This is a genomic window from Collinsella aerofaciens (assembly GCF_015555045.1).
In the GTDB taxonomy this organism is placed as follows: Bacteria; Actinomycetota; Coriobacteriia; order Coriobacteriales; family Coriobacteriaceae; genus Collinsella; species Collinsella aerofaciens_W.
In genome coordinates this window covers 1-40719 of record NZ_JADNJQ010000020.1, presented here as the reverse complement: position 1 = coordinate 40719, position 40719 = coordinate 1, and the positions used below count along the sequence as shown (strand labels likewise).

Genomic DNA, 40719 nt, shown 5'->3' with positions numbered 1-40719 from the left:
GTCTCAAGAAGGAGTAACATCGGGACTTGCAGCGACGGACCTCAGGACACTCTTACACCACGTCTGCGCGCGCGACCCGGGACCCGGTCCAAATTGAGTTATTGCGCCGTGTTAGGCCAAAACGTCCGACAAAATCTCGATCAGGTTGTCCACGTCGGCTTCCTCGCAGACGAGTGGCGGCAGGAAACGCAGCGTATGGGCACCCGTAGCGTTGATTACGGCACCGGCGGCCAGCGCGCGGGCAACAACATCATGCGCGTCGCCCGCGGCATCATCCAAATCACAGCCGAGCATCAAGCCGCGACCACGTACCTCGGTCACGTGCGGCAGCTTGGCGAGCTTTGCCTCCATATAGGCACCCACCTTGGCAGCATGGTCGGCATAATCGCCGCGCACAAGCGCGGAGAGCGTCGCGGCGCACGCCGCGACGGCCAAGCAGCTACCGCCAAAGGTCGAGCCGTGGTCGCCTGGCTTAAACACGTCGGCAATCTCCTTCTTTGCCACGACGGCACCCATGGGCACGCCATCGGCAATGCCCTTGGCAAGGCTCATGATGTCGGGCTCCACACCATAGGTTTGGAATGCAAACGGCTTGCCGGAGCGGAAGATGCCGCACTGGACCTCGTCGGCGATAAGCACGGCTCCCACTTCGTGTGCCAGGTCGCGCGCTGCCGCCATAAACTCCTCGGTCATGGGGTGCACACCACTCTCACCCTGGATCGGCTCGAGCATCACGGCACAAATCTCGCTCCCCAGCTGCTTAAAGATCGCACGCAGCTCGTCCACATCGTTGGGCGTGCAGGCCACAAAGCCACCCGGCAGCGGACGGAAGCTGTCCTGCAGCCAATCCTGCATGGTGGCGGCAATGGTCTCGAGCGTACGGCCGTGGAAGCCGCCGCGCATGCACACGATGGTGTTGCCGCCATTACCGGCACGCTTGGCGTACAGGCGCGCGAGCTTCATCGAGCCCTCGTTGGCCTCGGCGCCAGAGTTGGCAAAGAAGGTCTCCCAAACCTGCTCATCCGCAGCCGGGGCACCAAGAGCAGCTGCCGTGGTCTCATCGCCGGCGGCAATGGCATCGGCAAGCACGCGCGCACCATCTACGTCGTCGTTAGCAAGCTTGGACAGCAGCGCCGCGACCTGTCCACGCTGCTCGATGTAGAAGTAATTGGAAACATGCATGAGCTTTTTGGTCTGTGCCTCGAGCGCCGAGAGCACAGCCAGGTTGCCATGACCTAGGCTGCACACGCCGATGCCGGCAAGAAAGTCGAGGTACTCACGGCCATCGTCGCCGGTGAGCTTCATGCCGTGACCCTCGACAAACTCGACCGGAGAGCGGCCAAAGGTATGCATAACGTAATGGGATTCAAGCGATTGCTGAGCTGCAAGTGACATGGGATGCCTTTCGTTGGGCGCCAGACGGCGCGGGGCTATGGGTGCAGGAATGGGGCGGCTGCGGGTCAGCTAGACCGTCTGAAGCTTCTCGACCTCGTCAAGGTTTTCGGTCAGACGCGCAGCAAACGTCGAAAGCGGATGCGGATGCGTATCGAACTCGTAAGCCGTCTCGGTGGAATGGATCACGGTGCCGACGCCGGCATCGGTCAGCAGCTCCAGGAGCAGCGAATGCGGCGTAGTACCGTTAATGATGTGGGCACGAAATACGCCGCCGGTAAGCGCATCGACGGCCGCGCGCAGCTTGGGAATCATGCCCTTATCGACCTCGCCGCCGTAGAGCATTTCGTTAACCTCGTCGAGCGTTAGGTTGGAGATAAGCGAGTCCTTGTCGCTAAAGTCCCTGTACAGGCCATCGACATCGGTCAAAAAGATCGCCTTATGCGCGTGGAGCTCCGCGGCAACGGCACCGGCGGCGGTGTCGGCGTTGATGTTGAAGAAACCGCTGTCCTCCCCCGCCGCGACGGTAGCGATGACGGGGATGTACTCGCTATCGAGTAAGCGCTCGATATAGTCGGTGTTGACGTGCGTCACTTTGCCCACGCGACCGAGCTCGGGGTCGAGCGGCTCGGCGATGAGCGTGCCGGCATCGCTGCCCGACACGCCCACGGCCAGGTTGCCGTGGTGGTTGATGGCAGCAACCAGCTCCTGGTTAACCTTGCCGCCCAGCACCTCGCGCACGATATCCATAGTCGCCGGCGTGGTCACGCGCTGGCCGTTCTTAAACTCGACGGGAATATCGTAATGGCTCAGCGCCTCGTTGATAGCCTTGCCGCCGCCGTGCACGATGACGGGGCGCATACCGATGATCTTGAGCAAAACGATGTCGCTCATCACGTCGCGGCGCAGCTGCTCATCAACCATGGCGGCTCCGCCATATTTGATAACAACCGTCTTGCCGGTCAGGTTCTTAATCCACGGCAGCGCTTCGAACAGCAGCTGCGCGGTTGCTTCGTTGGATTCGCTCGAACGACAATCGCGTGCGAATTTCATAATCTGCCTCGTCTTTCGTATCGTTATCGCGCCGTGCTCCGCTGTCCGCAATCGCGGCAAGATGCGCAGCGTGCCCGGAATCTAGGAACGGTAGTCGCCGTTGATGGAGATGTACTCATGCGTGAGGTCGCAGGTCCACACGGTCGTTGCCGCGTCGCCTGCGCCCAGGTCGGCCGAGATCACGATCTCGGGCGCCTCGAAACGTCGTAGAGCCTCGTCCTCATCAAAGGGAACAGTCAGACCGTCGCGACAGACAGGCATGCCCATCATGTCGATGGAAACGTCTTCCTGATTAAACTTCACGCCGCACTTGCCAAGCGCCATAGCAACACGGCCCCAGTTGCAGTCGTGGCCGGCGATGCAGGTCTTAACGAGCGGCGAGTTGGCAACGGCACGGGCGGCGATATCGGCTTCCTCGTCGTTCACGGCGCCGGTAACGTTGACCGTAACAAGCTTGGATGCGCCCTCACCATCGGCGGCGATATTGCGCGCCAGGCTCTCGCACACCTCGTGCACGGCAAATGCCAACTCGCCAAAGGCATCGGAGCCCTCGACGATAGGCTCGGCATCTGCGGCAGCGGCGCCGGAGGCAAGCATGATGCAGGTGTCGTTGGTCGAGGTGTCGGAATCGACCGTTACCTTGTTAAAGGTCTGCTTGACGGTCGAGAGCAGCAGGGCATGAAGTGCCGCAGGCTCGACGGGGGCATCGGTAGTAATGACCGCGATCATGGTGGCCATATTGGGCATGATCATGCCCGAGCCCTTGCACATTCCGCCTACCGTATAGACATTGCCCGCATGACCCGCAGCCTCGCTGACATAGGACACGGCGTACTCCTTGGAGTGCGTGTCAGTCGTCATGATGGCGCGAGCGGCATCGGCGCCACCGTGGGCGGAGAGCGCCTCGTAGGCAGCAGGAATGGCGGTCTCAAACGTGTCGATCGGCAGAATCTGGCCAATCACGCCCGTGGAGGCAACCAGAATCTGCTGGGGCTCGCAGCCGATGACCTGCGATGCGATGCTGCACGTCTCGCGCGCGCATGCAAGGCCGGTCTCACCCGTGGCGGCGTTGGCATTGCCAGAGTTGACCGAAACGCCGGCGATGATACCGTAACCCTTGTCGGCACCGCCCAGGTTGGCACGGCTCACTTGCACGGGCGCCGCGCAAAAGCGATTGGTAGTAAACACGCCGGCACCGGGACAGGGTTTATCGGGCACGACGAGCGCGTAATCCAGACGCTCGGGATTCTTGCGGAATCCGGCATGGATTCCCGCCGCCTTAAAGCCGGCTGCCGCCGTTACGCCGCCCTCTACGGCACGAATTTTGATATCGAACTGCTCAGCATTCATCGTCTTTATGACTCCTTATGTCAAACAAAAAACGGACATCGGTTGGTGCGCCATGCCAGTCGTGATCATGAGACCAGCTTAAGAGTGGCGCCCCACTCGATGCCCGACTACCAAATCGTTAACAATCGAATGTGCTACACCGGGCACGCCACTGTGGGCAAGCCTCGTCGCTCGTCAAAGCCAAAGACGATATTGGCGCACTGGACCGCTTGGCCCGCAGCGCCCTTGCACAGATTGTCGATGGCGCCCGTCGCCACCAGCACGCCCGCGCGCTTGTTGAACGCAAGGCCAATCTGGGCGGCGTTGGTGCCGACGACCGAAGCCGTCTTGGGCTGCTGGCCGGCATCGAGCACGCGCACAAAGGTGCGTCCAGCGTAAAACTGCTTGTAATAGTCGACGACATCCTCAAGAGCCAGGGAGTCGATGGCCTGCGGCGCAAGCGGCATCGTCACCGTGGAAAGCAGGCCGCGCTTGAGCGGTGCCAAGTGTGGAGTAAAGACGACGCGGTCGGTCAGGCCCAGGATCTGCTCGATCTCGGGCGTATGGCGATGTTTGCCTACGCCATAGGCTTCCAGGTTCTCGTCCGCGCTGCAAAAGTGGGTGCGGGCGTTGCAGGACTTACCGGCGCCCGTCACGCCGCTAATGGCATCGACAATCACGGGGCCGTTCTCTGCCACCCAGCCCGCACGCACGGCAGGAGCGGCAGCAAGGCTCGTTGCGGTGGGATAGCAGCCGGCGCAGGCGACCAAAACGGGCTTTCCGGCGGCATGGCTGGAAGCAGCGGTCTCCAAGTCCTGGCAGAACAGCTCGGGCAGGCCGAAGGCACGTGTCTTGAGTAGCTCGGGGCTCGTGTGCTCGGCGGCATACCAGGCCTCAAAGGTGGCCGGATCGCTCAGGCGATAGTCGGCCGAGAGGTCAATGCAGGAGACTCCCGCGGCAAGCAGGGCGGGCACCTGAGCCATGGCCGCGGTATGCGGCACGGCCAAGAAGACGGCGTCGCAGGATTTAAGCTCGGGGGCGTCATGCGTGGTGAAAACCAGATCGCTCACGCCAGCAAAGCTCGGATACACCGCGAACAGCGGCTGGCCGGCATCGGCGTTGGACGTAATGGCAACAAGTTCAAACTCGGGATGGCCGAGCACGAGGCGAATAAGCTCGGCGCCGGCATATCCAGCCGCGCCGACGATTCCAACCTTCAAAGACATATCAGACTCCTTGTCTGCGATTTATGCACCGATGCGCATTTCGCAGCGGTCGTTATGAAGTGGGTTGAAACTTTAGCACCAAAAGATGCATGAACACGTAAATGGCTTGCATATTCATGCATTGAAACATTCCCGACACATTCGCTTGAAGGAATTGACAAATGGAGCGGGCCCCGTATTGACCGGCGCTCCTAACGGCGCCGGGCAATACGGGGCCCGCCCATGCGAAAACCAAGTTGTTAGGATGAGCCAGCTGGCTAGAGCTCGACCGGCACCCATTCGTCGTGATTGCAGATAAAAGCCTCGGGATCCTCGACGCTAAAGAAGACGAGCGTGGGGTCGTTAGGCCCCTCATAGTGCTCGCCCAGGCGCTCTAGATGCTTCCACCCGGCTTCGCGCATTTCGTCTAAAGCCCGGTCATCCAAGCCGGCACGCCCGCGCAAGATGAGCCAGCCATGGCCCGGCCACCAACTCGTGGCCTCAAAGCGCTGATTTTGCAGCAGCTCCTGCCACACATCTTTGGTGCGCGCCGTTGCAAACCACAGTTTGCCGTCCTGAATCTGTGCAAACGAGAACGGACGCACATGTGGCTGCCCGTCCACGCTCGTCGCCAGATACCACGCCGGCACCGACGTCAGGTACTCCAGCACCGTATTCAATCCGTTCACGTTTCCTCCTGTACTAGCTAGTTTGGGAGCCTGGTTTGCGCGAGCTAGAGCTCCAGGCGCTCTTCGCTGCCGTCGATATCGCAGAACCGCGCGGCAATGTTGCGGACCGAAAAGAAAGCAAGGCGGCCATCGTTGGCACTCTCGTGTTCCTCGCCAATGCCCACCATGTGCTTAAAGCCTGCTTGACGCACCTTGTCGCTCGCAACTGCGTCGTCCTCAAGTGCGGCCTCGCCGGTCAACACGATCCAACACTCCCCCGGCTTCCAGCCCGAGAGCTCAAACTTGGGATTCGCACTCAGCTCCGCCCACACATCCTTGTCGCGCGATGTGCAAAACCACAGCTTACCGTCATCGACCATAGCAAACGAAAACGGCCTCACGCGAGGCTGATGCCCGTCGCTTGCATCGGTCGTGGCCAGATACCACGCCGGAATGCGCCTGAGATACGAACAGGCGCGCTCAAGCTGAGCTGTGCGGTCGTTGTCGGTCATAGGGACCCCTTTCCTGCGCTCGAATCGCGCCTAAACAAGTTGAAGATTGATGACGATAACGCAGATGAGCAGCAGCGTCGTCACCACCGCAGCCAGCGCGTCCCCGCGGCGAAATGCAAGCGCATGCAGGCGCGTGCGGCCCTGCTCGCCGTGATAGCAGCGTGCATCCATGGCAGCAGACAGCGTCTCGGCATGGCGGAACACGCCGGTGAACAGCGGGATCGCCACACTGCCGAGCATGCGTACGCCACCGAGCGGACCGCCCGTTACGCGCGCTCCGCGACTTGCCTGCGCATCGGCCGTCTGTTTCATCTCTGTGGCGAACTGCGGCATAAAGCGCAACGCGATACCCATGATCATGCCGAGCTCGTGCGCAGGAAGTCCCACACGCGCAAACGGCGCGAGCAGGCGCTCAAAGCCCGCGGTGAGGTCGAGCGTCGGCGTGGTGAGTGTAATGGCGCTCATGCCGGCCATCATCAACGTCAGGCGGCACGCCATAAAGGCGGCAGAACGCAGTGAGCCCTCGCTTATCTGCAGAAAGCCGAGCTGCCACAGGATGCGCCCACTCTGATCGGTAAACAAGTTGAGCACCGCGACCACGACGACGATTGCCAGCAGCGGCGCCATCGATGATAGGACCCGGCGCAACGGCACCCGGGCCATGGAATAGACCAGCACGACGAAAATTGCGACAGGGGCCAGTCCACGGAAGCCGCCGACGGTCAGCGTTGTGATTAAAAACACAAAGCCCAGGAGCAGCTTGGTGCGCGGATCCAGGCGGTGGATCACACTATCGCCGGGATAGTAGCTGCCAAACGAAAACGCCTCCATTAGCAGCCCTCCTCTCGCGCGGACGCACTGGAATCGGCCCGATGCGAAGCGCCCGAAGGACCATCCGCACAACCGAGCAGCAAGTCTGACAGTTCGACTGCCAACGACTCAACCGTATAGAGGCCGTCAAAGCGCAGCGGCACGCCCGCCTTCGCAAGCGCCAGCGCCATGCGCTGGGCAGCGGGAACACCCAAGCCGATCGACTTGAGCTCATCCGCATGCGCAAACACCTGAGCGGGCGTGCCCTCGGCAAACACCGCACCTTTGTTCATTACGACGATACGGTCGCAGCAATTGGCCAGGTCATCCATGCTGTGCGAAACCATGACGACGGTCAGGCCATCGCGGTGAAGTCGATCGATGAGCTCCAAGAAATCACCGCGCGCCGCCGGATCGAGCCCCGCCATGGGCTCATCGAGTACCAGGACCTCGGGCTCCATGGCAAGCACACCAGCAAACGCCACGCGCCGCTGCTGCCCGCCCGAAAGTTCAAAGGGGCTCTTGTCGCCCACCGTGGCCAGGTCGAGGCCTACGCGCGCGAGCGATGACGCAACGCGGCGGGCAACCTCGGCCTGTGACAAGCCAAGGTTATGCGGACCAAATGCCACGTCCTGTGCCACGGTCTCGGCAAACAGCTGACGCTCTGGATACTGAAACACCACGCCGACCTTTGCCTTAACCGCGGCGGCATCTTTCTTGCTTGAAAGGTCGAGCCCCAGCGCATAAACAGAACCCTCCTGGGGACGAATCAGGCCGTTGAGATGCTGAACCAGCGTCGATTTACCCGAACCGGTATGGCCCGCAAGGCCCAGGAACTCGCCACGACACACCGTTAGCGACACATCACGCAACGCCCAAGGGCTGCTAGGGTCGTTGCCCCAGAGGGTCTGCTTGTTCGATGCGCCCTCGACGGCTGAACGCTTGTGCCAACGGCGACGCTCGCGGGCGCTCAGCGAATAGCTATACGAAAGGTGCGAAATCTCGATGACGGGCTCTGACGCGTTGTCCTCATTGTCTGCCGGAACAGCGCCGTCAGCGATTTCCGACTGGGATGCGGAAGACTGCCCCGCGGTGCCCGCCTCACTTCGCTCGGTATAGGCCTGCGCAACCTCGGCAACCATATCCGCCTCGCGCACCTGCGCGTGAACGGGCACGCCCTTCGCACGAAGCGCCCTGCCAAGACAGCACGATGCCGGCATATCCAGGTTCAGCCGCGCGAGTTCGTCCGCCTGCGTCAAGATTTCATCGGGCGTGCCCAACATGGCAACGCGCCCCGCCCGAAACACCGCGACTCGATCGGCCTCGGCGGCCTCTTCCATAAAGTGCGTAATCATCACGATGGTCATGCCGCGTTCGTGCAGCGCGTGACAGGCCTTCATAAGGCCCTTGCGCCCGCGCGGATCGAGCATCGAGGACGCCTCGTCCAAAATGAGCACGCGCGGCTCCATGGCGAGCACGCCGGCAAGCGCCACGCGCTGCTTTTGTCCGCCCGAGAGAGCGTGGGTCTCGTGGCGCTCAAAGCCCACCAGACCCACGGCCTTCAGCGCCTCGCGCACGCGCTGCGCGATCTGGGCCGATTCGACCCCTAAGTTCTCGGGACCAAACGCAACATCGTCCTCGACAAGCGTCGCCACAAGCTGGTCGTCGGGATTCTGGAACACCATGCCCGCAGTCGAGCGGATATCGTAAACCAGCTCGGGATCGGACGCGTCCATGCCGTTGACGCACACCGTTCCCGTATCGGGCTGCAGCAGCGCGTTCAAATGCTTGGCAAACGTCGACTTGCCCGACCCGTTTCCGCCGAGGATGCAGAAAAACTCGCCATCCTCGATGTTCAGATCGATGCCATCGAGCGCCAGTGCAGCACCGTCATAGCTAAAGGAAACGCCCCGACACTCAATCATGCGCGGCCTTTGACCTGGTCCTTTTTAGGCGTGATGAGGTTGGAGACTGCCTTATACACCGCCAGCGTCAACACCGAGTTGAGCACGGTCTTGATGAGGTTAAACGGTAAAACGGCGGGAAGCATGAGCGGCAGAATCACATCGGCCGAGCCATACCAGAACCAAACGCCAATGGTCAGATTCGCAACCATAGAAAGCGCCGTAGCGGCAATAACGCCCAGCGCCAGACCAATCACGGCGCCCTTGTAGGTGTGCATCTTTTGGTAGACGATCGCCGCGGGCAGAATATAGCCCAGCGTAGCCACCAGGTTCATAAGCGCACCGACCCAATCGCCCGTGGTAAGCGCATGGATAACGATCGCCATGGCGGCAACAGCGGTGCCGGCACCAGGGCCGTACGCAAACCCGCACACCATCGCCGGCACCAGCGACGGGTCGTAGGTCAAAAACGGCGCCGAAGGAAGGATAGGCAGCTGCACGTACATAAACAGGGCGCCCAAGGCGCACATCAACGCCATGGTAACGAGCTGTTTGGTGCTCCACCTATTCGTGTTCTCAAAATGGATATGCTGCGACTGTTCAGACATAAGATCACCTGCCTCTTTCATCCGGACTCTAACCGTTGGTACTGGAATCTCACCAGTTCGGCCGGCATGCGAACCAACGCACACACGGGTCGCGGACTCATCGGCTCGGTCACAGACATCTCGCCTGCGCCACGGCGTCCCTTTGACACCGCCCGATTTACCGCCAGTGGGGAATTTCACCCCGCCCTGAAACAGCAATTGCAAGTGTAGCACGGGCAGGTTTTCGCGCAAGTATGCCAAGGGTAATTTATGGCGGGGACCAGTTGCCGCAACAGCCACATTCCCCACCCATCCCAAAGTAACGCGCCTTTCGCGGCAAAGCCGCGAAACAGCGACCGGGACACGTATCCCCATCAGCCACGATCTCCGCCCACGCCGACCTCAAGGCCGTAAACGCAGGGAATCCGGGGGCGTGACGGGGGCTTCTCTCCGGAACATTCCGCAGGACGCAAAGAGGCTCCGCAGCGCGAAGCGCGATGCGGAGCCTCTTTGCATGTCCGAGGACGTTCCGGAGAGAAACCCCCGTCCCGCCCCCGGATTCCCGGTGGGAGTTCTAGACCTTGTCGGCCTTAGTACATACCGCCGCCCTGCTGACCAGCGGTGGCAGCAGCGATAGCATCCTCAAGCTGAGTGTTCTTGGGCACATCGGAGACGGTGGCCTCGGTGATAAGGATCAGGCTGGCGACAGAAGCAGCATTCTGCAGGGTGACGCGGCTGACCTTGACGGGGTCGAGGACGCCCATCTCAATCATGTCGCCCCACTCGCCGTTGGCAGAGTTGAGACCCTGGCCGGCGGGCAGCTCGGCAACCTTGTCGACCACGACGGCGCCCTCAAAGCCAGCGTTCTTGGCGATGGTAGCGACCGGAGCGGTCAGAGCCTTCTTGACGATATCGACGCCGATCTTCTCCTCGGGGTCGTCGATCTCAACAGCGTCGAGCGCAGGAGCAGCGTCCATGAAGGCGACGCCGCCGCCGGCGACGATGCCCTCCTCGACAGCAGCGCGGGTAGCCTGCAGGGCGTCCTCGACGCGGTGCTTGATCTCCTTGAGCTCGGACTCGGTAGCAGCGCCGACCTTGATGACGGCAACGCCACCGGAGAGCTTGGCCAGGCGCTCCTGGAGCTTCTCGCGGTCGAAGTCAGAGGTGGTGTTCTCCATCTCGCCCTTGATCTGAGCGATGCGGGCGTCGATGGCCTCCTTAGAGCCAGCGCCGCCGACGACGACGGTGTTGTCCTTGGAGATGGTGACGGACTTAGCGGTACCGAGCATATCGGCGGTGATGTCAGCGACCTTCACGCCCAGCTCGTCCAGAGCAGCCTGACCACCGGTGAGAACGGCGATGTCCTCGAGGATGCGCTTGCGGCGATCGCCGTAGCCCGGAGCCTTGACGGCGCAGACGTTGAGGGCGCCGCGGATCTTGTTGAGGACGAGGGTGGGCAGGGCCTCGCCGTCGATGTCCTCAGCGATGATGAGCAGGCCACGGCCGGCGCGCTGGACAGCCTCGAGAACGGGCATGATGTCCTGAACGCTGGAGATCTTCTGGTCGGTGATGAGGATGTACGGATCCTTCATCACGGCCTCCATGCGGTCGTTATCCGTGACGAAGTAAGCGGAGACATAGCCCTTGTCGAACTGCATGCCCTCGACGGTGTCGATGGTGATGTCGAACGTCTGGGAATCCTCGACGGTGATGACGCCGTCCTTGCCCACGACCTCCATGGCCTCGGCGATCTTCTCGCCGACCTCGGGGTCACCGGCAGAGATGGTACCGACGGAAGCAATCTGCTCCTTGGTCTCGACCGGCTTGGCCTGCTTCTTCATCTCGGCGACGGCGGCGTTGACGGCCTTGTCGATGCCGCGACGGATGGCCAGCGGGTTGGCGCCAGCGGCGACGTTGCGCAAGCCGTCGTTGACGATGGCCTGGGCGAGCAGGGTTGCGGTGGTGGTGCCGTCACCCACGGTGTCGTTGGTCTTGGTGGCGACCTCCTTCACCAGCTGAGCGCCCATGTTCTCGATGTTGTCCTCGAGCTCGATCTCCTTAGCGACGGAAACGCCGTCGTTGGTGATGGTCGGGGCACCGAACGTGCGCTGCAGCGCAACGTAGCGACCCTTGGGGCCCATGGTAACGGTAACGGCGTCGGCCAGAGTGTTGACGCCCTTGGCAAGCTTAGCGCGGGCATCGGTGTTGAACGTAATGTTCTTTGCCATGGTAGGTAATCCTCCAAAAGAAATGTGACTCGCGTCGCCGCTTCCGAGTCTTATACGGCGGACGCGTTCAAAGACGAATCAGAGATTCTGACGAGACTAGGCCTCGACGACGGCGTAGATGTCGTCGGCGCGCATCAGCAGATACTTCTCGCCGTCGACCTTGACCTCGTTGCCACCGAACTTACCGTAGATGACAACGTCGCCGACCTGAACGTCCATGGGGATGCGCTCGCCCTTGTCGTTGACCTTACCGGCGCCAACGGCAACGATGGTGCCGCGCTGCGGCTTCTCCTGAGCGTTGCTGGCGATGTACAGACCAGAAGCGGTCTTCTGCTCGGCCTCGTCGGGCTTGACCAGAACACGATCTGCAAGCGGCTTCAAAGACGACATGCTTGTCTCCTCCTTTTTGGGCCGCGCGGTTATACCACGCGAATTAACCCTTTTTGTTTGCGTACGCGTTGAATGGTACCCACGAATGGCGGGTTATACAACACGGAGTCAAAAAATCTTATTTTTTGGCACTTAGATTTTCTGAATGCCGGGGGATAACTTAGCGGTGGCTCCCGTGTGGCTCCGGAGGGGCGGGGCATAAGGTTTCCTGCTCGGGCAGTCCTGCTCGCACGAAGGCCACATTAAGTGGCCTTCGGCTCGTGCGGAACTCGCGATAAACCTTATGCCCCGCCCCTCCGGAGCCACACGGGAGGCAGGTTAACTAATTCGAGCCCGGCATTCAGAAAAGTCAGTGCAGCAAAATGGCGATGCGGATAGCGACATGGGCATGGTTTTCGTTGCGTGCACGGGTCCCCTGGGGAGCACTGTGCATTTTTGGGAGTATTCAGCAAGCCAGGACGGCTGCATACACGCCGGACACACCATATTGGTCCCAAGGACGCCTTCGACCGGCGATTTGAGTCGGCAGGCAAACCCCGCCAGGACAAAAAGGCATGCTTCGCGCCGTACCGGAGCCCAAAATGACGTCAATCTCCGCAACGTTACTCAGCCGCAGCGGCACCGGCAGAGCTCGCGGTGCTGAATACTCCGTTTTTTGCACGGCACGGGCGGGGGTACATCAGGATCAGGAAGGACATCCCAGCCTTTTTATGCAATCTGTAATGGGAAGTATGCAAAACACCAAGAGATAGCATTGCTGGTGTCCAAATTGAGCGCGGGGCAGCAGCACCTCCGCCCCGCACCCAAATCCAACAGAGCAGGGACGCTCATGGCGGATCCCCACCAAAACGCAAACGCGGCTCGAGCGCTATCCCAAAAAGGCTGCCCGAGCCGCGCTTAACGGTACGGCATGAATACTTAGCGCTCGTAAATCAAGTTACCTGCCAGGTAGGTGGTCTGAACCTTGGTAGCCTGGAGCTCTTGGGGGTCGATGGTGAGCGGGTTTTGGTCCAGGACTACCAGGTCGGCATACTTGCCGGGCTCCAAGCTGCCGAGGTTTTGCTCGTCGCCCGCTGCATAAGCGCTACCCAGGGTGTAGTTGCGCAGGGCCGTTGCCGCATCGATGCGCTCGCTCGGTAACCAGCCGCCCTCGGGCCAGTGGCTTTTGGGGTCCTGGCGCGTGATAGCCGTGTAGAGCACGTTCATGCTGGTAACAGCTGTGATAGGGCTGTCGGTACCGAAGGCTTGGCGAATGCCGCGCTGCTTATAGGTCGCAAACGGCCACATGATGCGGCTGCGCTCCAGGCCCAGATCGCGCTCCGGTCCACCCGGGTCGAGTGTAATGTGACAGGGCTGGCTCGAAGCAACCACGTTGAGCTTGCGCAAGCGATCGATGTCCTTGGGCAGGAGGTTCTCCAGGTGCTCGAGCGTGTTATGGCCGTGCTGGGGCAGGCCGTACAGGTCGGCCGCTTCCTCGAAGATATCCAGCGCGGCATGAATCGCACCGTCGCCGATGACGTGAATACGCACAGTGTGGCCACGCTCCGCAGCCGCCAGAACCAGCTTGCGCATGCGCTCGGCAGGAACCGTCAGGCGACCTTGATCGCCCGGGAAGCGCGGGTTGGTATAGGGCTCGGTGAGATATGCCGTGTGTTCGCTCGACACGCCGTCGAAGAACTGCTTAAAACCAGGCGCCGAGAGCAGCACATTGTTCGCGTAACGTGCCTGCAGCTCTTCCAAGCGCGACTGGTCATCCAGCAGCGTGGGGAACAGATGGGCTCGGATGCCCAACTTGCCGGCTGCCTGCAGTTTGTCGTAGACGTCGTCGCGGATAAAATCGCAGCCCGGCATGGGCATGAGCGACATATCGCATATCGAGGTGATGCCCTGCTCGGCCATACGCCTCATTTGATCGGCGTAAGCGCTTGCAATGCGATCCTCCCCCAGCCACTCAAGGCAGCGCGGCAGCAGCTGCATGGCAGCCGCCTCGTGAGCAATGCCCGTGAGTTCGCCGTTTGCGTCCTTGTCGTAGCTGCCGCCCGCCGGCGGCTCGCTGTCGCGTGTGACGCCGAGCGCATCGAGTGCGCGGCTGTTGAGCCACAGCGTGTGCCCGTCGCCCGAGTACATAACGCAGGGACGATCGGGGAATGCCGCATCGAGCGACGCCTTGGTAGGATGCTCGGGCGGGTCCCAACGGTAGTCGCGCCAGCCCTGCGTCACAACCCAAGCGTCGTCGGGCAGGTCCTGGGAAAACTCGAGCGCATGTTGCACCAGCGCCGCCTCGGACGTGCCCATATCCATGAGCATGTACGGCGAGGAACCGACCGAGGTATGGAAGAAGTGCAGATGAGCGTCATGGAAACCGGGGCAGACAAACTGCTCGCCGTAGTCGAGAACCGGCGTGGCGGCAGGCGCGGCGGCGATCACGTCATCGGGCGCACCGACTGCGACGATACGGTCGCCTGCGATGGCAATCGCCAGCTCGCGGGTGGTATCGATGCCGTCTTGCGCGGTAAAGACGTTCTTGGAGCGGATAATCCGATCGATATGTTGCATGGGCATCCCCATCTCTGGCAGGAAATTCAACACCCCCGAGTGTACTCCCCCGCCCTTGTAACAAAACCCCAAGCGGCAAACGGCAACTTTACCAGCCCTAGCGGCAGGTGGCATACTGGAGAGAGCCTGTACGATTTTGCGATCAACCCAGCAAGGAGCAAATCGACCATGACGAAGACCAAGGCACAGCAGATTATGGCGGCGACCGAGGCTCGCGCGGCTGACGACGTCACCGCGGCCATCCAAGATATCGCTACCGAGTTTGAACCATATATCATCAAGCAGCGCCGGCACTTCCATAAGCACCCGGAGCTGAGCCTCGCCGAGGAGCGCACGACCTCCGACATCGCCAACCAGCTCGACGCCATGAATATCCCCTACGAGCGTCCGCTCAAGACGGGCCTTGTGGCGACCCTTCGCGGCACCGCGCCCGACGCCTATCGCGAGGACGGCACGCCACGCCGCCGCATCCTGCTGCGCGCCGACATCGACGCCCTGCCCGTCACCGAACAGACCGGCGAGGAGTTCGCCAGCGTCAACGAGGGCTGCATGCACGCCTGCGGTCACGACTGCCATATCGCCATGATGCTCGGCACGCTGCAGATTCTGCGCCACATGACCGATGACATCCACGGCGAGATTCGCATCGTATTCCAGCCCAGCGAGGAAAACGGCCAGGGCGCCAAACTCATGATTGGCACGGGTGTGCTCGACGGCGTCGACGGCGCCTACGCCGCGCACATCTGGAGCGAGGTCGACGCCGGCACCGTAAGCTGCGAGCCCGGCCCACGCATGGCAAACACCGACTGGTTCCGCATCGACGTTCGCGGCACCTCGTGCCATGGCGCCATGCCCCAGCGCGGCCACGACGCCGTTATGGTTGCCGCCGAGATTGTCAACGCCCTGCAGACCATCGTCTCGCGCGAGATTAGCCCCTACGAACCCGCCGTCATCACCGTCGGCGAGCTGCACGGCGGCACCGCGCGCAACGTTATCGCCGGCACGGCGTACCTCGCCGGCACGGTGCGCACCTATGGCGACAAGACGCATGAGGAAATGCCGGAGCTCATGCGCCGCATCGTGGAGCATACCGCGGCAGCTCTGGGCGCCGAGGCAGAGCTCACCGACTACACCATCGCCAACTACAAGGTCGAAAACGACGCCGCCTCGAGCGAGCGCTGCCGTCAGGCTGTAATCAAGTGCCTGGGCCCCACCGGCCAAGGCCATTATCGCGGCACGCTTTCGGGCGAGGATTTTTCGGAGTACCTGCGTCGCGTACCGGGCGTGCTCGCCTTTGTAGGTACGCGCAACCCCAAGATTGGCGCCACGTACGCCCAACATTCCTGCTTCTACAAGATCGACGAGACCGTGCTGGCAAAGGGCTCCATGGTGGCCGCCCAGTATGCTATCGACTTTTTGGCCGAGCCCACGCAAGAGGAGCTCGACGGCCCCGCGATTACCGCGGTCGCCGAAACCAACCCCGATCTGGCCGCCAAGTTGCGCTCTGCCAAGGCGACGACTGCAGAGGCTCGCGACGCCATCCATGATGCCCGAACGGCTCGCCATGCCGCGATCAAGGGCATCCACGACGCACGCGCTGCTGCACGCCGTGAGGAGAAGCACGACGAGTAATCGATTCGCTGGCATCTCGCAGTCATAGCCACATCGCGATGTCAAAGCGGGGGCGGACGTTTCGACACGTCCGCCCCCGCTCATTCTTCAAGCGCTATTTCTACTATTTCTACCCCGTCCCCAAATGGCAGACGGCATGGCTACTCGTCCTGAGGTTCCTCGTCGGAGCTTGGCTCGGACGCCGACTCAGGTGCAGGTGCCGGCTCAGGCTCAGGCTCAGGCTCAGGCGCAGGCTCGGTCGCGGGAGCGGGTGCAGGTGCCGGCGAAGCATCCGGAGCGCTGTAACCCGAAGCAGCGGACTTCTTCTCGAAGGGCAATGCAAAAGTCAGGACGTCGTCCTTATCCTCATCGGCCCATTCGCTTGCTTAGCGTGCGACCCAATAGCCAACGGCACGGTGCTTGAGCATCTTGCCAAAGACCGTAAGAAATACGGTGACGAAAGCAACCAGCACCAGGAACAGCACGAGCGTGACGCCACCGCCGGTAACAATTGCCTCAATACCCGTAGGACGATAGTAGTAGCTATACATACCGACAGAGGCAATGGCGCCAAAGACGACCGTCAAGATCCATGTGACAACATTGGCGACCAGGCCCGTCAAAAACTCGGGAAGGAACGAAGCGCAGAACAGCTTGGTCTTGTTGTGCTTAAAGGCCGCCCAGACCTTATCGAGCGAAAACGCGCTCTCGACGCGACCGGTCACCGCAAAGTGCATCACGGCGATGTCGGCGAACATCTTAAAGAAGACACCCAGAATCGCCGAGGCAATCAGCGCCAGGACAAGCAGGCCGAGCGAACCGAACAGCGCAGCCTCGAGCGCATAGGAGCCATAGTAGGAGTACGAGCCTGCGGCACCAAGCGCCACGCCCTCCACCAGCGAAAGCACTACACCGATAACGGGAATGGCAGCGATAACCTCGAGCACGATCGAAATAACGCTCGAAAAGACTCCGAGACCAAACGACGTGGAACGCATGAGCGGACGGTCCATGCCGTCATCGACCTTGAGCGACAGATCACGGCCCCACTCGATACCAAAGCCGGAACCGCACACGCTCGCAATGCAAGCTGCCAAAAAGCCGATGGCAGCTGCAATGCCGCCAATAACGGGAATAAACAACACGAGCACCGACACAACGCAAATCAGCGCCGGCAAAAACGCGATTTGGCATACACGCTGAAGCACGCCCGGAGTCTTAGTCATATCTTGGAACGCCTGAGCCACACAGCCCTTTGGCGCATTCGCCACGGGCGGTTGCGGAACAAACTGCTGGGGCTGAGGCTGTCCCTGGGGAGCGGGGCCAGCGGCACCGGCATTAGGAGCACCACACACGCCGCAGAACTTGTCGTTATCGCCCATGGGGGCGCCACACTGCGAGCAGAACATAGAATCATCCCTTCGTATCTTGAACAAATCACTTGGATCGCAAACGATGTCTTTAGCATCATTATTGCCCAATGTGGGGTCAAATACTCAAAGATGACCGATTTGCAAGATACACGGCGCCAGCAGGCGGTTCGTTGAATACGTCTGTGCTAGTTCGTTCCGCGGAAGCCCTTGCCGACAATCTCGGAGCTGTCGACGATCGTGATAAAGGCACCCGGATCGACCTCGCGCGCATAACGGCGCAGCTGCACGGCCTCGCGACGGCTCAGCACGCTCATGATCACCGTCACGCACTTGCCCGAGAAGGCACCGTAGCCGCGGCTGATGGTCGCCGTGCGGTTGAGATGCTTGACGATAAACTCCTCGACCTTAAGGGGTTCGGAGCAAATGACCGTGCAGACCTTACGAAGATGGATGCTCTCGATGGCCTTGTCGACCACAAGCGTCTTGGCAAACAGGCCGAGCACGCAATACAGACCGACACGCGGGCCATACAAAAAGGCCGCGATGGTCACGATACCGATATCGACCAGCAGCAGGGCGCGGCCAATCTCGAGCGTGGTGCGGCGCTTGAGGATCATGGCAAGAATGTCCGTGCCACCCGTCGAGGCGCCGATGTCAAAGACAATAGCGCTGCCGAGCGCCGGCAAGATGACGGCAAAGCACAGGTCGAGCCACATATCGCCCGTCATCGAGACATCGGTCGGAATAAAGAGCTCAAACAGCGAAACATAGGCGGACAGCGCAAACGAGGCGAAGACACTCCAAAGAATCGCCTTGCGTTCCAAAAAGATAAAGCCCAAAACGACGAGAACCGCGTTGATAATCCACATAAAGACGCCGACGGGCAGGGTCGGGAACAGCGTGGACAGAATGACCGACACGCCCGAGGTGCCGCCAAAAGCAAAGTGATTAGGGGTTTTAAACGCAACGATGGCAAAGGCCGTAAGAATCAGGCCCAGATTGAGCTCGGCAAAAAAGCGCGGGAAGCCCGGCTCCTGGCTGCGCTTTTGGCCGGCACGCTCGCCGCGCTCGATATCGGTGCGATCAACCACGCGCTCCATCGGCACTACGGGAGGACGATGCACCTCTTCGGCAGCACGCGATGCCGCCTCTGCCGCGGCGGCCTCAATCGCCCATGCCTTGCTTTCTGTTTCGTGCTCGTCAGCCATTACGGCAACCCCTCGTTAACAATTTGGAAACAATGCGCCCATTAGGGTAACGCGGAACGCGACGATTGCAACCCCTAGTTAGACGAGCGGTATGCCTACATCGGGGGGGCATACAAATAACGGCCGGCCACGCTTTTGCTTGCGCGGTCGGCCGTTTAACGTTTTCGCAGATAAAACCTGCCAAAACAAACCTGTCCCTTTTTGGAAGGTTATTCGTGCTGGCTGGTGCGGTGCTCGTACTCCTCGGGGGTGATGACGTCCTCGATACGCAGGTTGACGCCCGCCACCTCAAGGCCGGTCATCGCGGCAAGGCGCTCGGTGACACGTGCCTTGACATCGTCGAAGATCGCGGGCGCATAGGCACCGTACTCGATAATGACGGAGATGTTGACGACCACGCGATTGTCATCGGTGACCTCGACCGTCACGCCCTTGGTCAGATTCTCGGCACCAAACTGCTCCTGCACAAAGTGCATAAGGTTACCCTTCATGCCCAGAACGTGCGGCACCTCGCGGGTGGTCATGGCGACAATCTTCTCGATCACGCCGTTGGAATAGGTCAGCGAGTCCTCGGACTCGTCCGCCTCCTCGTCCATCTCCTCGTTGTCCTCGCCCGCATCGGACTCGGCCTCGACGAGCGCCTCGTCCTCGAGCGTTACGTCCTCCGCCTCGGCGGCGACGGTCTCGTCTGCCTCGAGCTCGGTATCGGCTACATCGACCTTCGTATTAAAAGCCATGGTTCCTCCTTATGCCTGCCGCGGATGCGACAGTCGAATACATATTAGCGACCGCTAAACAGACGGCCGAAGAAGTTGACGATCCCGTTTTCGCCGTCGCGAATTTGGCCGATCACGGCGCCGATCAGCACGAAGAATGCAATGACGAGCGTGTCCCACAGGCCCAACGTGAGCACCAACACGGCGAGGATAAAGCCAGCGACGGCGCCAAGCGTGGTGTTGGGATGACGCACGGCATAGCTCCAGATGGCAGCGCCCGTACCCTTGATGAGACCCATAGCCTCGTCAAAATCCGCGGCTGCCGCGTCTTGTAACTCGGTTGCCTCTGCTTTGGAATCAACAGGTTCGTTCGCCGGCGTGGCGCTCTGGTCAATCGTCAGGCGCGGCGTACGAGCGGTCTTGTCTTGATTGGTATCACTCACCGGAAACCTCCACGGTCTGGACGGTAGTCTTGGACGGCAAAAAACGAACGCGTGCGGTCGTGCCCGGCGTGCCAAGCATGGTGTCGCAAGCTTCCTCGATGCGCCGCTGCATCGCAGTAGCCAGAGATGCCACGTCCTTATCGTCAAGCGCGATAGCCTCGACCTTAAATCGGACGTGCGAATCGTCGGAGCCTTGGACGCGGGCCTCGACATGCTCGACCATCACGCGATCGTCGCGCTCTGCCGCAGTGCGAGCGCACGAAGAAAGCGCCGCGAGCGTGACCTCGATATTGCGCTCCCCCGCCGGATGCACACAGGACGGCTCGCGACGAGCAAACATCAGGCGGAAGAAGCTTACCAGCACGCCGATCGCCACAACTCCGCCGCATGCCGTCACGACAATGCGCGGCATGGGGTCGCGCATCAGCAGCATAAAGCGATACGTATACGGCCCCCAAAACTGGCAGACAAGCGTACCCAGCGCCACGATGGCGGCGGCAAGATACACAATCGCTAGGGCTCGTTTGAGTACGCGCACGTGGCGCTCCCTTCAAATCTCGGCACTCGAAATACAAAACGGTTCGCATCATTATAAAAGAGCCGGGTCCGGTGCTCTACGCACGCGGATCCGGCTCATCTATTCCACGAGGCTTGCATGCTCGCTTCATTATGCCCAGATATGCACGGCTTAACCCGTGCGGGCGCTACTCCTCCTCGAGGGCAGCGATGACCTCGTCGGTCATGTCCATGGTGCTGTAAACATCCTGGACGTCGTCGAGCTCCTCAAGACGGTCGATGAGGCGCTGAACCTTCTTGGCGTCGGCGCCGGAGACCTCGGTCGGGGTGGTCGGGACCATGGTGGTCTCGGAGCCCTTGACCTGGACGCCCTGCTCCTCGAGCGCCTTGGAGACAGCCATGACCTCGTTAGCAGTAGTCCAGACGATCCACTCCTCGCCGGCATCCTCGTAGTCCTCGCCACCGGCCTCGGCGATGGCCATCATGAACTCATCCTCGTCACCGGCAGCACCGTTGGCGATCATGGTCTCCTTCTTGGCGTTCTCGTCCAGGATCTCCTTGGCAACAACGATCTGGCCCTTGCGCTCAAACTGGAAGGCGACGGAGCCGGAGGTGCCCAGGTTGCCACCAGCGTGGGAGAAGGCGGAACGGACATCAGCGGCGGTGCGGTTGCGGTTGTCGGTCAGGCAGTCAACGTAGACGGCGACACCGGCGGGGCCGTAGCCCTCGTACACGATGTTCTCGTAGACGGCAGCGTCGGCACCCGAACCAAAAGCCTTGTCGATAGCGGACTTGATCTTGTCCTTGGGCATGGACTGAGCCTTGGCCTTGGCAACGGCAGCGGCGAGGCTGGCGTTGTTCTCGGGCAGCGGGTCACCGCCGAGACGGGCAGCAACGGTGATGTTGCGGCTCAGCTTGGAGAAGAGGGCGGAACGCTTGGCGTCCTGCGCGCCCTTACGATGCTTGGTTGTGGCCCACTTAGAGTGTCCGGACATACGTGTCTCCTATCGGTTTCGACCTAAAGCCCAGCGCAGATGCTCGGGCAATATAAACAAACGTCGTTATGATATACCTACTGGCCTGCGAGATAAACCCCAAAATGAAGGCGTCGTGATGATGCCACCCTTTGGTGCAAAGCAACCTGACCCCAATGCACCAAATTAGGACCAGAGGAGGTCGCTGCGGGTGATGGTGGCGCCGATGGCAAAGGGCATGCAGGCGATGACCGGATACAGGTAGCGCATGTAGGTCGAGCCATTGCAGGGACCGATCAGGCACACGGCGAGCACGCCCAGCAGCGGCACCCAAATGGCCAGCCCGCGCCACGAATGACGACGTAGCAGATAGAGCACCACGGCGATCATGATCCACACATAGGTGGCCGAGCTCATGGTGAGCGAGATAAACGGGATGCGTTGTACTGCCACGCGATACAGGTTGATCAGGTGGTCGCACCAGCGCACGACCTTGCTATCGACCGGATGGAAGTCAAAGTACTTGAGGTTATCGGGCTTCGCCATAATCTCGGCACTGCGCGCCGTGCTGTAGACCCACGCATCGCGGGCGCTCGGATAAAAGTAGCCGTAGTAGTTATTGATGAGCGCCGAGATATAGCACTCGGGATCCTTTTTGAACATCTGGGCCCACACCTCAAAATAAGCCTTGATGTCCTCCTGCGAGGCGTACTCGTTAAAGCAATTTTTGACGGCGTCCGACTTATCCGGGTTGTAACGGCGCCCCAGATTCTCGTACTTGAGCACACGGTCGATCACGGCACGCTCTTCGTCGGTCACCAAGCCGTCGCAAGGAGCCTCCACGATGGTGCCGTCCTCCTTAACCGTGGGGTTGACGCCCGAGTTGAGGCCGTCGTGCTTTTGGACAAAACGAGCCGTCTGCTGGAACGGAATCGAGAGGATTTCGCGCTTGGAACCAGGCGTGATGTCGTGTGCCGGCATAAAGACCTTGGTGAAGTACATATTAGAGGCAAGGCAGAGCGCAAGCACCGCAAGAACTCCCACCCAGCGGAAACGCGGGGTGGCGCCCGAAGGCGCAGCACCAGCCTGCTTGGCTGCACGACGAGCCACATGCACGTCCCATGCGCAAAGCGCCGCCGCGATTACGCATGCCGCCAGGGGAAACACCAGGCCGCCGTTACGCAGAAACGTGGAGCCCATGGCGCCCAGAGCAAGCAGCAGCCAGTCGTGGCGCGCAAAGAGCACGGGGGCTTTCTCGCCCGTTCGCTCGACATTGGCATCACGACGGGGCAAGCCACATGCCACGAGCTTGACGGTCTGTACCAGCAGCACCAAGAACGCGTCGGCAAAGAGCACGTCTTTGGTGAGCAACGCCGCGTAGTTAGAGAACATCGGCATAAACACAAAGAACAGCAAGATCACGCCGCGGACCGGCAGGCTCACGCCCAGCTTGCGCAGCGACGAGATGGAATAGGCCATGCAGGCGGCCGTAATGACGAACTGAGCGCAGGTGTAGATGGCAAGACCTGCGTTGGCGCTGTTGAACAGTGAAAGCCCCAGCTGGACGCACGAACCGATGATAGCCGTGTGCACCACGGGATGATGTCCGTTGAGCAACACATTGGGATTGAGCAGACGCAGGTAGTCACTCGTGCCGTTGGGGTAGTTGAACCACTGGCGAATCTGCGCACCCGTATCTCCCATAAAAAGGCCGGGCAGCGAAGCGATGAGCGTGGGCGCCCAGGCGACCATAAGCACCAGGAAGGGCCCGGCAAAGGGATGGACCGAGAGCACGGCGTGAGTCACACGCCATACGCGGCCAAAGTGCGCCTCGGAAAACGGAATGCGCCGAGAGCTCAGCCAATCTAGACACTCAAAGGCAAGGTAGAAGGCAACGACCGCCAAGAGCATCCAGCCCGCGCCGCCAATCCAGGCGCAGATGATGCGGGCTTTGTCGCCAAGGACAATCTCGGCCGAGTCGGTGAGATCGTAGCTGCGGCCGAACACCATGCAGATGGCGAAGAACAGCGACGGCAGAATGATCGATGGACGCCAGGTGTCGCCACGGCCAAAGAACACGTAGCGAAACGGCAAGGTGAGCAGGCAGGCAAGCGCAAGCAGCATGACCGCGTCGGTATGGCCGGCAAACGAGAGGAGCACCTCGTAGCACACGTACAGCATGCCCGAGGCTTTGGGGTCAATCGCCAAGACTGCGTTGCTCGACACCGGGGCAGGATCGATGGAAAACGCCGTGGTCGCCAACAGCGCGAGCAAAAATGCGATGAGCGTCTGCTTGGCGGGGTAGCGCTTAAACCAGACGATGCGGGCAGCGTCGCGCGCAGCCGTTGTGGAGAGGTCGGAATCCTTCACAGTCCGAAAGCCTTTCTAGAAACCTATCAAACTCGGCAAGACCACCACAAAGGTGCCTGTCCCCTTTGTGGTGGTCTTGGTTAGGCGTCGAGGTAGATGCGCTGGGGACGATTGCGGTGTCGGGCGAAGATGATGAGCGCCAGACCGGCAATCACGAGTGGCAGGCTCAGCAGCTGGCCCATGGTGATGACGCCCCCCAGCAGATAACCCAGCTGGGCATCGGGCACGCGCACGAACTCAACGAGAAAGCGGACGATGCCGTACCCCATCACGAACACGCCCATAAACGTACCCTGGGGCAGCAGCGGCTTTTTGCGGCTGAGCACCTGCAAAATACAGAAGAGCACGACGCCCTCTAGGAATGCCTCATAGAGCTGGGAAGGATGACGCGGCATATCGCCCGCGGTGCCGCCAAAGATCACGCCCCAGGGCAGATCGGTCGGCTTGCCCCACAGCTCGCCGTTGACAAAGTTGGCGCAGCGTCCCAGACATAAGGCCAGCGGAGCACCGATAACGGCAAGGTCGGCGATGGTCCAGGCGTCGAGCTTGTACATGCGGCACACGAGCACGCCGCCGATGATGCCGCCCACCAGGCCGCCATGGAAGCTCATGCCGCCTTCATTGGTAGCAAAGATCTCGAGCGGATGCGCCCAGTAGTAGCCGTCGCCGTAAAAGATGACGTAGAACAGGCGGGCGCCAATGATAAGGCCAAAGACCACGCCGACCACGACACTCGTCAGGTCGTCGACCGTAATGTCAAAACCCCAACGGCGCTGCGTGCGGTACATGACGACCGCCGTGAGCAGAGCTCCGACCACATAGGCCAAGCCGTACCAGTAGATGGTGATGGGCCCCGCCGAGATGGCGACGGGATCAAGCATATGGTAGAGGTCGTTGAGCATATCGGTCCCCCTGCTCCCTACATACAAATGCGGCCGCGGGCCTTGCGCTCGCAGCCGCATATTCGGGCGTGACGTCTATGCGGAGCATATCGCCCGCAGCTTTCACTTCTTAGAACGGCGCATACTCGTCGTACAGGTCATCGGTCTCGCCGGAGGCATTGACCTGCTCGACACGCGTAACGCCGGGCACGTGCTCCTTGAGGATACGCTCGATGCCCATGGAAAGCGTCAGGGCGCTCATGGGACAACCGGCACAGGCGCCCTGAAGCTCCAGCTTGACGACGCCCTCGTCATCAACGCCTATATACTCCATGTCGCCGCCGTCGGCCTGCAGGTTGGGGCGAATCTCTTCAAGAACCTTCTTAAGCAGCTCTTCGTTAACAGCCACAGGGGCTCCTTTCTCACAATAACGCGGGCGCGCCCGCGGACAGAAGCTATGTTACTACAGCCATGTACCCGCTCACGAGCCGTCCATGCGCGCAGACGCGACTTTCACGAGTAGTCAATTTGGGACGGGGCTCTTTTGGCTGTTTTGCCGCCAGCTGGCGTTGGCACGCACTACTGCTGAGCTTGTCCCCCGGTACCAATCTGAACATCGACGATGACCTGGCGGTAGCTGATGCCGCAGGAGTCGAGAATGCGGCGGCTGATACGGCCGTCATCGGTGTCGGCATACTTATTGTCCAGGTAGACGACCTCGCCCACGCCCACCTGCGCCAGGATCTTGGCGCAGTCGTGGCACGGGAACAGCGTGACGTAGACCGTGGAACCCTCGAGGTCTTTGAGCGAGCCGCGGTAGTTGAGCACGGCGTTTGCCTCGGCATGCACCACGTAGTTGTGCTTGTCCTGCAGCGGGTCGTCGCTCGTTCCCCACGGGAAAAAGTCATCGTTGAGTGCCGAGGGTGTGCCGTTGTAACCCACCGAAAGGATGCGGTGGTTGGTGTTGGCGATGCACGCACCCACCTGCGTGTTGGGGTCCTTGCTGCGGCGCTGCGCGGCGATGGCCACGCTCATAAAGAACTCGTCCCAGCTAATGACGTCCAGGCGCTTGCCTGACGAAGTTTGATGAAGATCGTCCGACATGGCAGACACCTCCGTAATCGCAATAGTTTGACCCATTGTAGCAGGTGAAAGGTGGAGGCGTTTGTCCCACCGGCGCCCTCACCTTTACACGCGGCGGGGCTTTTGGTTGATGCGGTAGAGCTCGGCGAGACCCCGCAACGTCAGCGCGTCGTCAACCGTCAGGCTATGGCCGACCAGCAACGCGAGCGCCTCGGCGTCGTCGCCGGTAATGACGATGGGCACGTCGCCCTCCCCCGCGGCCTTGGTCGCGCGCATCTCGGCGAGCACCATGTCGAGCATGCCGTCGATGCGGGCCACCTCGCCCAAGACCACGCCCGAGCGCATAGCCTCGCGCGTGTTGCGGCCGATCACATGCGTGGGCGCCGAGGGCTCGACCTGAGGCAAACGCGCCGCGGCCGCCGAAAGCGAACGGGCGCCAAGCGCCAGACCCGGCGCGATGACGCCGCCCACAAAGGTACCGCGCGCGTCGATGACCTCGATATTGGTCGTGGTGCCCAGGTCAATCACGATGCACGGAGAGCCGTAGACGGCACGGGCCGCCACGGCGTCGGCGATGCGGTCGGGACCAATCTCGGCCGGATCGTCGTAGTGCACGGGCATGCCGGTCTTAAGTCCCGGCCCCACCGTGAGCACGCGCCCCGTGCAGGTGCGGGAAAGCGCCGCTTTCCACGGGCGCTCGAGCGCCGGGACCACGCAGCTCAGCACAGCAGCCGCGGGCACAAGCGCGCCCGGCATGCCCGCATCGGCCGCCAGTGCAGCCATGACCTGCACGAGACGCATGCGCGCCTCGTCGGCTGTGGTGCTCGACGGCGTCGTGATCTCGCACGTCGCAAGCGGACATTCCTGTGCCGCGGCCGAATCCTCGGCAAACAGGCCAAAGCGAATGGACGTGTTGCCCACGTCGACCGTCAATATATATGCGCACCCATTAAGCATCGTCGGCGCTCCTTTCGTCTGCCCAGCAGTATATCGCCTACCTAAACCAGTCATCCCAAAATGACTAGCTTGCGGCTATACTGGTGCGCGGTCGTTTGCGAGCTCACGCGGCGGCCCTTGGTAACCCGACTTCCCGCGCCGTATCCGTAGCGGCGCTCCCGGGGGAAGCGGATATACGCAAAGGAGTTCTATATGAGCAATCCCTCGAACCGCACCTCGATGCGCGGTCAACTCACGCTGCGCGGCGTCGTCATCGGCGCCCTTGGCTGCGTGATCATCACGGCAAGCTCGGCCTATACCGCCCTCAAGATGGGCGCCCTCCCCTGGCCGATCATTTTCGCTGCCGTCATTTCGCTGTTCTTCCTTAAGCTCATGGGCAACGCCAGCCTCAACGAGGCCAACGTCACCCACACCATCATGTCTGCGGGCGCCATGGTCGCCGGCGGCCTGGCGTTTACCATCCCGGGCGCCTGGATGTTGGGCTATGCCGACCAGATCAGCTGGCTCGACATGTTTATCGTGGCGCTCGCCGGCACCATCTTGGGCCTTCTAGCGACAGCGCTCATCCACCGTCACTTTATCGTGGACGCCGCGCTGGAGTTCCCCACCGGCAACGCCGCTGCCCAGACTCTACGTGCTACCGAGGCCGGCGGCAAGACCGGTAAGCAGCTCTTTGGCTCCATGGCCATCGCAGGCATCTACAGCGTGCTGCGCGACGCCCTGGGCGTGGTGCCCAGTATGCTGTGCACGCTCAATATCCCCGGCGTGACCTTTGCCATCTACAACTCGCCCATGCTGCTGTCCATCGGCTTCCTCGTGGGCTTCGCCCCCGTCGCCTTCTGGTTTGCCGGCGCGCTGCTGGGCAACTTTGGCATCATCGTTGGCGGCACCGCTGCTGGCCTGTTCGATATTGTGACCGCGCAGGGTATCGTCAAATCCCTCGGTATGGGTCTTATGATGGGCTTTGGCGTCGCCGTCGTCCTCAAGGACATCCTGCCGCAGGTCGCCGGTATCGTCCGCGGTCTTGCCGCCGACAGCTCCACCGACACCGACGAGCAGTCGCTTATCTCGGGCTCTCTTAAGCTCGACGCCGGCATCATCGGCCTGGGCGCTGCCGCCATCGCCGTAATCGTTGCCATCGCGCTCGACCTTGGCCCCGTTCCGGCCGTCATCGTCACGTTGTTCACCTTTGTCACCACCATCATGAGCGCGCAGAGCTGCGGCCAGACGGGTATCGACCCCATGGAAATCTTTGGCCTCATCGTTATGCTCATCGTGGCTGCCTTCGCACAGATCGCTCAGGTCAAGCTGTTCTTTATCGCCGGCATCGTTGCCGTGGCGTGCGGCCTTGCGGGCGACGTCATGAACGACTTTAAGGCCGGCGCCGTGCTGGGCACCAACCCGCGTGCGCAATGGATCGGCCAAGCCATCGGCGGCATCGTGGGCGCCCTGGTCGCCGCAGCCGTCATGGTCGCGCTCGTCACCGCCTATGGCCCGGACGCCTTTGGCCCCGACAAGAGCTTTGTTGCCGCGCAGGCAAGCGTCGTCGCCACCATGGTCTCGGGCATCCCGAGCGTGCCGTGGTTCGTTGGCGGCTTTATCGCCGGCATCGTCATGTACTGGCTCGGCATTCCGGCCATGATGATCGGCCTGGGCGTGTACCTGCCGTTCTACATGTCACTCACGGCATTCCTGGGCTCCTGCGTCAAGCTCGCCTACGACAAGTGGTCCGCCCACCGCGACGCCACCGCTGGTCTTTCCGACGAGGAGAGAGCTGCCAAGGACGCCGCCTTCCAGGAACAGGGTCTGGTCGTTGCCAGCGGCCTGCTCGGCGGCGAGTCCATCGTCGGCGTTATCCTGGCGTTTGTCTCCGTGGGCTTAAGCCTGCTGGGCTAAGTCGAGCAGCTGCTCGACAGCAACCATATTGCCTACGGCTTGCCCGGTCGGTAGCTTCTGCGGCTGCTGACCGGGCTTTTTGATATCGAAACAAAGAAAGGCCGGCGCGCTGCGTTTAACAGCGCGCCGGCCTTATCGGTTAAGCTATCGAAGCGTTCCTGCTATGAACCGAAGTTCGTTGCAGAATCTACGCTCGAAACGCTACATCTGCTTGCGACGACGATCGCCCAGCGTCACGCCCGCTGCCACGAGCGTCACACCGCCGATGACGAACACCTCGCCCGCAAGCGCGGAATTGTCGCCAGTCTGGGCGAGCGCGGCAGGCGCAGCCTGTTTCTTGGCAACGGGGGCCTTTGCAGCAGCCTGCGCAACCTGAGGCTTGGCCTGCGGCTCAGCCTTGGGATGATACTTGTCGTACTCGGCCTGAGCGGCAGCCAGGGCATCCTTGGCATCTCCGAGCTCGGCAAGCGCGGCGGCATAGGCGTCGTTGGCATCGGACAGCTTGGCATCGGCATCGCTCAGAGCAGCCTTGAGGCCAGCGGCGGCATCGACGGCGGCCTTATAGCGAGCGTAGGCAGCGTTCAGCTTGACCAGCTTCTCGTTGCCCGTCGTGCCCGCGGCAAGGGATGCCTTGTGGTCGACAGCCTCAAGATCGGCCTTGAGCGCCTCGTCGTTGGCAAGCTCGGCCTTGGCCTCGACGATCTCGAAGGTCGCATCGACGACGGCTTCGTTGGCGGCCTCGAGCTGCTTCTGGGCATCGGCGACACCGGCGACGGCGGCGTCATAGGCGGCCTTGGCGTCGTCGACCGCCTTCTGGGCTCCAGCGAAGCGCTCGAAGGCCTTGTTTGCGCCGGCCAGTTCGCCCTCGGCAGCCTTGGCCTTCGCCTGTGCGTCGGACAGGGTCTGCGTCTTGGCGGCAACTGCCTGCTTGGCGCCCGAAAGAGCGGTCGCGGCGTGCACATCTGCGGCCTGAGCCTTGTCAACGCCAGCCTGGGCAGTGTCGTCGGCCTTCTTGGCATCGTTAAGCGTGCCCTGCTTGTTCGCAAGATCCGTCTTGGCGGCATCGCACTTGGCGGCAAGGTCCTTGACCGAAGCGGTAGCGTTGTCATACGCCTCATTGGCCTGTTCGGACTTTGCCTTGGCGGCATCGCGGGCGCTGCGAGCCTTCGCCTTGTGAGCAGCGGCCTCGGCTGCCTTCGTCTTACTGCCAGCAAGCGTGGCGTTTGCCTTATCGAGAGCCGCCTGGGCAGTAGCGGCCTCGGCCTTGGCGGCATCGAGGTTCTGCTTGAGGGACTCGATGTCGATTCCGCCGAGTGCGTCCTTCGCGGCGTCGTATGCCGTCTTCGCGGCGGCGGTACCGGACTTAGCCTTCTCATACTCGCCCTTGGCGGTGTTCATGTTCGTGTCGGCCGCGGTATAGGCGTCGCGAGAGCTTTCTTGCTTATCCAATGCGTCAGAATAAGCCGTTCCGGCAGTCCCGAAGTTCTTCTGCGCCTCCGCCAGCTTATTCTGTAGCTGCTTCAGCTGCTCCTTCTGCTCCTGAGTGCCGCCTGCATTGTAAGCAGAATCGATATAGTCGGTGACGAGCTTCTTGAACTCGGAGACAGTAAAGTCCTTCTGCCCCGTGCTTCCACTATAGTCGAAAATGGTTACCTCGGAATCGGTGTTCTTACCGCTACCAGTTGCGATGCCGATAGCCTTCGCACCGGCATCGATGATATTGAGATAGTGTCCGCACTCATGGTAGATGCTGTTGTAGTGCTGGTAGATATAGTAGGAATCATATCGGTGGCTGCCGAGTTCGTCGCCATACTGTGCAACGTACTTATCGAATGCCTCTTTCTCCTGGGTGTAGAGACCGGTATATGGCCAGCCGAGGGTATCCTCGGTTTCGCCTCCGGTGTATGCTCCGCCGCCGCCCGCAAGGTTCTCACCTTGATCGAAATAGCAGTTCGAGTGTCCCCAGATGTTCGATGAATATGATGTATTAAGTGCGGCTGCCGCAGTCATGCGGAGGCTGACGCTGAGCTCCGACTGACCGTTCGCCTTGCGGAGGTTGTTCTGGGTATCGAGGTAGGTCAGGGCGTTGCGCATCTGCTCCAAGGAAAGCGGATTGGTGTCGCGAGACATGTCCTGATCGACGTACTTGTCATACCATTCGGCCTTGTCAGCGGCACCGGTCAGCATCGATGCGGCTTCCTGGGCATTCTTTTTCTGCGTGGCCGTGAACTGGCTGCCGCCGATGATGTAGTTCATGAAGCCGAACATACCCTGGTTGATGACATTCTGGTCTACGGTCATGTTCGACTTGAGGTCGGCAATCTGCTGGTTAAGCTTCTCGACCTCGGCGTTTGCGGCGTCGTATGCATTGTGCGCGTCGGTTACTTCAGCACGAGCCTGATCGAACTCGTTGCTCTTCTGCTGACGAATCTCGACGAGTCGGTCGTACTCAGCCTTCTTGTCGGCCTCGGTCTGCTGGGCCTGCTCGTATGCCGTCTTCGCGGCGTCACGCTTACTGGCCGCGTCCTTGTACTCCTTGTTTGCCGCATCGTATGCAGACTGGGCAGATGCCACGGCAGCGTTGGCGGCGTTGGCCTTCTCCTGCGCGGCGGTGGCGGTATTCTGGGCCGCCTGCAGGTTCGCCTGGGCGGTAGCGTCGGCATCCGTCGCGGCATTGAGCTCCGTCTGCGCGGTCTTGAGCTCACCAGCAGCAGCGTTCATGGCGGCCTCAAGCGCACTCAGGTCAACACCCGTACCCGAGACGGCAGCATCGAGCGCGGCCTGCGCCTGGTTGAACTTCTGCTGGGCGTTATCGCGCGCGGTGGTTGCGGCTGCGAGAGCAGCGGCAGTCTCCTGCTTCTTGGCCTGGGCAGTCGTCAAAGCTGCCTCGGTATTCTGCTTTTCCTGCTGGGCGCTGGCCTCGGCAGCCTTGGCCTGGTCCAGATTGGCCTGTGCAGTAGCAACGACCTTATTGGCGTCATCGAGCTTTGCCTGTGCGTCCTCGACGGCCTTCTTGGCGGCCTCGTACTCGTCCATACCCATGGCCTCGAGCTTGGCCTGGGCATCATCGAGGGCCTTCTTGGCCTCATCCTGCTTTGCCTTGGCGTCCTTGAGCGCCTGGGTCTTATCCTCGACACTCTTGTTGGCCTGTTCGAGCTGATCGTTCAGGTCGCCCAGCTTCTTCTGCTGCTGCTCGGTCTTTTCGACGGCTGCCTTAAGCTCATCGATCTTCTCCTGAAGCGCGGCTACCTCGGCCTCGTTCTGCTCGGCGGCGTTATCGGTCACGGCCTGCGAGGCCTGATTCTTTTGCTGCTGTGCCTGCTTTTGAGACTGGCCCGCCGCGTCGGCCTTCTTCTGGGCGGCATCGTAGGCGGCCTGAGCGTCCTTGAGCTGTTTTGCCGACTCCTCGGCCAGCTGGGCAGCCGTCTTTACGACCGCTTGGTTACCGGCGGCAACGGTATTCTCTACAGAACTACCCCCCCCCTGAACAGAATCGCCGTTATCGGTTGACGGTGCGGCGATTGCCGCCAGCGGCGACATGAGCGGCTGAGCGATGAGGCCCGCCGTCAAAACGGTTGCGACGGCGCGGTTAGCAACGCCCTTGACGTTGACAGTCTTGGCCCGAGGCTCAAAGTGTTGTGGACTGTAGTTTGCCATGGCTTTCTCCCTTTGACACGGATGTATCCATACGTATCAAACGGTAGCTGTCGATTTTTGAATTCTGTTGCGCAACATTGGCGACCAGCGTATTTTTTGAAATTCACGCTCTCGTGCTTCACAGTTTCGTCACATTTGAAGGAACTGGTGCATCATATTCTCGCGGGATGGAATTGAGCCTGTGATTTGCATTTGCTCCCGCGTCATCCGCCCTATCGGATTCCGCATCCAACAGACACCCCGCCCGCCACGGTGTAGAGTTAGGACAACGGGCGCGTTGCGCGGACCGCGCTGGAACGAGGTGGACATGGAACTCGACAAACAACAGATCAAGCGACTACGCGAACGCCATCACCGGCGCCACGGCATCCGCCCTGCCCATAGTGAGGCTGCCGAGCAGGCTGGTCGCTTTTTAAAGCGCGCGTTCAACATTCGCGAGGGACGCGCGCCCTATCACGTGATCCGCAAGCGTTTTGTAAACGGGGCGCGTCTGACTGGCTCTCACCTGTGTATCCTCATCATCGCCATGCTCATCGCAAGCATCGGCCTCGATATCGATTCGGACATTGCCATCGTGGGCGCCATGCTCATCTGCCCGCTTATGGGCTCGGTCCTTGCCATGGCATACGGTATTGCAACGCTCGACCGCGAGATCACCGTCGAGGCCATTGCCAGCCTCGCACTGCAGATGGTCTTTTGCCTGGTCACGTCCACGCTGTACTTTAAGCTCTCGCCCCTTGGCACCACCACGGCGGCCATCATCGACAACTCGACACCCACCATATGGGACCTTGCCGTCGCGCTCGCGGGCGGCTTTGCGGGTGGCCTGGGCAACTCGCGCGACCAGGAACCCGCCACGCTCATCGCCGGCGTGGCCGTGGCGACCGCGCTCATGCCGCCCCTGTGCGCGGCGGGCTATGGCATCGCCATCGCAAGCGGGTCGCTGTTTCTCTCGGCGCTCTACGAGTTTGGCATCAACGTGGTCTTTATCGCACTGGCCGCCGAAGCCGTGCTGCTTCTTCTGCGCGTGCCGCTCAAGCGCGACCTGAACGGCGACGGTATTGTGACCGCTGAGGAAGACACCGAGGTCGACGAGCTGTCACGCAAAGTGCGCCGCCGCATCATCGTGGGAACGGCCATCTTTGCCATCCCCTGCATCGTTATGACGGCGGGGTCCATTGGCTCGGCGCAGACCGGCGTGCAGGACGGCTACGGTGTCACCGAAACTACGCGCGAACTTGCCGCGGTGCTGCCAGGCTTTAAGGATTACACCGTCGCCGTCGAGACCTCGGCTACCGAAGGTGACGAGGAAGGCATCGTCGAGCGCGAGATTGTCGCCCATGTGACGACAGGCGAGGCGCTTGGGGCACACGACCGTCACGTCGCCCGCAAGCTCATCGACCTCAATGTGCCCGAGCTCGATCGCGTGGAATTTGACGTGAAGTGATGCAGAGCGCGGGATGAATGCTCGCACGGACGCAAGTTACGACGAGGCGCAGGCGCGATACGGACACGAGCAAATAGCGGGGTGCAGTTCACACCCGCGCCCCGCTCGCTTTTTTATTGCCGTGAATCAACTGTCCGAATCGACATCGCCAGACTCCACCGTAAACGCAGGTTTGGTGCTCACCAGATAAAATCGGGTCACTTTGCTATCTCTAAATAGATAGAGCTGGCCCTGCTCGCGTCGGCGTGACATATACGCCACGTGGACCGTACCGAATTCTTCGCCGTTTTCCTTCTTTAATGTCAGGATGTTGGGGTCATCCGTACGCTTAAACTGCCCGTCAACGCAGCTGCCGTCTTTGTCGACCAGTTGCCACCGATGGTTATCCTCTTCAAGAAAGGCCAGGGTTTCCAGACTCGTCTTGTCGTCCCGATAGTAACCGTCAATGGCAAAACCTTCGGAAGCGCATTTCTGCATGTAGGACGTTTCTCGGCTTATAGCAAACAGCCCTGTAGCGCCTAGGAGCACAGCTAGACAGATCACTGCAAGGGTTATCGAAATAGCACGGCGACCCATGTTAGCCCAACCGATAGTTGTTTAACGGAGCGTGAAACATACCTGGAACCTCCGATATCAGGGGGAACGTCGCCAGCAGGCTGGCGACAACTATATGTTTCTGACATCAAACCATATGGCTGCCACTCGCGGAGGGGGCATCGGCGAACGGCGTGTTTTCATACTCCATTGGTCAAACCTAAGCGCGGCCCTACAGCTCGTACTTGTACACGCGGTAGATGTACTTTTCGGCTTCCATCTCGTAGGTGGCGATGGGCAGACCGTGGCGGTCGTCTCGTCGTTTGGCAGATAGGTCACGCTGTGCCGGCCTGCATTGAGCGAGAAATCGCCCTGGGCCTGCAATAACTTGTCTTCAAAGCCCGAGCCAGCCCAGAAATCGGGCGAGCCCACGGAAGGCTGTAGCAAGGTCATTTGCGCAACATATGTCCAGCAAAAAACGGGTAGTAGCCGGTATGGCTACCACCCGCTTGCCTCATATCTAGCCCATAGCAGGCCAGCTACTTCTTAATGCCGCGTCCCAGGCGCTTGGCGACCGACGCCACGGCACTCTCGTCGACCGGCCCGCAGCTCACACAGCCGTCGTGGGCACGCATCTGGCCGGTGACCTCGTCCATCGCGAGCGGCGCCACCTTCTCGAGCTTAAAGCCCTTACCGGCGCGCATGTTCTCCTTGGCCACGCTGATCATAAGCTTAATCCGGTTGAGCTGGTTGACCTCGGACGCACCGGGGTCGTAGTCCACCGCGACGATATTGCTCTCGGGGTGCTGGCGGCGCAGTTCCTTGATCACGGCCTTGCCCACCACATGGTTGGGCAGGCACGCGAAGGGCTGCGTGCAGATGATATTGGGTGCGCCATGATCGATCAAGTCGAGCATCTCGGCCGTGAGCAGCCAGCCTTCGCCCATGTTGTTGCACACCGAAAGCACCGTGCGGGCCTTATCGGCCATGGTGCCGATGCGCTCGGGCGCCTCAAAGCGGCGGGACTTCTCGAGCATCTCTTCCACCGGCGTGCGCATCCAGTCCACCAGCTTGATGAGCGCCTGCATGCCCGCACGCGTGGTAGCAGAGCTTCCCAGCTCGTCCTTCTGCAGCTCGGCGTTGCTCATGGAGTACAGGAAGAAGTCGAGCAGGCCCGGCACTACGGCCTCGCAGCCCTCGCGCTCGATGACATCGACCACGTGGTTGTTGGCTGTGGGGTGGAACTTGACCAGGATCTCGCCGACCACGCCCACGCGCGGCTTGGTGCCCTCGCCCGCAAGCGGCATGGTGTCGAACGCGCGGATGGCCTCGCGGCACAGCTTGGTGTAGTTGTGGCGGTTGAACTTGGGCGCCAGTTTGCGGGCGCGCGCCATGTACTCCTCGTAGAGCACGTTGGCGGCGCCGGGCGTGGCCTCGTACGGGCGGCAGCGGTAGAGCATCTGCATCATCACGTCGCCAAAGAGCACCGCGTAGACCGCCTGCTTGAGCAGAGCCGGCGTAATCTTAAAGCCAGGGTTGTCCTCGCCGAGCGCCACGGCCGAAAGCGAGATCACCGGAATCTCGGGGTGGCCGCTCTCACGCAGAGCCTTGCGGATGAGCGCGATGTAGTTGGTGGCACGGCAGCCGCCGCCGGTCTGGCTGATGACCACAGCCGTCTTGGACAGATCGTACCGACCGCTCTCGATGGCCTCCATAATCTGGCCCGTCACCAGAATCGACGGATAGCAGATGTCATTGTTCACGTAGCGCAGGCCCGCCTCGACGGCGTCATGGTCGGTCGAGGGCAGCAGCTCCAGGTTGTAGCCGGCACCGCGGAATACCTCTTTGACCAGGTCAAAGTGGATCGGCGCCATCTGCGGGCACAGGATGGTGTAGCCCTCCTCGCGCATCTGCTCGGTAAAGGGCACCTTGGGCCACGCGGTCGATGCGCTCTCACGCTGCGCTTCGAACGTGTACTTGCGGCTCGCGAACGCGGGGGCATCCGTGGAGGGCGCCACCGGCGCGGCGTCGCCCTGCTCGTAGGCCTCGCCCGCGGCCGTGGCCTCGGCCAGGCGCTCGGCCTCCTGGTCCTTAAGCGCGGCCATGAGCGAGCGGATGCGGATGCGCGCGGCGCCCAGGTTGGACACCTCGTCGATCTTGAGCACGGTGTAGATCTTGCCGCTGGCCTCCAGAATCTCCTGCACCTGGTCGGTGGTCAGAGCGTCCAGGCCGCAGCCGAAGGAGTTGAGCTGGATCAGGTCCAGGTCGTTGCGCATCGTCACAAAACGGGCGACGGCGTACAGGCGGCTGTGATACATCCACTGATCGACGACGCGAATCGGACGCTCGGGCTTCACCAGATGCGCGAGCGAATCCTCGGTAAAGACCGCAAAGCCAAAGCTCGAGATAAGCTCGGGCAGGGCATGGTTGATCTCGGGGTCGTTATGGTAGGGACGACCGGCGAGCACGATGCCGTGACCGCCGTGGTCCTCGACCCACTTGAGAGCCTCCTCGCCCATGGTCTGGATATCCTCGTGGAAGCGCGCGTCGGCCTCAAAAGCAGCGTTGACGGCGGTATCGACCTCGGAGCGCGTGATCTTGGGACCGCGCACGCGACCGCGACCGGCCTCAGCATCGGCCACACGGTCGACGGCGAGCACCTGGTACAGGCGGCGCTTGAGCTCGGTCTTGTCGTGATACGGCACAAACGGATACAGGAACTCGATGTTCTGCTCGCGGATCTCGTCAATATTGAGCGCCAGCGCCGTGGGGTAGCTCATGACGATGGGGCAGTTATAGCAGTTGCCAGCCGTCGGATCCTCCTTGCGCTCCCAACGCACGCACGGCATCCAAATGAAGTCGACATCGCGGTCGATGAGGTTCATCACGTGGCCGTGGCTCATCTTGGCCGGATAGCATACGCTCTCGGACGGCATGGACTCGATGCCCGCCTGGTAGGTCTTCTTGCTCGACTGGTCGGACAGCTGCACGCTAAAGCCCAGGCGCGTAAAGAACGCGTGCCAGAAGGGGTAGTTCTCGTACATGTTGAGCGCGCGCGGGATGCCGACGGTGCCGCGCGGGGCCTCGTCGGGGCTCAGGACCTCGCGGTTAAAGAGCAGCTCGTTTTTCTTTTTGAAGAGGTTGGGGGCCTCGGTCTTCTGCTTTTTGTGGCCGGCGCCCTTCTCGCAGCGGTTGCCGGTAATGAAGCGCCTACCGCCGCCAAAGTCGTTGACGGTGAGCTGGCAGTTGTTGGAGCAACGGCCGCAGCGGACATGCTTTTGCGTCACGGTGAGGTGCGCGATGTCCTCAGCCGAAAGAATGGTCGAGGTGCCGTCGGCGCCGGCGCGATCGCGGGCGAGCAGGGCCGCACCGTAGGCGCCCATGCAGCCGGCGATGTCGGGGCGCACGGCATGAACGCCGGTGAGCTGCTCAAACGCGCGCAGCGTGGCATCGGACATAAAGGTGCCGCCCTGGACGATTACCTGGCTGCCGATCTCCTTGGGATCGCGCAGCTTAATGACCTTGAACAGGGCATTCTTGATGACGGAATAGGACAGGCCGGCGGCGATGTCGCCCACCGTGGCGCCTTCCTTTTGCGCCTGCTTGACGCGCGAGTTCATAAAGACCGTGCAGCGACTTCCCAGGTCGACCGGGGCTTTGGCATGGATGGCGGCGTTGGCGAACGCGTGCACGTCCATGTTCATAGAGACGGCGAAGCTCTCGATAAAGCTACCGCAACCCGACGAGCAGGCCTCGTTGAGCATGATGTGCTCGATGACGCCGTCCTTGACGCGCAGGCACTTCATGTCCTGGCCGCCAATGTCCAGAATGAACTCGACGCCGGGCAGGAACGCCTTGGCGCCGCGCAGGTGCGCGACGGTCTCGATCTCGCCGGAATCGGCCTTGAGGGCCTCGATGAGCAGCGCCTCACCGTAGCCCGTGGTGGTCACGTGGCCGATGGTGCAGCCCGCGGGGATGTGGTTGTAGAAATCGGCCATGATGACCTTGGCCGTGCCTAGGATGTCGCCGTTGTTGTTGCCGTACCAGGTGTGCAGCAGCTGACCGTCCTCGCCCACGAGCGCGGCCTTCATGGTGGTGGAGCCGGCGTCGATGCCGATGAACACGCGTCCGGTGTAGCCTTCGAGCTTGCCCTTGGGGACGACCTCGGTGTCGTGGCGGGTCTTGAACTCGGCAAAGTCCTCGTCGGTGGCAAAGAGCGGATCCAGACGCTCGACCTCGGCACCCTGCGTGTCACCCAGGGCATCGATGGCCCCGATGAGCTGCGGGAACGTGCTGAGCTTGTTGGACTCGTGCGCCATGGCGGCGCCGCTCGCCACAAACAGGTGAGCGTTTTGGGGCACGATACGGTGCTCCTCGTCCAGATTGAGCGTGAGGTAGAAGCGGTGGCGCAGCTCGGAGAGATACTGCAGCGGGCCGCCCAGGAAGGCGACGTTGCCGCGGATGGGACGGCCGCACGCCAGGCCCGAGATGGTCTGGGTCACGACAGCCTGGAAGATGGAGGCGGCCACGTCCTCGGGGCGGGCGCCCTCGTTGAGCAGCGGCTGCACGTCGGTCTTGGCAAAAACGCCGCAGCGGCTGGCGATGGGATAGATGGTGGTGGCGTTGGCCGCGAGCTCGTTGAGGCCGCTGGCGTCGGTGTGGAGCAGGGTTGCCATCTGGTCGATGAACGCACCCGTGCCGCCGGCGCAGGTGCCGTTCATGCGCTGCTCGATGCCGTTATCGAAGTAGATGATCTTGGCGTCCTCGCCGCCCAGCTCGATAGCGACATCGGTGGCCGGGATGAGGGTCTCGACGGCACGCTTACTGGCGATGACCTCCTGGACAAACTCCAGGTCGAGCCACTGGGACAGCAGAAGGCCGCCCGAGCCGGTGATGGCGCAGGTCATCTGGGCCGTCGGCAGCACGGTCGCAGCGCCCTCGAACAGGTCGCGGGCGCAGGCACGGACGTCGGTGTGGTGGCGCTGGTACTTGGCGTAGACGATCTGGTTGTCGTCGTTGAGCACGGCAAGTTTAACGGTGGTGGAGCCCACGTCGATGCCCAGGTGCAGGTTGCCGCGGGCGGCCTCGGGGTTGAAGATCGCGCCTTCGGGGGCGTGGACGGCGGTGACAGCTACGGGCTCAGCGGCGGTGGCGGGCTCGCTAGCGATGGACGTCTCCCCTGCCGCGTTCTTGGCCTCGGCAACCGCCTCGGCGACCTTCTCGGCAGCGGCAGTCGCGGCCTTCTGCGCGGCGTCCACCACGGCGGGCGCGGCCTCGCGTGCGGCAGCAACCACACGGTCTTTAATGCCCTCGACGAGTTTGCTCATTGTCTCTCCTCTTAGTTGTTGGACTCGACGGTTGCGGTGCTGTCGACCGCGTCCTCGAGCTGCAGATTCAATAGCTTCATGCCGTATTCCGGCACGTTGATATCGATGGGTTGGCCATACAGGTCACCAGGGCGTACAAAAGCGATAACCGTCATAATACGCGCCATGGCCTCGGGCGATTCGGTGAGCCCACGCTCAAACCAGCGCTGAATCAGGCCGACCTCGGCACTCACGACGTAGGTGACGTAGTAGTCAAAGAACGTGCCCAGCGCCAGGCCCAAAATGCCCGTCTGCGCACGCGGCACCACAGCCTCACGTGCGGTGTCGATGATCCGCTTAATGAAGGCGGGGTCGCCGCCCGGGCCCAGCAGGGCCCCGATAAGGTCGCGATTGGCCGCAAGATAGCGAAGCAGCTCAACCGAACCGGGTGCCGGCTCGAGCTCGTCGATGTTGCGGTAAAGATCGGGTAATTGAGCTGCGGTGATGAGCTCAATGCGCTCACGGATCTCGGCCAGCAAGCCGTCCTCGATTTGATTGATAAAGTCGGGGATATCGCGGTAGTGCGAATAGAACGTGCGGCGCGTAAGGCCAGCGCGCTCGGTGAGCGACGCGACATTAATGCGCGAAAGGTCGCCGCTTTCGGCAAGCTCGCTGGCAAGTGCCTGGCGAAGGGCACGCTGCGAGCGAAGGGACCGGCGGTCGCATTTTTCGAGCTGGGACAAGCGTCCTCCTTGTTACTCAACCTGTGCGCTATTGCACAGTGCGAGTATTATTGCACACCGTGTGCATCAACACGTAAAGGCAATATTTGGAATGTGACGAAGGGGCAGCCTCTTTGTCACATCCAGCGACCGCCTAGGTTGTGCCGGTTGTGCCAGGCTTTTAGAGCGGCATTACCGATTGTCCAAAATGTCATTCGTGGGTAGAATAGTGTCGACGGCAGCCCAAGTTCTGGAAAGCTGGGCAGCGCCGTTGCTTGGATTAAGGGGTCAACGCCTTAGCGGCGGCGACCCCTTTAATATGAGAAAGCCATTGTCAATAGGCGTGTTTGTTCGAGCCCGGTTTTAAACCGGGCTTTTTCGTTTCCCGTCG

Annotated in this window: 30 protein-coding genes and 1 riboswitch; of the genes, 3 read left to right on the top strand and 27 right to left on the bottom strand. The window is 61.4% G+C overall.

Going from position 1 to position 40719, the window contains the following annotated elements; translation table 11 throughout:
- Nucleotides 1–111: 111 nt before the first annotated feature.
- The 12 genes from I2E45_RS07455 to I2E45_RS07400 form a co-directional block, all read right to left on the bottom strand.
- Entirely contained in the window at nucleotides 112–1395 is a 1284-nt protein-coding gene (locus I2E45_RS07455) for an aspartate aminotransferase family protein (RefSeq protein ID WP_195445363.1), read from the bottom strand.
- A gap of 69 nt (nucleotides 1396–1464) precedes the next feature.
- Nucleotides 1465–2445, bottom strand: a complete 981-nt coding sequence (argB, locus tag I2E45_RS07450) for an acetylglutamate kinase (protein WP_195445361.1) — start codon at nucleotides 2443–2445, stop codon at nucleotides 1465–1467.
- Between the two features lie 81 nt (nucleotides 2446–2526).
- A complete protein-coding gene (gene argJ / locus I2E45_RS07445; protein WP_195445359.1) occupies nucleotides 2527–3795 on the bottom strand; it encodes a bifunctional glutamate N-acetyltransferase/amino-acid acetyltransferase ArgJ in 1269 nt (422 codons plus the stop codon).
- Nucleotides 3796–3929: 134 nt separating this feature from the next.
- Nucleotides 3930–5000, bottom strand: a complete 1071-nt coding sequence (argC, locus tag I2E45_RS07440) for an N-acetyl-gamma-glutamyl-phosphate reductase (protein WP_195445357.1) — start codon at nucleotides 4998–5000, stop codon at nucleotides 3930–3932.
- Between the two features lie 257 nt (nucleotides 5001–5257).
- On the bottom strand, nucleotides 5258–5668 hold the full coding sequence (locus I2E45_RS07435) for a pyridoxamine 5'-phosphate oxidase family protein (protein WP_195445355.1): 411 nt from the start codon (nucleotides 5666–5668) through the stop codon (nucleotides 5258–5260).
- A gap of 44 nt (nucleotides 5669–5712) precedes the next feature.
- Nucleotides 5713–6159, bottom strand: a complete 447-nt coding sequence (locus I2E45_RS07430; RefSeq protein WP_118272931.1) for a pyridoxamine 5'-phosphate oxidase family protein — start codon at nucleotides 6157–6159, stop codon at nucleotides 5713–5715.
- 30 nt (nucleotides 6160–6189) lie between these two features.
- Nucleotides 6190–6990, bottom strand: coding sequence for an energy-coupling factor transporter transmembrane component T family protein (locus I2E45_RS07425; protein WP_195445353.1), 801 nt, complete (start codon nucleotides 6988–6990; stop codon nucleotides 6190–6192).
- The gene (locus I2E45_RS07420) at nucleotides 6990–8894 is read right to left on the bottom strand and encodes an energy-coupling factor transporter ATPase (protein WP_195445352.1); all 1905 of its coding nucleotides are present in this window, start codon (nucleotides 8892–8894) and stop codon (nucleotides 6990–6992) included. The genes I2E45_RS07425 and I2E45_RS07420 overlap by 1 nt, the downstream gene beginning before the upstream one ends.
- Nucleotides 8891–9481, bottom strand: coding sequence for an ECF transporter S component (locus I2E45_RS07415; RefSeq protein ID WP_040358991.1), 591 nt, complete (start codon nucleotides 9479–9481; stop codon nucleotides 8891–8893). Before I2E45_RS07415 ends, I2E45_RS07420 begins: the two co-directional genes overlap by 4 nt.
- A 5-nt stretch (nucleotides 9482–9486) precedes the next feature.
- A riboswitch (FMN riboswitch) is annotated at nucleotides 9487–9679 on the bottom strand.
- A gap of 371 nt (nucleotides 9680–10050) precedes the next feature.
- The gene (gene groL, locus I2E45_RS07410) at nucleotides 10051–11688 is read right to left on the bottom strand and encodes a chaperonin GroEL (RefSeq protein ID WP_006234938.1); all 1638 of its coding nucleotides are present in this window, start codon (nucleotides 11686–11688) and stop codon (nucleotides 10051–10053) included.
- Between the two features lie 96 nt (nucleotides 11689–11784).
- Nucleotides 11785–12078: a co-chaperone GroES gene (groES, locus tag I2E45_RS07405; protein ID WP_040358989.1), complete on the bottom strand. Its 294-nt coding sequence runs from the start codon at nucleotides 12076–12078 to the stop codon at nucleotides 11785–11787.
- Nucleotides 12079–12996: 918 nt separating this feature from the next.
- A complete protein-coding gene (locus I2E45_RS07400; protein ID WP_229058881.1) occupies nucleotides 12997–14640 on the bottom strand; it encodes an amidohydrolase in 1644 nt (547 codons plus the stop codon).
- A gap of 162 nt (nucleotides 14641–14802) precedes the next feature.
- On the opposite strand from I2E45_RS07400, the gene I2E45_RS07395 reads away from it, so the two are divergent.
- Nucleotides 14803–16266 carry a M20 family metallopeptidase gene (locus tag I2E45_RS07395; RefSeq protein ID WP_195445350.1) on the top strand — a complete coding sequence of 488 codons (1464 nt, stop codon included), beginning with the start codon at nucleotides 14803–14805 and terminating at the stop codon, nucleotides 16264–16266.
- Nucleotides 16267–16631: 365 nt separating this feature from the next.
- Here the strand turns inward: I2E45_RS07395 and I2E45_RS07390 are convergent, their stop codons facing one another.
- From I2E45_RS07390 to I2E45_RS07340, 11 genes are all read right to left on the bottom strand, one after another.
- The gene (locus tag I2E45_RS07390; protein WP_195445348.1) at nucleotides 16632–17654 is read right to left on the bottom strand and encodes a zinc-ribbon domain-containing protein; all 1023 of its coding nucleotides are present in this window, start codon (nucleotides 17652–17654) and stop codon (nucleotides 16632–16634) included.
- Between the two features lie 149 nt (nucleotides 17655–17803).
- Complete coding sequence (locus tag I2E45_RS07385; RefSeq protein ID WP_117821081.1) at nucleotides 17804–18826, bottom strand: YitT family protein; 1023 nt, start codon at nucleotides 18824–18826, stop codon at nucleotides 17804–17806.
- A 209-nt stretch (nucleotides 18827–19035) separates the two neighbouring features.
- Nucleotides 19036–19563 (bottom strand): Asp23/Gls24 family envelope stress response protein, encoded by a 528-nt coding sequence (locus tag I2E45_RS07380; RefSeq protein WP_195445347.1) that lies wholly within the window; start codon nucleotides 19561–19563, stop codon nucleotides 19036–19038.
- A 44-nt stretch (nucleotides 19564–19607) separates the two neighbouring features.
- Complete coding sequence (locus I2E45_RS07375; RefSeq protein WP_233540326.1) at nucleotides 19608–19985, bottom strand: DUF2273 domain-containing protein; 378 nt, start codon at nucleotides 19983–19985, stop codon at nucleotides 19608–19610.
- On the bottom strand, nucleotides 19978–20523 hold the full coding sequence (locus I2E45_RS07370) for an Asp23/Gls24 family envelope stress response protein (RefSeq protein WP_195445345.1): 546 nt from the start codon (nucleotides 20521–20523) through the stop codon (nucleotides 19978–19980). The genes I2E45_RS07375 and I2E45_RS07370 overlap by 8 nt, the downstream gene beginning before the upstream one ends.
- Before the next feature lie 166 nt (nucleotides 20524–20689).
- The gene (locus I2E45_RS07365) at nucleotides 20690–21496 is read right to left on the bottom strand and encodes a YebC/PmpR family DNA-binding transcriptional regulator (RefSeq protein ID WP_006234926.1); all 807 of its coding nucleotides are present in this window, start codon (nucleotides 21494–21496) and stop codon (nucleotides 20690–20692) included.
- 165 nt (nucleotides 21497–21661) lie between these two features.
- The gene (locus tag I2E45_RS07360) at nucleotides 21662–23845 is read right to left on the bottom strand and encodes a DUF6020 family protein (RefSeq protein ID WP_271742276.1); all 2184 of its coding nucleotides are present in this window, start codon (nucleotides 23843–23845) and stop codon (nucleotides 21662–21664) included.
- 80 nt (nucleotides 23846–23925) lie between these two features.
- Entirely contained in the window at nucleotides 23926–24747 is an 822-nt protein-coding gene (gene lgt / locus I2E45_RS07355) for a prolipoprotein diacylglyceryl transferase (RefSeq protein WP_195445343.1), read from the bottom strand.
- A 109-nt stretch (nucleotides 24748–24856) separates the two neighbouring features.
- A complete protein-coding gene (locus I2E45_RS07350) occupies nucleotides 24857–25135 on the bottom strand; it encodes a NifU family protein (protein ID WP_022094472.1) in 279 nt (92 codons plus the stop codon).
- A 170-nt stretch (nucleotides 25136–25305) separates the two neighbouring features.
- Nucleotides 25306–25830 carry a deoxycytidylate deaminase gene (locus I2E45_RS07345; RefSeq protein ID WP_195445341.1) on the bottom strand — a complete coding sequence of 175 codons (525 nt, stop codon included), beginning with the start codon at nucleotides 25828–25830 and terminating at the stop codon, nucleotides 25306–25308.
- An 84-nt stretch (nucleotides 25831–25914) separates the two neighbouring features.
- Nucleotides 25915–26766 (bottom strand): type III pantothenate kinase, encoded by an 852-nt coding sequence (locus tag I2E45_RS07340; RefSeq protein WP_195445339.1) that lies wholly within the window; start codon nucleotides 26764–26766, stop codon nucleotides 25915–25917.
- 192 nt (nucleotides 26767–26958) lie between these two features.
- On the opposite strand from I2E45_RS07340, the gene I2E45_RS07335 reads away from it, so the two are divergent.
- The gene (locus tag I2E45_RS07335) at nucleotides 26959–28662 is read left to right on the top strand and encodes an OPT/YSL family transporter (protein ID WP_195445337.1); all 1704 of its coding nucleotides are present in this window, start codon (nucleotides 26959–26961) and stop codon (nucleotides 28660–28662) included.
- A 201-nt stretch (nucleotides 28663–28863) separates the two neighbouring features.
- Here I2E45_RS07335 and I2E45_RS07330 read toward each other — a convergent pair whose 3' ends face one another.
- Entirely contained in the window at nucleotides 28864–32319 is a 3456-nt protein-coding gene (locus I2E45_RS07330) for a CAP domain-containing protein (RefSeq protein ID WP_195445335.1), read from the bottom strand.
- 307 nt (nucleotides 32320–32626) lie between these two features.
- Between I2E45_RS07330 and I2E45_RS07325 the strand changes: the two genes are divergently transcribed.
- A complete protein-coding gene (locus I2E45_RS07325) occupies nucleotides 32627–33766 on the top strand; it encodes a DUF389 domain-containing protein (RefSeq protein WP_195445333.1) in 1140 nt (379 codons plus the stop codon).
- 126 nt (nucleotides 33767–33892) lie between these two features.
- On the opposite strand, the gene I2E45_RS07320 is transcribed toward I2E45_RS07325, so the two are convergent.
- The 3 genes from I2E45_RS07320 to I2E45_RS07310 all read right to left on the bottom strand — a co-directional run bounded on the left by I2E45_RS07320 (nucleotide 33893) and on the right by I2E45_RS07310 (nucleotide 40349).
- Nucleotides 33893–34243 (bottom strand): hypothetical protein, encoded by a 351-nt coding sequence (locus I2E45_RS07320; protein ID WP_195445331.1) that lies wholly within the window; start codon nucleotides 34241–34243, stop codon nucleotides 33893–33895.
- Between the two features lie 596 nt (nucleotides 34244–34839).
- Nucleotides 34840–39627 carry a 2-hydroxyacyl-CoA dehydratase gene (locus tag I2E45_RS07315; protein WP_195445329.1) on the bottom strand — a complete coding sequence of 1596 codons (4788 nt, stop codon included), beginning with the start codon at nucleotides 39625–39627 and terminating at the stop codon, nucleotides 34840–34842.
- Nucleotides 39628–39638: 11 nt separating this feature from the next.
- Nucleotides 39639–40349 carry a TetR/AcrR family transcriptional regulator gene (locus I2E45_RS07310; RefSeq protein WP_195445327.1) on the bottom strand — a complete coding sequence of 237 codons (711 nt, stop codon included), beginning with the start codon at nucleotides 40347–40349 and terminating at the stop codon, nucleotides 39639–39641.
- Nucleotides 40350–40719: the final 370 nt, after the last annotated feature.

Coding starts and splice junctions, on each gene's coding strand:
- I2E45_RS07455 (WP_195445363.1), bottom strand. CDS start 1,395: ATGTCACTTGCAGCTCAGCAATCGCTTGAATCCCATTACGTTATGCAT.
- argB (WP_195445361.1), bottom strand. CDS start 2,445: ATGAAATTCGCACGCGATTGTCGTTCGAGCGAATCCAACGAAGCAACC.
- argJ (WP_195445359.1), bottom strand. CDS start 3,795: ATGAATGCTGAGCAGTTCGATATCAAAATTCGTGCCGTAGAGGGCGGC.
- argC (WP_195445357.1), bottom strand. CDS start 5,000: ATGTCTTTGAAGGTTGGAATCGTCGGCGCGGCTGGATATGCCGGCGCC.
- I2E45_RS07430 (WP_118272931.1), bottom strand. CDS start 6,159: ATGACCGACAACGACCGCACAGCTCAGCTTGAGCGCGCCTGTTCGTAT.
- I2E45_RS07425 (WP_195445353.1), bottom strand. CDS start 6,990: ATGGAGGCGTTTTCGTTTGGCAGCTACTATCCCGGCGATAGTGTGATC.
- I2E45_RS07420 (WP_195445352.1), bottom strand. CDS start 8,894: ATGATTGAGTGTCGGGGCGTTTCCTTTAGCTATGACGGTGCTGCACTG.
- I2E45_RS07415 (WP_040358991.1), bottom strand. CDS start 9,481: ATGTCTGAACAGTCGCAGCATATCCATTTTGAGAACACGAATAGGTGG.
- groL (WP_006234938.1), bottom strand. CDS start 11,688: ATGGCAAAGAACATTACGTTCAACACCGATGCCCGCGCTAAGCTTGCC.
- groES (WP_040358989.1), bottom strand. CDS start 12,078: ATGTCGTCTTTGAAGCCGCTTGCAGATCGTGTTCTGGTCAAGCCCGAC.
- I2E45_RS07400 (WP_229058881.1), bottom strand. CDS start 14,640: ATGCCCATGCAACATATCGATCGGATTATCCGCTCCAAGAACGTCTTT.
- I2E45_RS07395 (WP_195445350.1), top strand. CDS start 14,803: ATGACGAAGACCAAGGCACAGCAGATTATGGCGGCGACCGAGGCTCGC.
- I2E45_RS07390 (WP_195445348.1), bottom strand. CDS start 17,654: ATGTTCTGCTCGCAGTGTGGCGCCCCCATGGGCGATAACGACAAGTTC.
- I2E45_RS07385 (WP_117821081.1), bottom strand. CDS start 18,826: ATGGCTGACGAGCACGAAACAGAAAGCAAGGCATGGGCGATTGAGGCC.
- I2E45_RS07380 (WP_195445347.1), bottom strand. CDS start 19,563: ATGGCTTTTAATACGAAGGTCGATGTAGCCGATACCGAGCTCGAGGCA.
- I2E45_RS07365 (WP_006234926.1), bottom strand. CDS start 21,496: ATGTCCGGACACTCTAAGTGGGCCACAACCAAGCATCGTAAGGGCGCG.
- lgt (WP_195445343.1), bottom strand. CDS start 24,747: ATGCTCAACGACCTCTACCATATGCTTGATCCCGTCGCCATCTCGGCG.
- I2E45_RS07345 (WP_195445341.1), bottom strand. CDS start 25,830: ATGTCGGACGATCTTCATCAAACTTCGTCAGGCAAGCGCCTGGACGTC.
- I2E45_RS07340 (WP_195445339.1), bottom strand. CDS start 26,766: ATGCTTAATGGGTGCGCATATATATTGACGGTCGACGTGGGCAACACG.
- I2E45_RS07335 (WP_195445337.1), top strand. CDS start 26,959: ATGAGCAATCCCTCGAACCGCACCTCGATGCGCGGTCAACTCACGCTG.
- I2E45_RS07330 (WP_195445335.1), bottom strand. CDS start 32,319: ATGGCAAACTACAGTCCACAACACTTTGAGCCTCGGGCCAAGACTGTC.
- I2E45_RS07325 (WP_195445333.1), top strand. CDS start 32,627: ATGGAACTCGACAAACAACAGATCAAGCGACTACGCGAACGCCATCAC.
- I2E45_RS07320 (WP_195445331.1), bottom strand. CDS start 34,243: ATGCAGAAATGCGCTTCCGAAGGTTTTGCCATTGACGGTTACTATCGG.
- I2E45_RS07315 (WP_195445329.1), bottom strand. CDS start 39,627: ATGAGCAAACTCGTCGAGGGCATTAAAGACCGTGTGGTTGCTGCCGCA.